Origin of the sequence: Allomuricauda sp. TY007, assembly GCF_010468565.1 — a bacterium.
Classification (GTDB): domain Bacteria; phylum Bacteroidota; class Bacteroidia; order Flavobacteriales; family Flavobacteriaceae; genus Flagellimonas.
The window spans coordinates 1-57,671 of sequence record NZ_WUEG01000014.1 but is presented as its reverse complement, the minus strand read 5'-3'; the positions used below and the strand labels follow the sequence as shown (position 1 = coordinate 57,671).

General features: G+C 42.6%; 58 protein-coding genes and 1 tRNA gene (1 of these 59 running past the window's edge). 28 read left to right on the top strand and 31 right to left on the bottom strand.

Annotated features, from left to right (window positions below; genetic code table 11):
- The 3 genes in view from GO009_RS14265 to GO009_RS14255 are tightly spaced (at most 30 nt apart) and all read left to right on the top strand, a layout consistent with a single transcriptional unit that may run on beyond the window.
- A protein-coding gene (locus GO009_RS14265) for a Tex family protein (protein ID WP_163627044.1) crosses the window boundary here: on the top strand, positions 1-1,246 show its 3' portion. The gene continues 887 nt to the left of window position 1, outside the view; only the last 1,246 of its 2,133 coding nucleotides appear in the window; its start codon lies off the left edge, out of view; the stop codon is at positions 1,244-1,246.
- Positions 1,247-2,149, top strand: a complete 903-nt coding sequence (locus GO009_RS14260; RefSeq protein ID WP_163627042.1) for a histone deacetylase — start codon at positions 1,247-1,249, stop codon at positions 2,147-2,149. It abuts the gene before it with no gap.
- Between the two features lie 30 nt (positions 2,150-2,179).
- Entirely contained in the window at positions 2,180-3,022 is an 843-nt protein-coding gene (locus GO009_RS14255) for a phosphatase PAP2 family protein (RefSeq protein WP_163627040.1), read from the top strand.
- A gap of 337 nt (positions 3,023-3,359) precedes the next feature.
- On the opposite strand, the gene GO009_RS14250 is transcribed toward GO009_RS14255, so the two are convergent.
- Entirely contained in the window at positions 3,360-3,767 is a 408-nt protein-coding gene (locus tag GO009_RS14250; RefSeq protein ID WP_163627038.1) for a hypothetical protein, read from the bottom strand.
- Positions 3,768-3,908: 141 nt separating this feature from the next.
- On the bottom strand, positions 3,909-4,241 hold the full coding sequence (locus GO009_RS14245; protein ID WP_163627036.1) for a single-stranded DNA-binding protein: 333 nt from the start codon (positions 4,239-4,241) through the stop codon (positions 3,909-3,911).
- A gap of 198 nt (positions 4,242-4,439) precedes the next feature.
- On the opposite strand from GO009_RS14245, the gene GO009_RS14240 reads away from it, so the two are divergent.
- The 4 genes from GO009_RS14240 to GO009_RS14225 all read left to right on the top strand — a co-directional run bounded on the left by GO009_RS14240 (position 4,440) and on the right by GO009_RS14225 (position 6,748).
- Positions 4,440-4,685, top strand: a complete 246-nt coding sequence (locus tag GO009_RS14240; RefSeq protein ID WP_163627034.1) for a hypothetical protein — start codon at positions 4,440-4,442, stop codon at positions 4,683-4,685.
- A gap of 228 nt (positions 4,686-4,913) precedes the next feature.
- Complete coding sequence (locus tag GO009_RS14235) at positions 4,914-5,408, top strand: Dps family protein (protein ID WP_163627032.1); 495 nt, start codon at positions 4,914-4,916, stop codon at positions 5,406-5,408.
- A 59-nt stretch (positions 5,409-5,467) separates the two neighbouring features.
- Positions 5,468-5,938 carry a hypothetical protein gene (locus GO009_RS14230; RefSeq protein WP_163627031.1) on the top strand — a complete coding sequence of 157 codons (471 nt, stop codon included), beginning with the start codon at positions 5,468-5,470 and terminating at the stop codon, positions 5,936-5,938.
- A 207-nt stretch (positions 5,939-6,145) separates the two neighbouring features.
- Positions 6,146-6,748 (top strand): GNAT family N-acetyltransferase, encoded by a 603-nt coding sequence (locus tag GO009_RS14225; RefSeq protein WP_163627029.1) that lies wholly within the window; start codon positions 6,146-6,148, stop codon positions 6,746-6,748.
- Here the strand turns inward: GO009_RS14225 and GO009_RS14220 are convergent.
- Positions 6,745-7,881 carry a glycerate kinase gene (locus GO009_RS14220; protein WP_163627027.1) on the bottom strand — a complete coding sequence of 379 codons (1,137 nt, stop codon included), beginning with the start codon at positions 7,879-7,881 and terminating at the stop codon, positions 6,745-6,747. The two genes, GO009_RS14225 and GO009_RS14220, sit on opposite strands and share 4 nt — an antisense overlap.
- Before the next feature lie 123 nt (positions 7,882-8,004).
- On the opposite strand from GO009_RS14220, the gene GO009_RS14215 reads away from it, so the two are divergent.
- The 4 genes from GO009_RS14215 to GO009_RS14200 all read left to right on the top strand — a co-directional run bounded on the left by GO009_RS14215 (position 8,005) and on the right by GO009_RS14200 (position 10,384).
- Entirely contained in the window at positions 8,005-8,703 is a 699-nt protein-coding gene (locus tag GO009_RS14215) for an SIMPL domain-containing protein (RefSeq protein WP_163627025.1), read from the top strand.
- A 33-nt stretch (positions 8,704-8,736) separates the two neighbouring features.
- Complete coding sequence (locus tag GO009_RS14210; protein ID WP_163627023.1) at positions 8,737-9,225, top strand: DUF6265 family protein; 489 nt, start codon at positions 8,737-8,739, stop codon at positions 9,223-9,225.
- A gap of 232 nt (positions 9,226-9,457) precedes the next feature.
- Complete coding sequence (locus tag GO009_RS14205) at positions 9,458-10,021, top strand: pentapeptide repeat-containing protein (RefSeq protein ID WP_163627021.1); 564 nt, start codon at positions 9,458-9,460, stop codon at positions 10,019-10,021.
- A 9-nt stretch (positions 10,022-10,030) separates the two neighbouring features.
- Entirely contained in the window at positions 10,031-10,384 is a 354-nt protein-coding gene (locus tag GO009_RS14200; RefSeq protein WP_014032944.1) for a hypothetical protein, read from the top strand.
- 7 nt (positions 10,385-10,391) lie between these two features.
- Here GO009_RS14200 and GO009_RS14195 read toward each other — a convergent pair whose 3' ends face one another.
- A complete protein-coding gene (locus GO009_RS14195) occupies positions 10,392-10,862 on the bottom strand; it encodes a CBS domain-containing protein (RefSeq protein WP_163627020.1) in 471 nt (156 codons plus the stop codon).
- Between the two features lie 122 nt (positions 10,863-10,984).
- On the opposite strand from GO009_RS14195, the gene GO009_RS14190 reads away from it, so the two are divergent.
- The 3 genes from GO009_RS14190 (at position 10,985) to GO009_RS14180 (ending at position 14,941) form a co-directional block, all read left to right on the top strand.
- On the top strand, positions 10,985-13,255 hold the full coding sequence (locus tag GO009_RS14190) for a M28 family peptidase (RefSeq protein ID WP_163627018.1): 2,271 nt from the start codon (positions 10,985-10,987) through the stop codon (positions 13,253-13,255).
- Positions 13,248-14,057 carry an SDR family oxidoreductase gene (locus GO009_RS14185; protein WP_163627016.1) on the top strand — a complete coding sequence of 270 codons (810 nt, stop codon included), beginning with the start codon at positions 13,248-13,250 and terminating at the stop codon, positions 14,055-14,057. The genes GO009_RS14190 and GO009_RS14185 overlap by 8 nt, the downstream gene beginning before the upstream one ends.
- Positions 14,058-14,239: 182 nt before the next feature.
- Positions 14,240-14,941 (top strand): hypothetical protein, encoded by a 702-nt coding sequence (locus GO009_RS14180; RefSeq protein ID WP_163627014.1) that lies wholly within the window; start codon positions 14,240-14,242, stop codon positions 14,939-14,941.
- A 1-nt stretch (position 14,942) separates the two neighbouring features.
- Here the strand turns inward: GO009_RS14180 and GO009_RS14175 are convergent, their stop codons facing one another.
- Positions 14,943-15,422, bottom strand: coding sequence for a nuclear transport factor 2 family protein (locus tag GO009_RS14175; protein ID WP_239057477.1), 480 nt, complete (start codon positions 15,420-15,422; stop codon positions 14,943-14,945).
- A 10-nt stretch (positions 15,423-15,432) separates the two neighbouring features.
- Positions 15,433-15,930, bottom strand: coding sequence for a hypothetical protein (locus GO009_RS14170; protein ID WP_163627010.1), 498 nt, complete (start codon positions 15,928-15,930; stop codon positions 15,433-15,435).
- A 64-nt stretch (positions 15,931-15,994) separates the two neighbouring features.
- Here GO009_RS14170 and GO009_RS14165 point away from each other — a divergent pair, with 64 nt between their 5' ends.
- Complete coding sequence (locus GO009_RS14165; protein ID WP_163627008.1) at positions 15,995-16,936, top strand: NAD-dependent epimerase/dehydratase family protein; 942 nt, start codon at positions 15,995-15,997, stop codon at positions 16,934-16,936.
- Positions 16,937-16,940: 4 nt separating this feature from the next.
- Here the strand turns inward: GO009_RS14165 and GO009_RS14160 are convergent, their stop codons facing one another.
- The 5 genes from GO009_RS14160 to GO009_RS14140 all read right to left on the bottom strand — a co-directional run bounded on the left by GO009_RS14160 (position 16,941) and on the right by GO009_RS14140 (position 23,732).
- Positions 16,941-17,249 carry a hypothetical protein gene (locus GO009_RS14160; RefSeq protein WP_163627006.1) on the bottom strand — a complete coding sequence of 103 codons (309 nt, stop codon included), beginning with the start codon at positions 17,247-17,249 and terminating at the stop codon, positions 16,941-16,943.
- A 182-nt stretch (positions 17,250-17,431) separates the two neighbouring features.
- Positions 17,432-19,153 carry a hypothetical protein gene (locus tag GO009_RS14155; RefSeq protein ID WP_163627004.1) on the bottom strand — a complete coding sequence of 574 codons (1,722 nt, stop codon included), beginning with the start codon at positions 19,151-19,153 and terminating at the stop codon, positions 17,432-17,434.
- A gap of 39 nt (positions 19,154-19,192) precedes the next feature.
- The gene (locus tag GO009_RS14150; RefSeq protein ID WP_163627002.1) at positions 19,193-20,362 is read right to left on the bottom strand and encodes a DUF4249 domain-containing protein; all 1,170 of its coding nucleotides are present in this window, start codon (positions 20,360-20,362) and stop codon (positions 19,193-19,195) included.
- An 11-nt stretch (positions 20,363-20,373) separates the two neighbouring features.
- Positions 20,374-23,139, bottom strand: a complete 2,766-nt coding sequence (locus tag GO009_RS14145) for a TonB-dependent receptor plug domain-containing protein (protein WP_163627000.1) — start codon at positions 23,137-23,139, stop codon at positions 20,374-20,376.
- The gene (locus GO009_RS14140) at positions 23,136-23,732 is read right to left on the bottom strand and encodes a hypothetical protein (protein ID WP_163626998.1); all 597 of its coding nucleotides are present in this window, start codon (positions 23,730-23,732) and stop codon (positions 23,136-23,138) included. The genes GO009_RS14145 and GO009_RS14140 overlap by 4 nt, the downstream gene beginning before the upstream one ends.
- A 562-nt stretch (positions 23,733-24,294) precedes the next feature.
- On the opposite strand from GO009_RS14140, the gene GO009_RS14135 reads away from it, so the two are divergent.
- The 8 genes from GO009_RS14135 (at position 24,295) to GO009_RS14100 (ending at position 32,897) form a co-directional block, all read left to right on the top strand.
- Positions 24,295-24,684: a DUF1801 domain-containing protein gene (locus GO009_RS14135; protein ID WP_163626996.1), complete on the top strand. Its 390-nt coding sequence runs from the start codon at positions 24,295-24,297 to the stop codon at positions 24,682-24,684.
- A gap of 4 nt (positions 24,685-24,688) precedes the next feature.
- Positions 24,689-25,054: a DUF2200 domain-containing protein gene (locus GO009_RS14130; protein ID WP_163626994.1), complete on the top strand. Its 366-nt coding sequence runs from the start codon at positions 24,689-24,691 to the stop codon at positions 25,052-25,054.
- A gap of 917 nt (positions 25,055-25,971) precedes the next feature.
- Positions 25,972-26,553, top strand: coding sequence for a carboxymuconolactone decarboxylase family protein (locus tag GO009_RS14125; RefSeq protein ID WP_163626992.1), 582 nt, complete (start codon positions 25,972-25,974; stop codon positions 26,551-26,553).
- A 12-nt stretch (positions 26,554-26,565) separates the two neighbouring features.
- Positions 26,566-29,328, top strand: coding sequence for a TonB-dependent receptor (locus GO009_RS14120; RefSeq protein ID WP_163626990.1), 2,763 nt, complete (start codon positions 26,566-26,568; stop codon positions 29,326-29,328).
- A 20-nt stretch (positions 29,329-29,348) separates the two neighbouring features.
- The gene (locus GO009_RS14115) at positions 29,349-30,581 is read left to right on the top strand and encodes an MFS transporter (protein ID WP_163626988.1); all 1,233 of its coding nucleotides are present in this window, start codon (positions 29,349-29,351) and stop codon (positions 30,579-30,581) included.
- A gap of 47 nt (positions 30,582-30,628) precedes the next feature.
- A complete protein-coding gene (locus GO009_RS14110) occupies positions 30,629-31,174 on the top strand; it encodes a carboxymuconolactone decarboxylase family protein (protein WP_163626987.1) in 546 nt (181 codons plus the stop codon).
- Positions 31,175-31,176: 2 nt separating this feature from the next.
- The gene (locus GO009_RS14105; protein WP_163626985.1) at positions 31,177-31,725 is read left to right on the top strand and encodes a carboxymuconolactone decarboxylase family protein; all 549 of its coding nucleotides are present in this window, start codon (positions 31,177-31,179) and stop codon (positions 31,723-31,725) included.
- 5 nt (positions 31,726-31,730) lie between these two features.
- On the top strand, positions 31,731-32,897 hold the full coding sequence (locus tag GO009_RS14100) for a DUF3179 domain-containing (seleno)protein (protein ID WP_163626983.1): 1,167 nt from the start codon (positions 31,731-31,733) through the stop codon (positions 32,895-32,897).
- Positions 32,898-33,229: 332 nt separating this feature from the next.
- Here GO009_RS14100 and GO009_RS14095 read toward each other — a convergent pair.
- The 13 genes from GO009_RS14095 to GO009_RS14045 all read right to left on the bottom strand — a co-directional run bounded on the left by GO009_RS14095 (position 33,230) and on the right by GO009_RS14045 (position 43,534).
- Positions 33,230-33,301, bottom strand: a tRNA-Arg gene (locus tag GO009_RS14095).
- A 166-nt stretch (positions 33,302-33,467) separates the two neighbouring features.
- Positions 33,468-33,872: a two-component system response regulator gene (locus GO009_RS14090; RefSeq protein ID WP_163626981.1), complete on the bottom strand. Its 405-nt coding sequence runs from the start codon at positions 33,870-33,872 to the stop codon at positions 33,468-33,470.
- Between the two features lie 100 nt (positions 33,873-33,972).
- Positions 33,973-34,386, bottom strand: a complete 414-nt coding sequence (locus GO009_RS14085; protein WP_163626979.1) for a DUF6691 family protein — start codon at positions 34,384-34,386, stop codon at positions 33,973-33,975.
- Positions 34,383-34,940 carry a YeeE/YedE family protein gene (locus tag GO009_RS14080; protein WP_163626977.1) on the bottom strand — a complete coding sequence of 186 codons (558 nt, stop codon included), beginning with the start codon at positions 34,938-34,940 and terminating at the stop codon, positions 34,383-34,385. The genes GO009_RS14085 and GO009_RS14080 overlap by 4 nt, the downstream gene beginning before the upstream one ends.
- Positions 34,941-35,002: 62 nt before the next feature.
- A complete protein-coding gene (locus GO009_RS14075) occupies positions 35,003-35,203 on the bottom strand; it encodes a DUF2892 domain-containing protein (protein WP_163626975.1) in 201 nt (66 codons plus the stop codon).
- Positions 35,204-35,214: 11 nt separating this feature from the next.
- Positions 35,215-35,520, bottom strand: coding sequence for a hypothetical protein (locus GO009_RS14070; RefSeq protein WP_163626973.1), 306 nt, complete (start codon positions 35,518-35,520; stop codon positions 35,215-35,217).
- A gap of 2 nt (positions 35,521-35,522) precedes the next feature.
- On the bottom strand, positions 35,523-38,717 hold the full coding sequence (locus tag GO009_RS14065; RefSeq protein WP_163626971.1) for an efflux RND transporter permease subunit: 3,195 nt from the start codon (positions 38,715-38,717) through the stop codon (positions 35,523-35,525).
- A 16-nt stretch (positions 38,718-38,733) separates the two neighbouring features.
- Entirely contained in the window at positions 38,734-39,822 is a 1,089-nt protein-coding gene (locus GO009_RS14060; protein ID WP_163626969.1) for an efflux RND transporter periplasmic adaptor subunit, read from the bottom strand.
- Between the two features lie 7 nt (positions 39,823-39,829).
- Positions 39,830-41,134 carry a TolC family protein gene (locus GO009_RS14055; RefSeq protein ID WP_163626967.1) on the bottom strand — a complete coding sequence of 435 codons (1,305 nt, stop codon included), beginning with the start codon at positions 41,132-41,134 and terminating at the stop codon, positions 39,830-39,832.
- A gap of 163 nt (positions 41,135-41,297) precedes the next feature.
- Positions 41,298-41,432: a hypothetical protein gene (locus GO009_RS17770; RefSeq protein ID WP_262887015.1), complete on the bottom strand. Its 135-nt coding sequence runs from the start codon at positions 41,430-41,432 to the stop codon at positions 41,298-41,300.
- Between the two features lie 6 nt (positions 41,433-41,438).
- The gene (locus GO009_RS14050) at positions 41,439-42,896 is read right to left on the bottom strand and encodes an NAD(P)/FAD-dependent oxidoreductase (RefSeq protein ID WP_163626965.1); all 1,458 of its coding nucleotides are present in this window, start codon (positions 42,894-42,896) and stop codon (positions 41,439-41,441) included.
- 166 nt (positions 42,897-43,062) lie between these two features.
- Positions 43,063-43,191, bottom strand: coding sequence for a hypothetical protein (locus GO009_RS17765; protein WP_262887019.1), 129 nt, complete (start codon positions 43,189-43,191; stop codon positions 43,063-43,065).
- A gap of 136 nt (positions 43,192-43,327) precedes the next feature.
- Complete coding sequence (locus tag GO009_RS14045; RefSeq protein ID WP_163626963.1) at positions 43,328-43,534, bottom strand: DUF2892 domain-containing protein; 207 nt, start codon at positions 43,532-43,534, stop codon at positions 43,328-43,330.
- 203 nt (positions 43,535-43,737) lie between these two features.
- Here GO009_RS14045 and GO009_RS14040 point away from each other — a divergent pair, with 203 nt between their 5' ends.
- The gene (locus tag GO009_RS14040; RefSeq protein WP_163626961.1) at positions 43,738-44,622 is read left to right on the top strand and encodes a sterol desaturase family protein; all 885 of its coding nucleotides are present in this window, start codon (positions 43,738-43,740) and stop codon (positions 44,620-44,622) included.
- Here GO009_RS14040 and GO009_RS14035 read toward each other — a convergent pair.
- The 5 genes from GO009_RS14035 to GO009_RS14015 all read right to left on the bottom strand — a co-directional run bounded on the left by GO009_RS14035 (position 44,619) and on the right by GO009_RS14015 (position 49,833).
- Entirely contained in the window at positions 44,619-45,131 is a 513-nt protein-coding gene (locus GO009_RS14035) for a DUF3365 domain-containing protein (protein WP_163626959.1), read from the bottom strand. The two genes, GO009_RS14040 and GO009_RS14035, sit on opposite strands and share 4 nt — an antisense overlap.
- Before the next feature lie 356 nt (positions 45,132-45,487).
- Complete coding sequence (locus GO009_RS14030; RefSeq protein WP_163626957.1) at positions 45,488-45,832, bottom strand: rhodanese-like domain-containing protein; 345 nt, start codon at positions 45,830-45,832, stop codon at positions 45,488-45,490.
- Positions 45,833-45,939: 107 nt separating this feature from the next.
- A complete protein-coding gene (locus GO009_RS14025) occupies positions 45,940-47,349 on the bottom strand; it encodes a rhodanese-like domain-containing protein (RefSeq protein ID WP_163626955.1) in 1,410 nt (469 codons plus the stop codon).
- A 56-nt stretch (positions 47,350-47,405) separates the two neighbouring features.
- Positions 47,406-49,139, bottom strand: coding sequence for a SulP family inorganic anion transporter (locus tag GO009_RS14020; RefSeq protein WP_163626953.1), 1,734 nt, complete (start codon positions 49,137-49,139; stop codon positions 47,406-47,408).
- 61 nt (positions 49,140-49,200) lie between these two features.
- A complete protein-coding gene (locus GO009_RS14015) occupies positions 49,201-49,833 on the bottom strand; it encodes a Crp/Fnr family transcriptional regulator (protein ID WP_163626951.1) in 633 nt (210 codons plus the stop codon).
- A 402-nt stretch (positions 49,834-50,235) separates the two neighbouring features.
- Between GO009_RS14015 and GO009_RS14010 the strand changes: the two genes are divergently transcribed.
- From GO009_RS14010 to GO009_RS14000, 3 genes are read left to right on the top strand one after another with little or no spacing between them, the layout of a single operon-like run.
- Positions 50,236-51,720 (top strand): xylulokinase, encoded by a 1,485-nt coding sequence (locus GO009_RS14010; protein WP_163626949.1) that lies wholly within the window; start codon positions 50,236-50,238, stop codon positions 51,718-51,720.
- A gap of 15 nt (positions 51,721-51,735) precedes the next feature.
- The gene (xylA, locus tag GO009_RS14005) at positions 51,736-53,061 is read left to right on the top strand and encodes a xylose isomerase (protein WP_163626947.1); all 1,326 of its coding nucleotides are present in this window, start codon (positions 51,736-51,738) and stop codon (positions 53,059-53,061) included.
- Between the two features lie 59 nt (positions 53,062-53,120).
- The gene (locus GO009_RS14000) at positions 53,121-54,770 is read left to right on the top strand and encodes a solute:sodium symporter family transporter (protein ID WP_163626945.1); all 1,650 of its coding nucleotides are present in this window, start codon (positions 53,121-53,123) and stop codon (positions 54,768-54,770) included.
- A gap of 48 nt (positions 54,771-54,818) precedes the next feature.
- On the opposite strand, the gene GO009_RS13995 is transcribed toward GO009_RS14000, so the two are convergent.
- Positions 54,819-55,511 (bottom strand): LytTR family DNA-binding domain-containing protein, encoded by a 693-nt coding sequence (locus GO009_RS13995; RefSeq protein ID WP_163626943.1) that lies wholly within the window; start codon positions 55,509-55,511, stop codon positions 54,819-54,821.
- Positions 55,512-55,514: 3 nt separating this feature from the next.
- Positions 55,515-56,480 carry a histidine kinase gene (locus GO009_RS13990; RefSeq protein ID WP_313790230.1) on the bottom strand — a complete coding sequence of 322 codons (966 nt, stop codon included), beginning with the start codon at positions 56,478-56,480 and terminating at the stop codon, positions 55,515-55,517.
- Between the two features lie 299 nt (positions 56,481-56,779).
- Between GO009_RS13990 and GO009_RS13985 the strand changes: the two genes are divergently transcribed.
- Positions 56,780-57,340 carry a YceI family protein gene (locus GO009_RS13985; protein WP_163626940.1) on the top strand — a complete coding sequence of 187 codons (561 nt, stop codon included), beginning with the start codon at positions 56,780-56,782 and terminating at the stop codon, positions 57,338-57,340.
- The last annotated feature ends 331 nt before the right edge of the window (positions 57,341-57,671 follow it).

The window sequence follows — 57,671 nt, the reverse complement described above, 5'->3', positions numbered from 1 at the left end:
GGTTTTTTCCAAAAATCTAAAACAGTTATTGCTCGGTGCCCCGCTAGGTGAAAAACGCATTTTGGCCATTGACCCCGGTTTTAGAACAGGCTGCAAAGTGGTTTGTTTGGACGAGCAGGGCGATTTAAAGCACAACGAAACCATTTATCCCCATCCGCCACAACGGGATAGTTCGGGTGCCATCAAAAAAATAAGCTCCTTGGTGGATGCCTATAAAATCGAGGCCATTGCCATTGGCAACGGAACGGCATCTCGCGAAACAGAGCAATTGGTGAAGCGTGTACCTTTTAAAAAAGACATTGATGTATTTGTGGTGAGCGAAGCCGGGGCATCCATTTACTCCGCTTCCAAAATTGCACGGGAGGAATTCCCCAATTACGATGTTACGGTCAGAGGAGCGGTTTCCATCGGTCGTCGTTTGGCGGACCCTTTGGCTGAACTTGTCAAAATTGATGCAAAATCCATCGGGGTTGGGCAATACCAGCACGATGTGGACCAGACCCAACTAAAAACATCCTTGGACACCGTGGTGGAAAGCTGTGTAAACTCAGTTGGAGTAAATATCAACACGGCAAGTGTATCGCTGTTAAGCTACGTATCGGGCATTGGGCCAAAACTAGCAGAGAATATTGTGGCCCACCGAAATGAAAACGGAGCATTCAAAAGTAGGGAAGAAATTAAAAAAGTAGCTCGCTTGGGCGGCAAGGCCTTTGAACAGAGTGCTGGGTTCCTACGCATCAAAAATGGCGATAACCCTTTGGATGATTCCGCAGTACACCCTGAGAGTTATGGCTTGGTTTCCAAAATGGCGAAGGACCAAAGTGTTTCACCCCAAGAGATTGTTGGGAACAAGTCGGCCCTGCAAGGTATCAATCTAAAAACCTATTGCACTGACACCATAGGAATGCCCACCTTGGAGGATATTGTAAAGGAGTTGGAAAAACCCGGACTGGATCTTCGAGAAAAGGCCAAGGTGTTCACTTTTAACCAAAATATCAAGGAAATCACCGATTTGCGCGAAGGTCAATTGTTGCCGGGCATAGTCAACAACATCACCAATTTCGGCTGCTTTGTGGATATTGGAATCAAAGAGAGCGGCTTGATTCATATTTCCAACCTATCGGATACTTTTGTAAAGGATGTCAACGAACACGTAAGTCTTCATCAGCAAGTGGTAGTAAAAGTATTGGATGTGGACGTGCCTCGAAAGCGCATACAGTTGGCATTGCATAAACAAGGTGCTTAAATGCTCAAGATTGCCTATCACCCCATTTACAAGCATCCATTGCCCGAAGGGCATCGTTTCCCGATGATCAAGTACGAGCTGTTGCCACAGCAATTACTTTATGAGGGCACCTGCACAGAAGACAACTTTTTTGAGCCTTCCCTTCCCAAAGATCATCATATTTTGGCAGCTCATAGCGCAGCTTATTTCGAAGATTTGGTCAATTTGGAGTTATCCAAAAGAGAAGCTAGAAAGATTGGTTTTCCTTTGAGCAATGAACTTGTCCAAAGGGAACGCATCATAGCTGACGGCACTATAAAAGGATGTGAATTTGCGCTTGAAAATGGCATCGCCATGAACATTGCGGGTGGAACGCATCATGCCTATTCGAACAGGGGCGAGGCCTTTTGCATGTTGAACGACCAAGCCATTGGAGCACGCTATCTTTTGAGCAACCAATTGGCCAAAAAAGTTTTGATTGTAGACTTGGACGTTCACCAAGGAAATGGCACCGCTGAAATCTTTCAGACCGACCTTTCTGTTTTCACCTTTTCCATGCATGGCAAGGGCAACTATCCCTTTAAAAAGGAAAGCTCAGACTTGGACATTCCTTTGGAAAAAGGTACTACGGATAAAGAATACCTATCCATACTAAAAAGAACTTTACCTGAATTATTGGAGCAAGTACAGCCCGATTTTATTTTCTACCTCTGTGGAGTGGATGTTTTGGAATCCGATAAATTGGGTACCCTTTCCATGACATTGGATGGTTGCAAGGAACGGGACCGTTTTGTGCTTCAAACTTGTAATGATGCCGAGATTCCTGTTCAATGTAGCATGGGCGGCGGTTATTCGCCTGAGATTAGAATTATAGTGGAGGCTCACGCCAACACTTTTCGCCTGGCACAAGATATTTATGCATAATTTTGACGACTACCTTTGTTTTACAGCCTCATGAAATTTTTTAGATACATCGCCTTTATTTTATTGACCACTTCCATGACAGGTCAAGAATTGCAACCAAAAAAAGAGAAAAACCTTTGGAACAACTTTACCTACGATATTGGGAATATGTTCGGCGGAGTCGGATATTCCTATTCCCGACCATTTCATTGGAAAGGTAACGATTGGGCCAATTTTGGTTATTTGACAGGGGGAACGTTGCTTCTTTTTACCGTTGATGATGAACTCAACAGATGGAAAAATGGTTTTGATCAGGATATACCGGATGTCATCATGGACTACGGTCATGAGTACGGGAGCCCTGAAAACAATTATATGCTCACAGGGGGAGTATATCTAGCAGGTCTGTTCACCAAGAATGAAAAACTGAGACGTACAGGAGTGCTCCTGATCTCTTCTGCCACCGCCGGAGGTTTTCTTCAACAAGTAAGTAAACGAATCATTGGTAGGGCCCGACCCAAAAGCGGAGCTGGTTCTGCAACCTTCGACCCCTTACATTTGGATAGGGTATACGATTACGACTCCTTTCCTTCGGGCCATGCCATGCTGGCCTTTAGCAACGCCTACGCGATTGCCAAACAGTTTAAAAGCCCGTGGGTCAAGGGCGGCCTATACACCGTTGGTATGATTCCGGGGCTTGTGCGTGTTTTGGATGATTTTCACTGGGTTTCCGATGTGGCTTTCAGTACAGTGCTCAGCATCTTTATTGTGGAGTCCATCGACAAATACCTCGACTCCAAGTACGATGAAAAGTATAATGACCAAAAGCCAAAAAATGTGAGCTGGAACCTTTCTTTTGGACCAAACACTTTAGGCCTCTCCCTTCATTTTTAAACCATTGAGAAGATATTTGTGTTAATTATTTATTTAGATTGATTTAAAATAATTATTTTCGTGCCCTATTTCGGTTCTATCCATGGGAAAGAAAAAGGACAAAAAGAAACTCAAAAAAGCAAAACTTAGGGAATTACCGCCAACGGGCAAGGTAAAATCCAAGTGTTGCGAAAAATATAAGAAAAGCGAAAAAAAACGCTGTAAAAAGTGTCCTTGCTTTGATTTGATGAAAAAAGTGGCGTAGCCATATTCCCAATATCTTTTTTTATTTGACTATAAAAAACGCCCCTTAAAAAAATCGGGGCGCTTTTATCAACCAACTAAAAAGACTTATATATTATTGTAAGCTTCGGGGTGAAGCTACTTGGACTATTGTACCAATGGCCTCTTTTGATAAGCTTTGATTACTTTTATATGTAAAGTAGAAACTAGCTTGTTGGTAATAGTAGTCACTATGTGTGCATTGGTTTCTACAAGACTCTGCATGTTCGGAATAGGCTGCCCTTTTTGTATTCATATAAATATTGTAGGCTTTACTATCCTGAGTCTTTAAATCCTTTTCATAGCGAACTTGATCGTACCAAAAGTCTTTTTCGTCTTCTAAACTGGAAAAGGTTGAAGATTGTTCAAGCTGCGCATCTTTTCGAGCTAGTTTTTCATAGAAAGAAACTGGGTTGTCCTGTGCCGAAACAACGGTCGCCAGACCCAAAGCAAACAGTACCGTAAGTAGAGTTGTTATCCTCATTAAAATACGTTTTAAAAATTACTTTATTCATTTACTAAAGTTCTGGCGTTTGGTTATGTAACAACTCAAAATGCATTTACCCTAACATAAAAACAAAAAAGGGGCCATTACCCCTTTTAAGTCGTTGTGGATTGTTTTAACTTACTTTCCAAGCATCAACAATTCGTTGCATTTAATTTCGGTAATGTATCTTTTTTCACCATCGTTGGTTTCGTAAGAGCGATTGGTGAGTTTACCCTCTATCATTACTTCTTTGCCCTTGGAAAGGAAATTCTCGGTTATCTCTGCCAATTTTCCCCAGGCCACAATATTGTGCCACTGCGTATCGGTTACTTTTTCCCCTTTTACATTTTTATAGGATTCGTTGGTGGCAATGGAAAACTTGGCCAATTTGGTCCCATTTTCCAAAGTGATGATTTCTGGGTCGTTCCCTAAATTGCCGATCAATTGTACTTTGTTTCTAAGTGAATTCATAATAGTAAGATTTAAGTTTTTAAAAATTGTTTATCGAACTCTCATTGTCCGACAGGGCAAACTTAGAAGCACTTAAAAATGATATTCGGGTTGTAATTGTTTGTTTTCGTTTGTAAACGTATGTAAGTGATTACACTTAATTACATGTGACTTAATTATGGTTTTAGTGTCAAAAAAATAACCAAAAACCCCAACCCAATGTCCATTCGAAGTATTAATAAATACACGGTGATCAAAAGATTTAGTTTAGGCAAAATGCTTTACGACAAATTGGACACCATATACATTCAAGAGCATGACTCTAAAAACGGGGAGCCTCAAAAAGTTTTTAATGGCGAAAAAGAATACGTTATGGATATATCATCAGATATTTACCTTTCCTTATGCAAAGGTTTTATAGTTGCAGGGGAAAATGACCTATCTAACCACAATACTTCCCAATAAACGTTAAAACTGGTTAAATAGTTGGTTTTCTGTTTTATACGAACATCTTATTAATTGATGTGATTTTGGTAACTACAACCTAAGGCATGGCTGTTCGGACTTGAATTATACTGATTTACCCCTTAAAAGTCATTCAAAAACCAATTGCATCAAGATTTGCATCGTTTCAATCAATCCTCCCGGACACTGGCTTGTACTTTTACATTAAACAAATCAAAAACATATTATATGGAAGCTATTAAAGCAAAAAATAAAACCTTTAAAAAATTGGGATTCACTTATTTAGAAACCGCAGAAATTGTTGTCAGCCTTAATACATTACTGGCCAACTATCAGGTATTCTACAATAAGCTCAGAAACTTTCACTGGAACATTGAAGGCCCGGATTTTTTTGAACTCCATGAAGAGTTTGAAAATGAATATAACACGGTTAAGGAAAACATTGACATCGTAGCGGAAAGAATCCGAGTATTTGGTGTAAAAAGCAACTTTACCCTAAAGAAAACCATGGAACTTTCCAAAATCAAAGAACAGGACAAAAACCTATCTGCCTTGGGAATGGTAAGGGAAGTGATGCACGACTACGAAATCTTGCACGACAGTATGCTGGACGGTGTAAATGCAGCCCTTGAAACCGGCGATGTTGTTACAGAAAACATGTTGACCGAGTTTATGACCGAGCTGGAGAAAAGACACTGGATGTTCACATCTTACTTAAAGTAAAAGTAAGAGATAAACAATTCATCCGAAAAACTGATTTATTAACCACAAAAAATAATACTATGAAAAATTTACTCACTATACTATCATTCGCAACCCTAACCGTATTTGCAGGATATGGTCAAAACCAAAACTCCGGGGTCATGAAGGCTACCACACAGCTTAAGACCTTTACCATATCCGAAGATGGAAAAGAAAAACAATATAGCGTAAAAGTGATGGAACGCAGAAAGTACGGTATGGCACTGGACAGTAAGGATAGAGGAATGGTCAATCAGGACAGAAAACTATCCTCCCCTTTTGTTACCAAATTGGTAGCTATTGACAGTGATTCCGATAAAAGCTACGACGATTTTATGGTGCTAAAATATAAAGGTACCGAGAACAATGATTTTGAAGTAGTGCAGACCGACAAAGGTTTTGATATTAATGTAGATGACAAAACCATGCATTACGATGTACTGGAAAGCAATTATATCGTGAACAAGAAGAACAAAAACTTCTTTATTATCGACGAATTTGAATCGGAATAGTTGATATAATTTCGTTTTTTGATTGATGAAAGGGTCGGGGGTTTCCCCGGCTTTTTTCTTTGTTAAAATGCATACAATCAACTACCACAGGGCAAGCCTGCATGGTATTCAAACAAACAAAACCTTAACCCATTTCGATGCAGAGCATCAAGGAATTAAACCCATTTAATGGGATTAAAACTTATATTTGGGGTTTAATTTCAACCTATGGATTCTTGGTTACGTCCCACTCAATTGGAAGGCGAATTGGTAAAGCTTGTCCCCCTGCAGAAATCGCAAAAAGTGGATTTGGCATTTGCCGCATCAGACGGAAAACTTTGGGAGCTTTGGTACACCTCGGTTCCCTCTCCCAAAACTATAGATTCGTATTTGGATGTGGCACTTTCCGAACAGGAAAAGGGAAACGCTTTGCCCTTTGCCATCGTCAACAAAAAAACCAACACCATTGTGGGGAGCACCCGCTTTTTGAATGTGGATACAAAAAACAAACGAGTAGAGATTGGAGCAACCTGGTACGCCAAGAAAGTACAGCGAACGGGCATAAATACCGAGTGCAAATACCTTTTGCTAAAATATGCTTTTGAAAACCTCAACTGTATAGCCGTGGAGTTCCGCACTCACTTTCACAACCATCCCTCCAGAAACGCCATTCTCCGTTTAGGGGCAAAACAAGATGGTATTTTAAGAAACCATCGCGTTGATGACTCTGGAAATCTTCGGGATACCGTAGTATTCTCCATTTTAAACAGTGAATGGAACACCGTAAAAAAGTCCTTGGAATTCAAGATGGGCAAAAGTTATTTGGATTAGCCTTTGCTCAACTTTATCAAATTAGCAAAATTGTAACTGGCCAATTCTAGGTTTTCGGCGCTCTTGGCCTTTGCATCATCTAAATCACCTACTTGATTGAGAATGGAAACAGCATAATCCAGTCCCATTTGTTGCATTTCCTCGATGGTAACATCAATAGAACCACAAAATGCCGCTATGGGAATATGCTTCTTTTTGGCGGATTGCACTACCCCGTTAATGGTTTTTCCAGAAAAGGTTTGGCCATCCAACTGCCCCTCACCCGTAATTACCCAATCGGCTCCTTGCAGCACTTCATCAAAATTGGCAAGTTCCATCACCAAATCAACTCCAGAGGCCAGTTCGGCATTCAAAAAAGCAACAGCTCCACCTCCTACTCCACCAGCAGCACCGGCACCGGCAACCTTTTGAACATTAATATCAAAAGTGGATTGTAGCACCTCGGCAAAGCTTTGCAATCCTTGGTCCAAAAACACTATTTCTTCTGTTGATGCACCCTTTTGAGCACCATAAACATGAGCTGCACCATTTTGTCCATAAAAGGGATTGTTCACATCACAGGCCACTTGAATTTTAGCATCGGACAACTTCGGGTTCACATGTTCTCGGTCAATCTTTGCCACATCCCTCAAATGCTTACCAATGGGTTCCAATTCATTTCCATCAGCATCCAAAAAAGAATAGCCCAAAGCCTTGGCCATTCCCATACCTCCATCGTTGGTGGCACTACCGCCAATACCCAAAACAATATTTTTGGCTCCTTGTTCCAAAGCGTCAGCAATCATATCACCAGTACCCAAAGTTGTGGTGTACATACAGTTCATTTCGGATGTATCGAGCAATTTATAGCCCGATGCTTCGGACATTTCGATGAAAGCTGTTTGTTTGTCCTCCGAAAGCAAATACTGTGTGGTAACTTCCCGAAAAAGTGGGTCTTTTACTGTTACGGATACTTTTGAAGCATTCAGATAGTCCGCCACAACATCAATGGTACCATCGCCACCATCGGCCAAAGGCCTATTTATGATTTCCGCATTCGGAAAAACTTTTTTGATGCCACGGGCAACGATTTCACAAAATTCGCGTCCTGTTAACGAACCCTTATATTTATCGGGTGCCAAAATAAATTTCATACCCACAATGTACTCAAGTTAATTGAGTTGACCCATACATTTTTATGGATTGCCTCATCATTAACAGTACGGCACAGGTTTTGAACATAAGGGAGAAGTATTTAACTTTAATAAAATTACATCATGAAAAAGACTATAATCTTTGTAGCAACAGCTTTAATTACTATGACAACCTTTGCCCAATCCAAAAACTTTTTGGACACCCCTTATCTGGAAACCTCTTCGCAAGTGGACACCTTGGTGACCCCGGATAAAATCTATCTGAACATCATTATACAAGAAAAAGACACCAAGGGACGTGTTTCCGTTGAGGAACAGGAAAACCAAATGGCACAGCGCTTTAAGGCCATGGGCATAGATTTGGACGAGCAACTCGTGATCAAGGATATGGGCAGCAACTTTAAAAAATATTTCTTACGCCAAAAAGAAGTACTCAAAAGCAAGCAATATTCCTTGGTCGTGTATTCTGGAAAAGAATTGGGCGAAGTGATGGTGGCTTTGGAACAATTGGACATCGCCAACACCAATATTGAAAAAACAGAGTACTCCAAAATGGACGAGCTGGAGCTGGAACTACGAACAAAGGCCGTAAAAAAAGCTATGCAAAAAGCTGAAGCCCTAACAAAACCATTGGGTCAAAAAGTGGGAATGGCCATTCATATTGCCGACAACTCGCAGTATTATCCTCGGTACAACCAAGCCCCGATGATGGAAATGAAAGCCGTTTCCGCAGATATGGGCCAAGCACAACCCTTGGACATCGATTTTGAAAAAATAAGGGTAGAGACCACTGTAAACGTAAAATTCGCCCTGTCCAATTAATGGATGGGGTTTCATCAATCAAAAAAACCAATCATGAAATCAATCGCACTTATTTTTATGTTCAGCGCAGGACTTGTTTCCGCGCAACAAACCATGCATCTGCCCGAAGGCGGATCATCGCCCAAAGCTAATCTCAAAGATGTTTCTTGGATTGAAGGCCACTGGCAAGGGGAAGCCTTTGGAGGTATTGCCGAAGAAATTTGGAGTGCGCCCATGGGCAATTCCATGATGTTTGTGTTCCGAATGGTGAATAACGGCAAAGTCTCCTTTTATGAATCGGGACACATTCAGCAATTGGACAATTCCCTCATTCTTCAACTTAAACACTTTGATGGCAATATGAAAGGTTGGGAAGAAAAGGACGAAACCATCGATTTTAAGTTGGTTAAATTGGAACCTAACAAAGTATATTTTGAAGGACTCACCATGGAAAAGATAAGTGACAACCAGATGAATGTTTGGGTCCTTATTGAAGAGGATGGCAATGAAGAAGAAATTCTTTTTGCCTATAAGAGAAAGTAATAATTGATGCTCGAATAAACACCACTATGGATTTAAAATCCATAATTTTCAAAAGAATGGAATTCTTTGTTGCATCTGGTGCGATGTCCTCCCTTAATCCCCCCAAAGAAAGGAAACTTCTCCCCTTTGGGGAGACCGGAGAGAGGACTATTTATAAAAACTAAAGTAACTGCAATGAAACCTGACTGCCGTCAGGCAAGTTTGAAGGGTTTTAACTTTAACTAGATAATAAATGTTTTGGACCGATCAGGAGTTTATAAAACAGGATTATACGCAAACTAAATTGCCCAAGGGCGATTACGAAAATTGCCGTTTTGTGAACTGCCTGTTCTCCAAGGGTTTTTTGGACAATCAAAACTTTGTGGAATGCACTTTTGAAGGCTGTGATCTTACCAACACCAATATTTCCCACACCATTTTTAACGATGTTACCTTTGAGGAATGTAAAATGGTCGGTCTTCAATTTGAGACCTGTAACCAGCTTTTGTTATCACTCAATTTTGTGGGCTGCAATTTATCCGTAGCGTCATTTATAGGGATGCATCTGCCCAGCATCCAATTCAATGATTGCAAACTTCATCAAACCGATTTCTCAGAGGCTCATCTAAAACAAGCAGAATTTTCTGGTTGCGACCTTGAAAACACCCTTTTTGAGAATACCAACCTAGAGCAAGCTGATTTTACTTCGGCCCTAAATTTTAACATAGATCCGTCCATCAACCAGCTAAGGAAAACCCGTTTCAGCAGAGATGGATTGATCGGTTTATTAAAAAAGTATGATCTTGTGGTGACCTAATCTTATCCTATGTCCGAAAGAAAATGCTTGGTTTGCGGTGAAAAACTTGTAGGCCGCATCGACCAAAAATACTGTTCCGACCATTGTAGAAACGACTACAACAACCGATTGAACCGAGATAGTAAGAACTTAGTACGCAACATCAACAATAAACTTCGCAAAAACTACAGGATATTGGATAGTTTTCCACTTCGCGACGGCAAAACTAAGACCACTAAAATGCGGTTGCTGGACAAAGGTTTTGATTTTGAATATATCACCAACCTTTACACTACCAAAAAGGGAAGTACCTACTACTTTGTATATGATTTAGGGTACTTGCCACTTGATAATGATTATTACATGATCGTGAAAAGAGAGTAAACCCCTGTTATTTCCAACTATGGGAAGTTAGTTTAAGCGCTGCCACTACAATATCCTTTCGGCTGATCTGCCCCACAAGGATATCGTTCTTCATTACGGGTAATCTACGCCTGTTGTGCCTGTCAAAAACACCTGCTGCGTCAAAAATGGACATGTCGTGCGGAATGGTCTCCACATTTTTGGTCATAAAACGCTCAACGCTCTTATCCAAAATAGGCTGATTAAAGTATCTACTCTCCGAAATTTGCTTCATACAATCCGCCTCGGAAATAATGCCTACCAAAAAACCATTGTTATCCACAACCGGGCCACCGGAAATATGGTGTTTGGCAAAAGTCTCCATCACTTCCAAAATGGACTGGTCTGGAGAAAAGGTAATCAATTTTTTGGTCATGTAATCCTCCACCAAAATTGGGGCATTGTACTTTTTCTTGTTCTCCTCCTTGCTTCGAACGCCTTGAAAGCTTTTGATTGCCATATGGTTAGATTTTAAAGTTAAATAATAAATATAGACTTTTTTAGCGAATAACCTAATTTTACATATCAAAATGTAAGAACCTTTCATAATTTCATACATTTAAGATTTAACAACACTAAGCCATGAAATTTTCCAGAACCCTTGCTCTAATTCTACTAATTTTTGCCGTGTATTGGAGTTTTAAATCCTTAATGCCTTCCTATAAACCCAATAAGGAGGTCTCTTTACAATTCTTTTCTACGGATAGGGCCTTGACCCATGTAGAGCAGCTATCCAAAGAACCCCATGCTGTTGGTTTTCCAGGACATAAAAGAGCCAAAAGCTACATTATTTCCGAATTGAAAAAAATGGGCTTGGAGACCATTACGCAAGAAGGCTATACCGCAGGTGATTGGGGCAACTTGAGCAGGGCTACCAATATTTTGGCCAGAATCGAAGGGAGTGAAAATGGAAAAGCATTGCTTTTATTATCGCATTACGATAGCAGTCCACATTCTTCCTACGGAGCTAGTGATGCCGGTAGTGGTGTCGCTACGATTTTGGAAGGTATCCGGGCATTTTTGAACGAAAATAAGGTTCCCAAGAACGATATCATCATATTAATAACCGATGCCGAGGAGCTTGGGCTTAATGGAGCCGACCTTTTTGTAAACAAGCACCCTTGGGCCAAAGATGTGGGACTCGCCCTAAATTTTGAAGCCCGGGGCAGTGGCGGTCCGAGCTACATGCTTATTGAAACCAACAGGGGCAACGGTTCTTTAATAAAAGAGTTTAAAAAAGCCAATCCCAAGTATCCCGTGGCAAATTCGCTGGCCTATAGCATTTACAAGATGCTCCCTAACGATACGGACCTCACCGTTTTTAGGGAAGATGGCGATATCGAAGGTTTCAACTTTGCGTTTATTGATGACCATTTTGATTATCATACCGCTTTGGACAATTACGAAAGATTGGACAGGAATACCTTGGCACACCAAGGCAGTTATTTAATGCCCCTGCTCACCTATTTTAGTGATGCCGATCTGAACAACCTAAAAAGTTTGAACGATGAAGTTTACTATAACCTCCCGTTCTACAACATGGTCTCCTATCCTTTTGAATGGATTTGGCCCATGTTCGGTGTTGCAGTCCTCGCATTTGTCCTATTACTTTTTTCTGGGTTCAAAAAGAAAAAGCTCAATACCAAGGATATTTTTAAAGGGTTTGTACCTGTACTGATCACTTTAATCGTCAACGGACTGGTAGGTTATTTTTGTTGGTCTATAATTACTTGGTGGTATCCAAGTTTTAAGGACATGCTGCATGGATTTACCTATAATGGCCATACCTACATTGCCGTTTATGTCATGTTTTCCCTGTTCGTGTGCTTTTATACCTATCATAAATTCCGAAAAACAAGTACGCCCAATTTATTGGTGGCACCCCTATTTATTTGGTTGCTCATCTGCGGATTGGTAGCCCAATATTTAAAAGGTGCCAGCTTTTTTATTGTTCCCCTGTTCGGATTGTTGGCAGGACTTCTTGTGACCATCCATCAAGAAAAACCCAATCCGTTCCTAATGGTGTTTTTGGCATTGCCCGCAGTGCTCATTTATTCGCCATTCATCAAAATGTTCCCTGTTGGCCTTGGTTTAAAAATGATGGTTGCCACAACCCTTTTTACAACACTTCTATTTTTCTTGGTACTTCCATTTTTTGGTCAATTAAAGAGCAAAGGAAGGTTGGCATATTTATTTTTGTTCCTCTTCTTCGCTTTTGGCATTTCCAGCCATATTCAATCCGATTTTAACGAGGAAAGACCAAAACCAAGCAGTCTGTTGTACGTTTACAATGCAGATACCGATTCCACGCTTTGGGCCACTTACGATAACGTATTGATTGATTGGAACGGCCAGTTTTTGGGTGATGATAAAAGAAAGCCCAACACAGAGACTATTTCCAGTAAGTACCGTACAAATTTGAACTATGTGGCCGACGCTCCCAAAAAAGATATTCCACTGCCATACATTGATACTGTAATGGATACCATCATCGGAGAAAACAGGGTTATTGAACTCTGTGTCACCCCAAAAAGAAATGTAAATCGTCTTGAGGTATTTACAAATCCAATTGGCATAACGTCTGCCAAAGTGAACCGGATTGCCTTATCCTCCTATTTTTTGGAACATAGAAAGAGTAGATTGATCACCCACTATATTACCAACAACGATTTCACGGAATTGCAACTGGAATTCCCCAAAGATTCCATTTTGGAGCTCACTTTGTATGAAGCTTCCAATGATCTTTTAGCTCATCCTGATTTTAGCATCCCGGAGCGGCCAAAAAGCAGTATTCCCATGCCCTTTGTACTAAATGATGCTATATTGACCATAAAAACCTTGCGATTTGACTAAAAAGATAGGAATAATGGGTTGTGGATGGCTTGGGTTGCCCTTGGCCAAACATCTCATTGAAAAAGGGTACACCATTCACGGAACCACTACATCTTCCAGTAAATTAAAAGTTTTACAAGATGAGGGAATAACTCCTTTTTCAGTACGTTTATCCGAAACAGGTATCGATGGAGACATCGAAGGATTTCTTTCCGACATCAAAACCTTGATCATCAATGTGCCACCCAAACTACGGGGCAAGCATACCGAAAGCTTTGTGGAAAAGATGAAATTCCTGATGGCAGAAATCAAAAAAAGTGAAGTTTCTCATATCCTATTTGTGAGCAGTACCGCGGTTTACGGCAATGCGGAAGGAGAGATTACAGAAGCATCCCCCACCCAACCTGCCACCAAATCGGGCAAACAACTTTTGGAGAGCGAAAACCTATTGGCAAATGAAGAGCGGTTCAAAACTACCATCATAAGGTTTGGGGGGTTGATTGGCCCCGACCGACACCCTGTAACAATGCTTTCGGACAGAGAAAATCTTACCAATGGCAATCATCCCATCAACCTAATTCATCTCAACGATTGCATACACATGATGTTTACCATTATGGAACAAGGATATTGGGGCGAAGTATTCAACGGCGTATACCCGCATCATCCCAAAAAACAAGTGTATTATTTCGAAGAAGCCCAAAAAAGAGGTTTGCCCGCTCCATCGTACAAAACAGAATCGATCAAAAAAGAAGGCAAAATGGTTTTGAGCAAGAATTTTTTGGATAAGGGCCATCTTTTTACCACCTCCATCATTTCCTAAAAGGGCTCTAAAAACCCCTGCAATTACTTATCGAATTCTTAACAGGCTGGTTAGGAATATTTTGTTAGATTTGGCGCACTAAATTAAAGATCAATGAAACATCCATAACGGAAATTTAGTCACTAGTGGAATGATTATATGGGTGTTACATGTGACCATTGGAAAACAACAAAAATAAACACATGAAAAAGACTGTACTCTTATTGCTCCTATTGGTGGGGTTTAGCGGTATTTCCCAAACCAACAATGCGCTTGTAGAACATTACAAGGCTTATTACAAAGAAATGCGTTTGCAGGGTGACGTAAACGGTGTTATCGGTGCTTTGACGCACCTAAACGTATTGTCCCCGTCCAAAGAGCGAAGAGACACTTTGGCTTTTGTTTATATGAACAACGGTCAGCACATGCAGGCCCTAAACACCATAGGTGTGGAGAAAAATGCAGATGACTCCGACCTTGCCGTACAAATCAAGGCCTTTTCCTTAAAGTCTTTGAATCAGCCCAAAAGGGCATTGGAACATTTTGAGGAGCTGAATTCACGAAATCCTTCTCCTTACTTGGCGTATGAAATGGCCGACCTTAAAATTCAAACAGGGGATATAAGTGGAGCGACCACCAACATTGAATATGGTATTGCCAATGCCACCGATGAAATGAAATATGCCTTTTATGAGCGGCAACAACCTTATGAGGTTCCCTTAAAAGCTGCATTTTATCATTTAAAAGGTTTGGCTGACTTTAACAAAGACAGGGAAAACATTGATGTCGCCATCGCTTCCATCGACGAGGCCCTTAAAATTGCACCTAACTTTAACTTAGCAAGTTTGAGCAAGCAGGCTTTGGAATCGAGAAAAAAAGAAGCTACAGAAGGAGCTAAGAACTAGACTATTGCTTCTTCTTTAGTTCTTTAAGCAGTTCGTTATCCCTTTTTTCTTTGATTTGGATGAGTTCGTCCACATTTTCATTGGGCACTGCAATCGACAATACATAATGGGCAATTTTCCATTGCCCATTTACTTTTTTCAACACTCCGGAACCGCGACATATCTTCATTTGGGTGTCCAACAGTTCATCGAACCAAGCAAAATTCTTTGATTCGTCCAGGTATATATTGCGTTGGACCGCAGTAAAACTCCATGCCTTTCCTTGGTCAAAATAAGGTTTGGAAAAAGCCCTAAATTCCGTGTTCTGCCAATTTTCCATGGCATCGGTTCCCAAAAAAACACCGTCTTTGGTCATTTTGCCAAAATAGGCATCAAAATCTGCGTTGGATGCGGCCAAATGCCAACTATCCAACACCTCGTTCACCTTTTTCTTTTCCGCATTCTGGGCAAGGATGGTCATGGAAACCAGTAACAGTCCCATTGTTAAAATTTTATGCTTCATCCAAAATCAATTTTTTGTCCAACTGACTGTTCATGATCACATTCAACTGTTTGCGTATGGAGTTGTACGCTTCCAATACTTTTACAGTTGGCTCCGTGGTTGGTTGATTTTCGAGAATACTTGCCTTTGTTTTGTATAAAAAAGTACGCAGTACCCTTTGCCTACTCTTCACTTGAAAGGTATCGAACAGTTCCGGGTATTTTCCATCGGCCATTTTTTTCTCCTTTTCGATAAGGTCGTCAATGGCCAGGGACAAATCTTCGTTGTTTGTGGCTTTATACAGCACATCCATACTTGCATTCAAATCCTTGAACTGCTGCCATTCTTCAACAATTGCTGTTGCATCGGGGTTTATACTGACTTTCTCGGGCATTTTCCGATAATTGAACTCCAATTCCTGGTTTTCAACTTCAGCTATGGCTTTTTCAGTTTTTTTACATGCTCCCAAAACTGAGAATAGGATAAGTATGCCTAACAATTTTCGCATAAGCGAATGTACAAATTTTAATAAAGGGTATCTTTGCCGTGAAACTAAATTAACTTTGATTTTAATGCACAAACCCATTTTAATAATCGGCGCATGTGGCCAAATAGGAACCGAACTGACCTTTGAACTCCGAAACAAATACGGAGCTGAAAATGTGATTGCCAGCGATATTAGGGAAGGTAGCAACGCATTGATGCAGTCCGGCCCTTTTGAACTTCTGGATGCTACCAACTATGCCGCGATCGAGGATGTGGTGATGCATTACGAAATTGACGAGGTTTATTTAATGGCGGCCATGCTGAGCGCTACCGCGGAGAAATTTCCGATGCGTGCGTGGAACCTTAACATGAACTCGCTCTTTAATGTGCTCAACTTGGCCAAGGAAAAGAAAATATCCAAGGTGTTCTGGCCTTCGAGCATCGCAGTATTTGGCCCCAATACACCCAAAAAAGATACGCCACAGAGCACTATAATGGAGCCTAGCACGGTTTATGGCATCAGCAAACAGTCCGGTGAGAGATGGTGCGAGTACTACCACAAAAAATATGGGGTCGATGTTAGGAGTGTTCGCTACCCAGGATTGATAAGCTGGAAAACCATGCCAGGTGGAGGCACTACGGACTATGCCGTGGAAATTTACCACGAAGCCCTTAACAAAGGAACATACGAGTGTTTTTTGAACGGAGATACCGAACTACCGATGATGTACATGGACGATGCCATAAGGGCCACCATAAGTTTAATGGATAGTCCTACGGAAAAAATTAAGGTGCGATCGTCCTATAATTTAGGGGGAATGAGTTTTACGCCAAAGGATATGGCAAAAAGTATTGAAAAGCATATTCCTGGTTTTAAAGTAAGTTATGTGCCCGATTTTAGGCAAGAAATTGCCGATTCTTGGCCAAGCAGCATTGATGATGCTGCCGCAAGAGAGCAATGGGGCTGGGAACCACGGTTCAATTTGGACCAGACCACCAATGAAATGCTTAAAAATCTAAAAGAATAAGAGGTTATTCCTCTTCGGAATCTGAAAAGTCCTCATCGCCCTCAGGGATTTTTTCAAAATCCTCCGAATCATAATCTTCGCTATCATCTTCGTCAAAATCGGCCATGGTCCGCTCCAATTTGGAACTGATCTTTACAAGGTATTTGGTATCCTGAGTGGATACTTCTACGGCTTCTATGGATTCCCCCTTTAAGTTCTTGAAGTTGATTACATCATCGTCTCCATATCCGTCGGGGTATTTTTCCACCAAAAGCTTAAGCACCTCCGAGGTCAATTTTTTATAGTCTACAATTACGCGTTTGAGGTTATCCATGATGCTGTGGTTACTTCTTGTCCTAAGTTAGAACAAATGTGATTGCATTGAAAAATTATAAAAAAAATCTTGGGTTGTCAAAATTGAAATGATTTTATCGACCAAATATGGTGTAAACCTGAAGGTAGGATTAAAAAAGGGTTTAGGAGGGAGTACGTAAAAAGATTACATTAAGGCAATAATCATTGAACCTTGAACTTTGTCACCGCTTTTACAGGCTGCATTCTAGCTGTAAATCCTTCTATTACAATCTCAAATTCCCCTTCGAGGTCAGATGTATAAAATTCCAAAGTAGTTGTAGGTTCCCCTAGCTCCAAATTAGGCTCCCACAACAATTGCTGCCTAAAATCTGGAATTGTCCCAAAGGTTTTGTTCCCATAATTTTGTTTGAAATACTTTTTTTGAGGTTTGGGCCTTAGCAAGGAAATCTCATTTAAATATGTTTTCTGATAATTCTCTGCAAAATCAGAATCAAATGTTTTTACATCAAAAACTCCTTGAAAAATTTGGCCTCCCACAACATATTGGTTTCTGGCCAATCTTATGGTCTCTACCTTTTTTATATCATAGTCTATTAAATCCTTATGGTTTTGGAGCAGAATTCCATCAACAATTATTAACGGATTGTACCCCACATCCATATTGGTGGCCTCAAAATCCCTGACAAAAATGTTCTCCTCTCCCTCATTATTTGAAGCGATCCAGGCATTATCCACTATCTCCACCAAAGTTTCCCTAAAAGTGGGGAAGCGTGTATACTCATCTAAATTGTACTCTATAAAATCATTGCCGTAGATGGGTATAAAATTATTATTCAACTTTACGGTATCGGGTTTGCTGTTGAAATATGCGTTTTCTATTTGATTATGGGTACTTCGTTCCTCAATCAATTTTTTCATAACCTTATTTAAAACAAAACGTTTTGATGGTCTTTTACTCAAATTTAATTCGGGAACCGGGGCAACCTCAACCGAGTATTGATCCTTATCAACACCCCATACCTGAAAAATTGATTCTGTATCCAAGTTTTCCGAATGTAACGAAAACCTAAACTTACCTTCTGAATCGGTAGTGACCATTTTAAACGAATATTGGTTTCCTGGTAAGGAAAAAACCACCTTTTTGTTCATTGTTTGCAAGTCACTGTTACTGGATAGGTGACCTGCAACCATTTCTCCCCTTAAATCGGGTAAATAATCATTGCTTGCCTCGTCCAAATCCACGGATCTATACTTCTTAGTGTAATCTACTGGCGAGATTCTGTCACCATAAGTAAGTTCCTTGGATAGTTTCCGTACTGATATTGAGTAAATTCCGTATTTATTTGATTTGGATTCAACCTCTAACCTCACTTTTTCTCTTTTCCCATATTGTGATTTATCCAAGGTCAACCCCAAATCCTTTCTCAAGGTTTTTCTAGCTTCCTTGTTCAAATTCCTTAGGCCATCATCCAATGAGTCTTTGCCTTTCGATTCCCAAAACACTTTTTGATCGTTGGTATAGGGGTTCAAAACAACAACATCATCTGCAAAAAAGGTGTCGCTTGGCCAGTTTTTCATATAGGTTGTGTAGGCCACAAAGGTGTAATGACCAGAATCCAAATTGGTCGGCACAAAAATGTCGCCCTGTCCCATTCCCTCGACCAGTTTTACCTTTTGAATTATTTTGCGCTCGCCTTCCCCGTCCAAAAGTTCTACATAGGCAATCTTGCTTGTTTTTGAAAGGGATTGATCCTTTTTGCTGAGCGCATACAACTTAAAATGAAGATACTCGCCCGTGAACAGAAGGTTGGTATTATAATGGACATAGACGCCCTCCGTACCAATATCTTTGATCAAATTAGAATATATGGAATTAGACACATTGGACTGGCCCGCAGCAACCGCAACGAGAAAAAAGGTCATTATTTGTAACACATACTTTTTTAGCATTGTCATATACAATTATTGTTCTACCCAAAAATCCGGTACTTCGTTGGAGCCAAATAAGGTGCAGTCCACACATCTAGCAGGAGCAACTTGATAGACGAAGGGCGGGTCTTCCCCAATATATTTGTATTGACCACTCTGAACCCGTTGAAAAAGTTCGGGGTCGGAAAGTGAGCTGTAACGATCGAACTCACAATCATCCAAAAATGGGATATCGTTCCCAAAAATTTCTTGGAAACTGAAAAAGAACCGGTTTGTGGTAAAGGAGACCGCTTCAAAGAGACCTACCACTTTAACACTATCATCGCTCACATGCCTAACGTTCCCAACTATAAGACCGGGTTGGGGTTGAGAAAACAGATTATCACTACTGGAAAAGCTCTTCAAGGTTTGATAAAACTCATGAGAGACACTGGTTTGGGCATATTGCTTCACTAAAATACTATATCTATGGGCTATTCTCCTATCCCTTCGCTCTATAAACCGAACAGGGAAATCTTCGACTTTGTCCTCCGAAAGGTTATTGGTTTCAGCAATCAGTATATTATTTGATGTTTCCGTTACGTAGCAAACCCTTTCCTCTTTTTCCTTGTAAACGATTTCGAGAAGCGGCGGTGACTCGGAAACAATCCTAAAGCCCTGCAAAGGTTTATAAAAAGATTCCCATCTATAGGTTTCTTCGTATTCATATCTAAAATATCCTTCATTGTCGCCAGTAGATGTTCCATCCACATAAATTTCGACCCCATCTTCTCCATCCTCGTTCAAAACCCTCTTGGCGGTTATCTCATCTATTGTTGTTGGGGCCGTTAATTGTACTTGGGGCGAAGCAAACGTTTCACCCTTTTCATCCGTGACCTTTAATTGATAATCTATCCCAGACTCTGCCGCAAACGCAACAGTGGATCGGTATACTCCAGGCGATGCTTCCTCAAATTGAATTGAACTGGCATTATTTAACAGAATCTCCACCGTTGCCCCGGAAACCTGCACTTCGTCATCGCCTTCTTCGTAGCTTCTGGTAATAAAAATTTCGTGCTGTTTGGTCTCTGTGGTAATACTGGCATTGATTATAAGTATATCTTCAAAGTCCGTTGTCTCTACTTCAAAAGGCTCAGTGCAGGCGCCAATGGCCAGTAAGACTCCTGTGACTAACAAAAAGATAAAACGATTTCTTGTTGGCATACTGAGCGGTTTCAAAATTTAAAATTATAGGTTATGGAAGGAACCGGTATCGAAAAAATAGAACTCTTGTAAGCCTCAACATTTCCATTCTCTGTAACATAAAAAACCGAGTAAGGGTTGTTCCTGCCCAAAACATTGTATACAGAAATGGTCCAAAAGCTATGCCCAACCTTATTGAGCTTATGGTTCCCCTCTATATTAAAACCAAGATCCAACCTATAAAAATCAGGGATTCGGTAGCTATTTCTATCACTATAAACAGCATATTCGGCATCATTAAAAGTGAAATTGCCAACGGGAACGGTAACAGGCCTACCGGTTTGATACACAAAATTGGCCGACAGACTGAATCTTTTGGTAAACTTGTAATTGGCTACCATACTCAAATCGTGAGGTTTATCAAAATTCGAGGAAAAAAACTCTCCATTGTTCACTCTTTCCTCTTCGAATTCACTGTCCAACTTTAAAAAGGAGCGTGAATAGGTATACCCCAGCCAACCGTTTAATTTACCCCTGTTTTTTCTTAACAAGAATTCTACCCCATAAGATTTCCCTTCTCCTTGCAACACTTCGGTCTCCACATTCTCGTTCATCAATAACTGTGCTCCCGTTTTAAAATCCAATACCTTGTCGCTTGTTTTATAAAACCCTTCCAAACTTATTTCGTAGGCATTGGCATCCAAATTTTTAAACACTCCAAAGGAATATTGATGTCCTGTTTGGGGTTCAATGTTCAAATCGGAGAGTTTCCACGTGTCAATTGGCGAAATTGTAGTGTTATTGGTGAGTATGTGAACGTATTGAATGGACCTGTTGTATCCTGCCTTTAAAGATAGGCTGGGGGTAATAAGGTATCGTGCTCCTGCTCTTATCTCCGGGCCACCGTAGGTCTCTATCACTTCATTGTTGCCATATTGTATCGTGTCCCGAACAGTACCTTGGTTCTTCGGAGCCCCCTCTTCGTACTCGTACTGGGTTTGTTCTCCCAAAGCCATGAACGTGGAATACCTTAACCCTAAATCAACGGCAAACTTTTTGGTTATGCTATAATTTGCCGATATATATGCCGCTGATTCCAAAGCCCTCTCCTTTTCCAAGGAATTGTATTCCACCGAAGACTCTTCGTTTAAAGGTTCCAAAGTTCCAGGTGCTACCGAATATAACTTTCCTTCTACACCGTAGTTAAATTTGAGGTCGGTACTGTGCAAGTAATCCAAGTTTATCCTCGCTTCTGTTTCGTTGATTTTATAACCTAAATCAAAATCATTGTTGGCCCCTCTTTCATATTCTATATTAAAGGTGTAACCGCTATTGGCAATCTGAACCTCGGATAAGTGCTTATCGTTGAACTTGTGCTGCCATCTTAGTGACACCAAGCTGTTATCATAAATGTAAAGGGAATCAGAGGAAATACTAAAATTGTCCTTGCTGTAGTATGCCGTAGCCTTTATTTTGTTGTTCTCGTTCACCTGATGGGTATAATTGGCCACTCCATCATAAAATGTTGCACGACTTTTACTCAAAGATTCTTCTTTCATAGATCGCAAGATCCAGTTGGCATAAGCTCCCCTGGCACCAAACATAAACGAGGATTTTCCCTTTACCACCGGGGTTTCCAAAACCAAATTGCCCGTTACAGGGCCCAATGAGGCTTCACCCTTAAACTCGGAATTGTCGCCATCTTTTGTTTTAATATCGAAAACTGAAGATAAACGACCTCCAAATTTTGCTGGAATGTTTCCCTTATACACCTCCAATTGCCCAATTGAAAAAGGATTAATGGCTGAAAATATTCCAAAGAAGTGCTGTGGGTTGTACATGGTGGCACCATCAAACAACACCAAATTTTGGTCTGCCTTTCCTCCCCTAACATTAAATCCTGTTGCCCCTTCACCGGCCGATGATATTCCTGGCAATGCCGTTGCAACTTTTAGGACATCCCTTTCACCAAGGACCAAAGGAATGGTTTTGCTTTCTTCACTATCAATCTCTTCTGTTCCGCTTACGGTTTCTTCAATATTTTTGTAAATATCTCCCTCCACTACCACTTCATCCAACTGCTCAAGACTTTCATTAAACTCCAAGTCCAAAATGCCATCATTAAAAATGATGATTTCCTTTTCGGCTCTCTCTATGCCCAGTGCCCTAAACTTTAAAATATTGGAGCCTATTGGTAATTCAATACGATAAAACCCCTCAAAACTGGTTATGGCAAGCAATCGGTCATCATTGGTTGAAATGGCCATATCTGGAATTGGGTCTCCAGACTCAAAGTTTGTGATATAGCCGCTAAGCGTGTACGTTTCCTTTGATTGAGCACCAATTTCTCGGCCCACCCTAATGGTTTCAACATTTTTGGAGACGCTTTCATCTCCTTTTGCATAAAATATTGGGGTCACTTTTCTGGAAGCTGACACGGTCTGGACTTTCGCTGAATCTTTTCCAAAAAATCCTTCGGGAAGGTTACTGTAAATATTGTTATTGTTGGTAAGGATTATTTTATTGGGTGGATACAGAAAATAATTCACCGTTGTGCCTTCCAATAGGTCTGCAATAATATCTTCTATATTTTTATTGGTATATTTTTTTTGAATGAAACTGTCTGTAAACCAATTTTGCAGATAATAAATTTGATATTCTGTGTCCGAATTAATTTTTTGCAGAGCTTCTAAACGGGAAACATTCTCAAAAGTGAAAGATAGTTCCTTTTCGTTGAATTGGGAATATGATATCTTGAAAACCAAGACAAACAGAATCAAGACCAAATAATTTCTCATAATTCTGTTGGGTTTACGAATTTATTGAACAACAGTTTAAAAAAAGTATCCTTGTCAGTTTTAAATGCTATCCTATTTTGCTTAAAGAAACCCCTAAGCTCTTTCTTTTGCCCAACAAAAACATGGCTCCATTGGTTTTTTGTGTTTGCTTCAAAGAGTTCTCCCCTATACAACAAAATGTAATCTATGCTTTCTTCATATTCAGTGACCACTTGACTTTCCTGTCTTGATTGTACGCTCTTCTTTCTATACTTTTTTAGCAACAAATCTCCCTCTTCGCTTTCCAAAACCTCCAAATATCCATATTGTTGGCCGTCCCTAAAAGTGGATGGCAAGCGTATAAAACGGTGCCCATTGATTGTAAACTCTTTAACCTTGTTTTTTATAAGTCGGACCAATAGCCCGGTCGGGTTAAATTTTGGGGTAATCAAAAGCTCATCCAAATGAACATTGTATTTGAGATTTTGCTCAAAATAGGGCTGTCCATCAAAGACGATGTCCCCTTTTAAAAAATTATTTTCTAAAAAATATGCATGTGTATCGGAAGCACCTGTAAACCTTTCCTTGAATATAGGGCCATTGTACAATGCCATGTTTTGCTCCCCAACAATAGAGTCGAACGTTGAGTAAACTTTTGGTGCTGTTATTTTATTTGTTTGGCCTTGTGCCCACAAAGTGGAGAAAAAGATAAGTATAAAAACCACCAACTGAATAGGAGTATACCTCTTGGAAATGCTAAAATTATGCCCCTTGTTGTTATTTTTTATCAATCTGGATAATGCTATTTAAATGGCAAATATAAGGTTTTAGTTATTTATCTGAATCCTACAAAATTCATGCATAAAAAATGTCGGATTAGTATCTACGAATCATTGTTTTCAACGTTTATATTGGATAGCTTTGATAAGCATTCGCCATCAATGGTAAAGGCATAACCTGCACATCCAAACAAAGAGAACCATATCGGATTTGTGTCTAAAAGGGTTCCCAATCGACTAGAAGATAGTATTAAAAAAGGGTAAAGTTTCAAATATACCAACCTATTCTTCTTTTTTGTGTATCTTCCTAGGTATAACAAAAACCAACCCCCATGGTTACATTTGGCGCACTCTTACTATTGGGAACAGTTTGAGAACTATTAATTTATACTCGAATATGAAAGAAGAAATTCAAACATATAACGATAACCAATTACTCCCTGAAAAAGAAATCTGCGACTTACTGGCAACAACAATAAACAACGAACTTACCGAAGCGGAAAATAAAATCTGGCACTCCCACCCTGTTTGGTTTTTGGACGGTAATCCAATTGTTGGGTACAGCAAACAAAAAAAAGGAATAAGACTCATGTTTTGGAGCGGTGCGGATTTTAACGAAGCGTATTTAAATGTGAAAGGAAAGAAATTTAAAGATGCTTCTATTTTTTATACCAGTGTTCTTGAAGTTGAAACTGCGGATTTGACACGATGGTTAAAAAAATCACGAGAAATACAATGGGACTATAAAAACATTGTAAAAAGAAAAGGGCGTTTAGAAAAACTCTGATAAAATGAAAACTACTCCCGAACACGATAAACGAATGGCGAATATGACCTTTGCATCGGTATATCCGCATTATGTTACAAAAATTGAGAAAAAGGGTCGGACAAAAGAAGAATTACATCAAGTTATAACATGGCTAACAGGTTTTGACAACAAAAAAATAAAAAACCTTATTGACCAACGAGCAACGTTTGAAACCTTTTTTAAAGAAGCCACATTGAACCCGAACGTTAACCTGATAACAGGAGTGATCTGCGGGTACAGGGTTGAAGAAATTGAAAACCCGTTGACCCAACAAGTCCGGTATCTCGACAAATTGGTGGATGAGCTGGCTAGAGGTAAAAAAATGGAAAAGATTCTAAGGAATGGCTGAGCTATTCCACGGTCGATGCAAAATTGACCGATAATGGTGGATTTTGATGTATTTTTAATTGAATTCGGACAGAAATTTATTGATTGGACATTAATCTGGCAGGTTGAAAACACCAGAATATTATATAGTATGTTCAATTAGCACAAGACTCTCTTCTCATGGTCCATGTAACGCACCTCTATGTTGGAATCGAGCCCAAGGACCTATACTTTTATACCTGGAGTCATCTGCCCCATTAACATGCTAGTGTTAGGAGTTATGAAAGTCAAAAAGTAGCCCCGGCAAAAATCGAACTTTCCTCTCGGACCCCCAGTTTTATTGGGGTTTCCACTTTTTGATTTCAAAATGTTGACAATTTGTGAACTTTTGTGAACGATTTGTCTTTTCGTCTTTTAAAATATATACAAACTGCCTTAAATAAGTGATTTGTTTATGAGGGAGTACAGTTTTATTTGAACTTTAGTTAAATTTAAAAGCCCATCCCATGAATGGTATTTTTTTGTGGTTTTACCATACTCTGCAAACCTTTTTTAAGAGCTTTCCATCAACACAGATTTTTATTTAAATCTATTACTCCATTCCTATGGATATCCAATAGATAATATCCGATTTATATTTATTTACTCGATATTAACTGGATTAACCCTTTGATAATAGTATTAAACTTAGATTAATCAAATCTTATCGACTGTAAAGATATATTTGATTTTTTCGATGTGGACACATATGCTTTTTAGCTAAAAGATGTCCTGAATAGGCTTAAAACCGGGGAGATTCAATCGGTTTTCGACCCTATAACCCCCAAGTGCTTACCATAAACATTCCATAGTGTACACACAAGAAGTGTACATCGCGATGATGACTATAAAATGAGAAGCATAACCAATGACCAATACTAATTTGAAAAACAACTGAAGATGTCCTATATACCACTTGAAGAACATTTGCCCGGGATTACCGGACTGCTCGAATACAGTAGGGAAACCGCTGAACCGATCCGTGAACTCACCCAGATCTTGATGCGGGGACCCTCCACCTTATCCGAAGGGGAACGGGAACTGATCGCCACGGTGGTCTCATCAGGGAACGGGTGCGTGTTCTGCACCACGGCACATACCGCCGCGACCAACACCTATTATGATGACCCATCCCTATGTGAGATGGCCAAAAAGGATATTGACTCCACCCCCCTAGATGAGAAAATGAAGGCCCTTCTACATGTGGCCCGGTTGACAGGGATGGGAGGAAAACAGGTCAGTACGGAGGCCATTGACCGCGCCAAGAAACACGGGGCAACAGATCTTGAAATCCATGACACGGTCCTGATCGCCGCCCTGTTCTGCCTCTACAACAGGTATGTGGACGGCTTGGCCACCCATTTGCCCAAAGATGCCTCTTATTATCAGGAATTGGCTGACCGCCTGAACAAAAATGGGTATGTGAGGATTCCCGAGGCCTATGAACAATTGAAACAAAAGAAGACCAAACCAAATTCCTAACAACCAAAATCCATGAAAAACAAGATCAATACGTTATTGTTGCTTCTGATTCCTTTCCTTGCCTTTACCCAGTCCAACACGGTTTCAGGGACCGTTTTGGATGCAATGACCAATGAACCCATGTCAGGGGCCAGTGTCACGATTTCTGGAAAAACGATTGGTACCACCACCGATGGGAACGGATATTTTAAACTGAACATAACCCAGGGGTATCCGGTGGCCATAACCATCTCCTTTATCGGGTATGAGACCCAAGAAGTGCTTGTGGAAAGCGCTGATCCGGTGTCCATCAACCTCGATATCAAGAATGAACTGTTGGAGGGATTGGTCATATCCGCTTCACGTATCCCGGAAAACATCTTTCAATCCCCAGTGAGCATTGAAAAGATGGGTACCGTCGATATCAGGGAAACACCTTCACTGGATTTTTATGACGGGTTGCAGAACCTCAAGGGCCTGGACATGGTGACTAGTAGCCTTACCTATAAAGAGATCAATACCAGGGGGTTCAACGATACTGGAAATGCACGCTTTCTGCAATTGGTGGACGGGGTGGACAACCAGACCCCGGGCCTGACCTTTGCAGTGGGCAATATGTTTGGGTCCAGTGACCTCGATCTGGAAAGTGTGGAACTGATCCCAGGGTCGGCCTCCGCCCTTTATGGACCAGTGGCCTTCAACGGTGTGCTCTCCATGCATACCAAGGATCCCTTTAAATACCAAGGCCTCAGTGTGAACACCCGCTTTGGTTTAAATCATTTTGGGGAGGAATACAGTAATCCCAAACCGCTATACGATTTGTCCATCCGATTTGCCAAGGCCATCAATGACCGTTTTGCCTACAAATTCAATGTTTCCTACTTTACGGGACTTGACTGGTTTGCAACCAATTATACGGATGTGGACGATGGCACTCCCCCGGAGCAGCGTGGAGCCAATAATCCCGCCAGGGATGCCCTGAACATCTATGGGGACGACGAGACAAGGGACCTGAGCGGAATTGGAAGAGTGTCCCGTACAGGCTATGAGGAACGCTTCCTGATGGATTATGATGTATATAGTCTGAAACTGAACGGGGCCCTGCACTACCGTGTGGGCAACAATGCCGAGCTGATCTATCAGTACAATTTCAACCAGGGTAGAGCGGCCTATACGGGAAGTAACCGCTTCCAACTGGACAATTTTCAGTTCGAACAGCACCGATTGGAACTCAAGGGAGCTGATTATTTTGTCCGTGCCTATGCCAGTATCGAAGATTCCAAGGATTCCTATAACGGAAAGGGATTGGGGCAATTGATCAACAAAACCTGGGTGCAGGACCTCAATGGCAATGTGGTGAGCCCGGATCAGGCCGATGATGTTTGGTACCAACGGTATTCCGAGGCCTATAACGGCAACATTACAGGGGTGACAGCGGGCAGCCATGATGCCGCCCGGGCATTTGCCGATCAAGGCCGATTTCTGCCGGGATCGGACGAATTCAACCGGGAAAAGGAACGGTATATCGGCATACAAGGGTTGAGTGGGGCAGGCATCCTAAGCCAAAGTAAACTGTACCATATTGAAGGTCAGTACGACTTAAGTAACCATACCAAGGTAATCGATGTTCTGGTGGGCGGTAATTTCAGGTACTATGATATGTTTACCAATGGTACGTTGTTCGACGATGCGGACAGTCCCATCCTCATTAGGGAAGGCGGGGCTTTTGTACAAGCTTCAAAAGAATTGTTCGAGGACAAACTGAAACTGACCAGTTCCCTGCGGTATGACAAGAACCAAAACTTTAAGGGCAGGTTGACGCCCAGGGCCTCCGCAGTATATAACATTGCCGGGAAGCATTATCTCCGGTCCTCCTACCAAACAGGATTTCGGAACCCGACACCCGGGGACCAGTATATCAGGCTTAATGCCGGGCCCATTACCATTCTGGGCGGGGTGCCCGATAACAGTGATGACCTGACGGTATATCAAAATTCCTTTACGACCGCCTCCTTGGGCCCCTTCTTTGGAAGGTTCAACGAACTGGTGAACAGTGGCACCCCTTTTGGGGATGCCGTGGCAGAGGCCAAGGACCTCTTGGTAAAGTCCGATGTGGGCTATATCAAACCGGAGCGGGTACAGACCTTTGAAATTGGCTATAAAGGGTTGATCGGGGGAGATCTCATGATCGATGCCAACTACTATTTCAGCAGCTATAACGATTTTATTTTGAACCAAGTGGTCATAGAACCCCAAAGTCCTGTGCTGGCTGGTGGGGAAGTGAACATGGATGCGGCCATAGACCTGCTCAATGGGGACAGTCATCTTTACCAGTTGTACACCAATGCCACCGAAAGGGTGACCACACAAGGGGCCACTCTGGGCATCAATTACAGGCTGCCCGGGGATTTTACGGTCAAGGCCAATGGTACATGGGCGGAGTTCAACCTGCGCAATGCCGATCCCAATGACATCCCTGCCTTCAATACGCCCAAGTTCAGGACCTCCCTCATGTTGGGCAAGGATACCGTGAACAGGAACCTGGGATTCAATGTGGCCTGGCGATGGCAGGATGCCTATGACTGGTACGGCACCTTCAACCAATTGCGTCCCGGCGGGATTTCCGCCTATTCCATGGTGGACGCACAGGTCAGCTATAAAGTGCTGTCCCTAAAATCCATTTTTAAGTTGGGGGCGAGCAACCTGTTGAACAACCAAGTGTACCAAGCCTATGGTTCACCAACGGTGGGGGCCGTATACTATTTGAGCATCACCTTTGACGAATTGTTACGATGATGGGTACTGATTCAAACCGCATGGGAAAACCAAGGATAGGAAAGTTTGCCTGGATCCTGTTCATCTGTTGTTTTATAAGCAATGTATTGGCGGGACAGGTATCCACTTTGATGTCCGTTTACCTGCCCAATGTGCTGGATTCACTTATGCAAGATCGGGCCAGCGATGCCGAGGCGGTAGTACAGATAGAGACTTATATCAATTCCATTTTTTTGCTTGGCTGGACCTTGGGAGGCTTCAGTTGGGGACTCATAAGTGATCATATCGGACGGTTAAGGTCCTTTGCGTTGTCATTGGCCTGTATCGGTCTCTTTACCTGGCTCATCTACTTTGTGCCCAGTTGGGAACTCCTGGTCGCATTTCGATTGTTGGCAGGATTTGGTGTTGGCGGGGTCATGGTGATCTCGGTGACCTACCTTTCCGAAGTATGGCCCAAATCCTCCAGGAACATCGTGATCGGTATCGTGTCCATCGGATTTCCCGTGGGGATCTTCAGCTCCGGGCTCATCAATATCCTGTCCGGTTGGAGGGAAGGCTTCTTGATGGGCATTGTCCCGACACTACTTGCAGTCGTGGCCTTTATCTCCCTAAAGGAATCCCCGTCTTGGGCAAAAGCGGATAGGGGATTCTCATTCCGTGACCGAATACAGCTATTCACCCATCATCGAAAGGAACTCATCCATGGCTCGTTGGTGTTCGGTTCCATGCTCATTGGACTGTGGGCTGTTTTCTCATGGTATCCCACATGGGTACAGAGCCTGCTTGTTGGAAGTGATGGACAGCAAGAACGGGGATTGGTCATGATGCTCTTGGGAATCGGGGGGATAACGGGCGGATTTTTATCCGGTTGGGTGGCCAAGACCTTGGGGGTCAGAAAGGCCATGCTCCTCTGCTTTTCGGGATGTTCCCTGATGGCATTTTTGCTATTCGGGCTCAACCATGAATTTTCAAGGGTCATCTATTTTGAAACGGCATTGCTGTCCCTGTTTTTTGGGATCAGCCAAGGGCTGCTCTCGTTTTATATCCCACAGCTTTTTCCAACGGCCATCAGGGCCGGGGCCACAGGGTTCTGTTTTAACCTCGGCAGGATTTTCACCACCGTGGCGGTGTTCTCCCTGGGAAGCATGGTCAGCATGTTGGGGGGATATGGCAATGCCCTGTTGTTCTTTTCCGTAGTGTTCGTCTTTGGTCTGGCCCTGGTCTATGTGGACAGGCACAGTGCCAAAGAGTTGGCCACTGCGAGTGAACCATGATCTTTAACGATAATAGACCCATTTAAAAACCAATAATAATACACCTTATGGCACACATTTCAGTTTCACCCGATGTCCCCGGCATACGCAGTTTGGCCTTGTTTCGGCCAGAGACCGGGAAACCGCTTTACGAGCTTGCCCAAGTATTGCTGCGCCGACCTTCCACGCTCAGTGCTGCGGAACGGGAACTCATAGCGGCCTATGTTTCCTCCCTAAACCGTTGCAAGTTCTGTTCGGACAGTCATACCGCAGCCGCTCGGTCGCTGTTTGGAAATGAAGGTCAGTTGGTCTCGGAAGTGCTGGAAAATATGGAAACCGCCAAGATCAGTTCCAAAGTGAAGGCCCTGCTCCGAATAGCGGAAAAGGTACAACAGAGCGGAAGGGCAGTGGCCCCAGAGGATATTGAGTTGGCCCGTAAAGAGGGTGCGACCGATCAAGAGTTGCACGATACGGTCCTGATTGCGGCCACTTTTTGTATGTTCAACCGCTATGTGGATGGCTTGGCCACTTGGACCCCGACCAATCCCAAGATGTATGCTGAAATGGGGGAGCGGCTTGCCACCAAAGGATATGTATTGAATCAAAAAAGTTAAATATGGCACATATCAAAATTGATGAAAACCTTCCGGGAATCCGTGGCCTGATGCATTTTAGGCCGGAGACCGCCCAACCCATGAACGATCTGGCGGAAGTCCTCTTGCGTTCGGAGAACTCCTTGAGCAGGGGGGAACGGGAACTGATCGCCACCTATGTTTCCTCCCTCAATGATTGTTTCTTTTGCCAGCATGCCCATGGGGGCATAGCCCAACATTACCTACAATGTGATGTTGCATTTATCGATCAAGTCAAGGATGATTATAGGAACAGTGGCATTTCCGATAAGCTAAAGGCCCTCCTAGTCATAGCCGGGAGTGTCCAAAAAGGAGGGAAGCATGTTACCCAAGAGCAAGTGGATCAGGCCCGGAAACTGGGGGCCACCGATAGGGAGATCCACGATACGGTCCTGATCTCGGCAATATTTTGTATGTTTAATCGATACGTGGACGGACTGGGGACTTCCGCGCCCTCTGACCGTAATTTTTATATCAATAGAGGTAAACAGCGGGCCGAGGAAGGCTATGCCCATTACGACCCCAAAAACTGACCAAGATGAAAAAGTGGTTTTATATTGGGGCCATTGGCCTGGCCCTGTTTGAGATACTGAACGTATATTTTATAATGCCCATGCCCGGGAGCCAGGAAATGGAGAGCATTGATCTGGCCTATTTTCTATACAAGTGGCGGTGGGCCTTCCGAGGGGGCTTTGTGATCCTAATGGCCATTGGGGCCTATAAGGCCTATGTGTCCAAACGATGGTTGATGCTCGGGGTGCTTGTGGCCTGCTTGGCCGTGGCATACCTATTCAACTTTAGAATGGCCGCGGATAAGATGTTCTATCAACCGGGGCAATTGAGCCTCGCCGATTCCACTTCCAACTCCATCCCCTTGGACAAGCTGGTCTTGGGCATAGAACTCAACAACGAGGCCAAGGCCTATCCGATACAGCTCATCGCCTACCACCATCAAGTACTGGACACTCTGGGGGGAAAGCCCATTATGGTGACCTATTGCTCGGTTTGTCGCAGCGGACGCATCTTTGAACCAGTGGTCAATGGTGCCCCTGAAACGTTCCGATTGGTGGGCATGGACCATTTCAATGCCATGTTCGAGGACGAGACCACCGGTAGTTGGTGGCGACAGGTCAGTGGGGAAGCCATTGCAGGACCATTGAAGGGTCGGTCCTTGCCTGAACTCAGGAGCGAACAGTCCAGCCTAAAGCAGTGGCTGGAACGCTATCCCAATAGTTTGGTCATGCAACGGGATTCCACCTTCAATGAGGAATATGACGATCTCGATGACTATGATTTTGGAATCGAACGGGGCGACCTGACCCGGACCGATACCTTATCTTGGAAAGAAAAGTCATGGATAGTGGGGATCGAGAGTGGAAATGACAGCAAGGCAGTGGACTGGAACCGACTTAAGGAGGAACGGGTGGTCAACCTGGAACTTGGTGGAAGGCCGGTCGTTGTGGCATTGGCCCAAGATACCCTGAGCTTCTATGCCCACGAGCGACCTGATAACACCCTATTCAGTATTCGGAACGATACCCTTATCGGGAAACAGAGATACACTATTTGGGGCGAACCCATCGATGATTCCATACCACCCTTGAAAAAGATCAACGCCTATCAGGAGTTTTGGCACAGCTGGCGCACTTTTCATCCCAACATGAATATTTTACAAACCAATGTAAATTCTTCTTCTGAAGATTGATTGGTAATCTTAGGTTGTAATTGACAAGTTTGTACTTAGACAATCAAGAATTTATATGCATTTAAACATTAGCGAGCGAAACAAGTTACGTGCTGTGCAAGCATCCCAAAGCCACATGTCCATCCTAAGTTGACTGCTCCATGGCTGTGCAACATATTCCTTAGCAACCAAACACAAAAATTCCAAACTGATTGCAAGCGGCAAGGGTCAAGTTTCAAGGTCTTTAATAGATGGCTCAAAATGAAAAAGTAGCCCCGGCAAGAATCGAACCTGTCTGCCGACAGGCAGGCTTGCATCTAACGTTTAGGAAACTTATTCCCTGCCCGCCCTAGTGGCCTCACCAGGACTCGAACCTGGATCTAAAGTTTAGGAAACTTCTATTCTATCCCTTGAACTATGAGGCCGAAAGCCATTTGGCAGGCGGGTATCCATTGAACCTCGTCTGCTGAAAGGCAGGTACGGGGCCATCCATAAAAATGGATTGCAAAAATAGGTTTTTTTAAAAACTTTATGCAACAGTGGGGATTCAATTTAGGGGTGATTTCCCTATAAGTCGTTGGAGAGGTGAGGTCAAGCCCGTTTTTTTACTTCTTCTTTTAGTATTTTCTCAAAATAGGAACGTGACAAGGGTTTGTCCACGTAACCAGAAATCAATTCGTTGTTCTTGGCTATAGTGCGGTCTTTGACATTGGTAAAGGCCGAAAGCACATATACACTTGGAAGATTGTGCTCCACGAACAAATTTTTAAGGTTTTGCAAAAAATCCCATCCGTTCATCCCATCCATAACAAGATCTAAAAAGATAATATCTGGAAGTCTATCGTGTTCTTCCACTGAACTAAAACAAGCCTGTATGCCTTCTTCCCCACTGGAGCAAGTAACAATATCAAAATTGCCCTGGGATTGCTGTATGCAGTATCGGGTCGCAAATTGCGACACCAAATCATCGTCTATGATAAACGCGGTAAGTTTCATGTAGGACTATTAAGTAAGTTTGGGACAGCCAAAGCTATGCGATAGCATCCAACGAACCATTGATTTTCGTTGTTTCGCCTAAAATACCGTTAAGTCAACCTTAATGTGGTAATTTACTCCTAAAAACACCATAAACAAAAGCTCCCAATACCGCACCGATCAGTACAATAACTATAGGCCAGTAACCAGCTCCTACCAAAATGTAGATAGGCCCGGGGCATGAACCTGCCAAGGCCCAACCCATACCAAAGAGCGTCCCTCCAACAATATATCTTGTGAAAGATCTTTCCTTATCTTCAATATTCAGTGGTTCCCCAAAAAAGGATTTTACCTTGGATTTCTTGATCCATTGAACCAAAACGACCCCAACTGCCAAAGCAGAGCCAATAATGCCATACATGTGAAACGAATCGAACTGGAACATTTCATAGATCCTGAACCACGATGCGGCTTCCGATTTGTAAAGCACTATTCCCAAAAATGTACCTATGATGATGTATGCCAAGTTTTTCATGCTGTAAAGATTAAGGGGAACAATAGGTGAACCATGATCAGTCCGCCGATAAAGAAGCCGATGACCGCAATCAATGAGGGGCGCTGTAGGTTGCTCAACCCAGAAATGGCGTGTCCTGATGTGCAACCTCCCGCATAACGGGTTCCAAATCCCACCAAAAAACCGGCCACCAAAAGAATAGTCCAAACTTTTGGGTCGGAAAGGGATTCCATACCAAAAAGCTCTGTGGGCAAATAGGCCGTACCAGCACTATCGAAACCAATTTTTTGCAGTTTGTTTACGGTTTCGTCCGAAATATTTACCGCAGGATTCGGTGATAGCCAATGTGCTCCCAAAAATCCGCCAATGACGGAACCGAGGACCACCAACAGGTTCCACCGTTTGGATTTCACATCCACCTTGAAGTAATCAGAAAATTTTCCTGCGCCACCGATGGAGCAGAATGTCTCCAAGTTGGAGGACATTCCAAAACGTTTGCCCATAAGTATGAGCAGAGCCATAATAATGGCAATAAGTGGGCCCGATACATACCAGGGCCAAGGTTGATAAAGCATTTTCGTGAGGTTTTGGACAAAGATCACGAAAATGCCCTAAATAGCAAACCCAATAAGTACTGTCAGCAACTTTTGTTGGTATCGGATATTCCGAATTTCTTCAAAATATCTTCCAGCAAACACCACTTTGTCAAAGATGACTGAAGCAGATTGGCCCCTACAAAAGCAGTAAACCAAAGCCAGTTGATGTTCACATAAATGGCCAAAATAAGGCTGATGAGGATAAAGGTTCCTGCTACGCCTCTTACAATTCTATTTCTCATGATTTTATTTTTTAAACAGTTCTTTCAATCGGCACCTCGACCGCCCTAATGGGGTTCGTGGTCCCACTATTTTGGTTGAATTCTTCCAACAGTTTGAAAAACTCAGTCACTTTTTCTTCCTCGGTGAAGGAAAAAAATAGGTTGGATGCCGCCCCACCCTTTTCACTGGGGAACCAACTATTGGTATAGAACATCGGAGGGGTGTTTTTGTACCCATCTATGTCCGACCCGCTAAAATTTTCTATGCCTGCCTTTTTGAAGAGTTTGAACACTTCCTTTTCGTATTCTTCAACGGTGGTAACAATGATCATTTTCATTTTTACTTGTAGTTTTTACGTTCAATCATATAATACACCAATGGCACCACCAAAAGTGTCAGTATGGTCGAAACAATGGTTCCTCCCATCAATGAAATGGCCAATCCTTGGAAAATAGGGTCGAACAAGATCACAAAAGCTCCAATTACCACGGTTCCCGCGGTCAACAAAATAGGTGTGGTACGCACGGCACCCGCTTCGATCACGGCTTGTTTAAGGGGTATCCCGTCATCCAATCTCAGGTTTACGAAATCGATGAGCAATACCGAGTTCCGCACCATGATGCCCGCCAACGCAATCATCCCGATAAAGGAAGTGGCCGTAAAGAACGCACCCAACATCCAATGCCCGAGCACAATACCAATCAATGAAAGCGGTATGGCAACCATCATCACCATAGGTGCCCTAAAATTTTGGAACCATCCTACAATCAGCATGTAAATGATTACGATTACACCCAAAAAGGCAATTCCCAGATCGCGGAACACCTCAAGGGTTATCTGCCATTCCCCATCCCATTTTACGGTATAATCGTCTTCAAACTGGGGTTGTTCCATGTAAAGTTCATTGATGGAATAGCCCTGCGGAAGTTCCAATTGGTTCAACCTATCGGTCATCCCCAGAATGGCATAGACCGGGCTTTCCAGTTCCCCTGCCATATCGGACATCACATACACCACCCTTTTTTGGTTTTTCCGGTAGATGCTCTTCGCCTTGATGCCTTCTTTTACTTGTACCAAATCCCCAACGGAAACCATATAGCCCTGCTGTGATGCTATCTTCAACTGTTTGATCTCCTCCAAACTGGATCTATCCTTCTCGCTTATGGACAACACTATCCCAATTTGATCAAAAGCATCCTCTCGGTAAATATGCGCTACAGGCTGTTCCCGGAACGCCATCGCCATCACCTGCACAATCTGTTGCGGGGTAACCCCGTAAAGCATCGCTTTTTCCTTATCGATCACAAAATCGTACTCCACTTGATCATCCTCGACCATCCAATCCACATCCACCACATCGGTAGTGTTGTTCAAAATGCCCTTTACCTTGTCGGCCAAGGCAATCTGCTTGTCGTAATCGGGACCGTAAACCTCAGCAACAATGGTAGATAATACGGGAGGTCCCGGTGGCACCTCGACAATTTTGATGTTCGCATCGTATTTTTTGCCCAATTCCTGAATTCTTGGCCTTAGTAGTTTCGCAATGTCATGACTTTGTTCGCTCCTGTCGTGCTTGTCCACCAAATTCACCTGAATATCGGCCATATTACTGCCCCCCCGAAGGTCGTAATGCCTTACCAAACCATTAAATGTGATTGGTGCAGATGTTCCCACATAACTCTGATAGTTGACCACTTCTGGACGTGTGGACAAATACGCTCCTATTTCCTTGGCAACTGCCGACGTTCTTTCCAAGGTGGTTCCTTCGGGAAGGTCTATCACCACTTGGAACTCATTCTTATTGTCAAAAGGAAGCATTTTTACCGTTACCGATTTGGTAAAGAACATTCCAATGGATGCAAGCAACAAGAAAAAGGTAATGCCCAAGAACAGCCATCTTTTTTTTCTACTCTCTATCAAAGGGCTTTCAAAGCGCGAATAGGCTTTGTAGATAAATGTATCTTGAATTTCGACCGGTTTCTTTTCTTTTTTCTTCTTTTTGTCCTTTTCCCTTAGGAAAATGTATCCCAAATAGGGGGTGATGGTCAACGCTACAAACAGTGACAACAACATCGCAATCGAAGCTCCGATGGGCATGGGCGACATATAAGGACCCATCAACCCAGACACGAATGCCATGGGCAATACGGATGCAATTACCGTAAACGTGGCCAAAATGGTCGGGTTCCCTACTTCGTTGATGGCATAGATCGCAGCATCCTTGAACGGCAACCGTTTCATTTTAAAGTGGCGGTGCATGTTCTCCGCTATAATGATGGAGTCGTCCACCACAATACCCGTTACGAAAACCAACGCAAACAAGGTAATTCGGTTCAAGGTGTAATCCAGCATATAATAGCTGAGCAAAGTCAACGCAAAGGTAATGGGCACCGATAGGAACACCACAAGTCCACCTCGCCATCCCATGGCCAACATGACCACAAAGGTCACCGCAATGATGGCACCAATCAAGTGCATCAATAATTCCGATACTTTTTGAGAGGCGGTCTGCCCATAGTTACGGGTTACCTCGACCTTCACTTCGTCTGGAATCAAGGTAGTTTTTAAGTGGTCCACTTTTTCCAACACCACATCGGCAATCTTCATGGCATCGGCTCCTTTCCGCTTGGCAATGGAAATGGTTACCGCTGGATATTCGGATTTATAAACTTCCGCTTTTTCACTGGCTGCCCCAAACCCAAGGGAAACATAGTTTTTAGGCAGTTCTGGGCCATCCAATACCTTTGATATCTGCTTTAGATAGATAGGTTGACCTTGTTTGGTGCCTACAATCAGGTTTTCGAGATCTTCTTTGGTCTCCAAAAAATTTCCTGTGCTGATATGGAACTCGGTATCATTGGACAGGAAATTCCCGGCATCCATCTGCTGGTTGTTTGCCTTGATCATTTGGGCTACGGCCAACATATCTATTTGGGATTCCGCCATTTTATCCTTGTCCACCACCACACGAAGCTGGGGACTGCGCCCTCCTATCTTTTTGGTGATGGAAACGCCATTTACTTTTTCGATCTCGTTGATGAGCTCTCCTGAGATCTGCCTTAGCTGAAAATCATCGTACTCCTCGCTCCAAAGTGTAAGGGCCAGCATGGGTACATCATCAATGGCACGGGTTTTTACCAAAGGCATGGTAACCCCAGCCGGCATTTGGTCCATGTGCTTGTTGATCTCATCGTACAAACGCACCAAAGATCGTTCAATATCTTCTCCCACGTAGAATTGCACAATGGCCATCCCCTGCTCTTGCATGGAGGTGGTGTACACATATTCTACGCCTTTAATGTTCGATATGATTTTTTCGAGTGGTTTTGTGATCCGGGATTCCACCTCGGTTGGGCTGGCTCCTGGATATCCCACAAATATGTCTGCCATGGGCACATCTATCTGTGGCTCCTCCTCCCTCGGGATGAGGAAGGAACTATATACCCCAATGACCATAAACACGATCATTAAGAGCACCGTTAGCTTGGAGCTGATAAACCCTTTGGCTATTTTTCCTGCAAGTCCGTCTTTCATTGTTAGCTTTTTTGGTTTATTGAATGCTTACTTTGACCCCGTTGTAAAGCTTTCCTTCTGCTGAAACGATGTATTGGTCTCCTTCGGATAGGCCGGACAACACTTCTACTTCATCACCGTAGGTGTCACCCAGTCGCAACCAGCGCAACAGGGCTACATTATCCTGACCCAAAGTATAAACCCCGGTCAACTGACCTTTATGCACCAAGGCTTTGGACGGAACGGTCACAACTGTTCTACCTTCGCTCTCGTTTTCCGCCTCGAGCCTAACGGTGGCATACATTCCTGACAAAATCTTGGCTTCTGTTTTATCCAATACAACCTTCATCACATATTGTCCGCCCGTATTTTGTGCAGATGCACTCAACTCGGACACTTTTCCAGTAATCGTGGTATCCAATGCTTTTACCAAAATGTGGGCTTTGGTTCCCACTTTAATGGCAGAAATGTTGTTCTCGGCCACTTTGGCCTCTACCTCAAATCCTCCTGGGGATTCAACGGATACCAACGGAACACCTGGATTGGCCATATCGCCCTCATCAATGTAAGTATTGGTAACCACTCCGCTGAAGGGTGCTCGAATGTTGGCGTAAGCGAACTGGGAGTTAACCTCGTTCTTCATTTGGTTTGCGGCTTCCAATCGGGCTTTGGCCATTTCGTAGCGGGCCGTCATATCATCCAACTCTTTTTGGGAAGCACTGTTTTCATTGAAAAGGTTTTGGAACCTTTCATAATCTTTCTTGGCATTGTTAAAGGCCACAGTTGCTTCGGTAATGGAGGCTTCCACCTGTGCTTTTTTGGCCCGTAGGTCCATATTGTTGATGGAAATGAGCAAATCTCCCTTGTTTACCTGCTGACCTATTTTCACGGGAAGCGATTCCACATGGCCCATCATTCGCGTGCTCAAGGTGGCACTGTTCAATGCTTGTATTTGACCACTACCGGCCAATATGGTGTTGCTGTCATCGCTTTCCACTTCGGCAATCGTTACGGGAACTGCTTCTGCGCTTTTTACCGTCTGTTTTTCATCACTGCCGCATCCCATTAGGAAAAATCCCAAGGTCAGGGTTAACATGAAACCTTTATATATCGTAGTGTTTTTCATTTTGTAATTATTCTTTGGTTAAAAATGTTAATAAGGATTGTGCTTGATTATATTCAAAAATGGTTTGATAATAGGCCAGTTGCTTTTCGGCATAAGTGGCTTCGGCCATCAAGAGGTCCGTTGTTTTCTCAAGACCTTCTTTAAATCGGTTGGTGCGTATCCTCAATGATTCCTCGGATTGCTCCATAGCCAATTTTGAGGTCTGGAGCCTGCTCGCGGCATCCTCGACCATCCGTTTGGTGCGTTGTAGCTCCATAGTACTTTTGGCGACGTACTGCTCGTATTCCTGTTTCGCTTTTTCATAACTTGTTTTGCTCTTTCCTGCTTTGGCAAAGCGTTGGAATCCTTTAAAAACATCCCAGCTCAAACTTGCACCAATAATGTATCCCTTGGCATCGGCCTGAAAAATTTGGTCATCGTACATTTCATAGCTGGCGAAGGCATTCAGCCTTGGTAAAAAGGTCATGTTATCCGCTTTCATGTTTGCTTTGTAGGCCTCTGACACCAAATCCATGGCCTTTACATCAGCCCTGTTTTCCAAAGAGACATCGACCCATTCACCAAGATTGTCCGGCACCAATTCGTTGGATGGCTCGTAGATCACATCCCCTTGCTCGTTCATCAAAAATGATAGATAGTCCGATGCATTCCGCACGTTGTTCTTGGCTGTCTTCAACTGATCGGAAACCTCGGTTACCCGAACCTTTACTTCCAACAGATCCGCTTTTTGAAGCAAGCCTTGGTCGTAACTGTTCTGTGCCATATTTAAATTGGCATTTGCGGCTTCGTAGGCTTTTTGAAGTACAGCCACAGCCCTGTGCGCCAATTGCAGTTGGCCATAAGCCTTTTGGGCTTCAAAATTAAGGTAGTCCCTTGTTCTCAGGGCCTGAAGCTCTTTGGCCTCCATGGTGGTCTTGGCGGCTTTACGTTGATAAAATCCGTCCAAATTGATCAGGGGTTGTTCCACTGAAACCTTGGTGGCGTAGTTCTCGATCTGATCGGGATCGTTCAACAAAGCAGGGTTAAAATCTGCTTGGGTCAAAATCTCTTGGTTGAGTTTGGACCCAAAGGCCATCAATGGATTTGTGGTCGCCATTCCTGTATGCGACACAGCAATCTGTGGCAAAAAGATGGAATTGGAGAACCTATAATCGTATTTTGCCATTTGGGCCTCCTGTTCGGACACCTTGATGCTGGCATTGGACTCTTGCACCTTTGTCAATACTTCTTCCATAGAAATCTTGACAGGGTCTTGGGCAAATAGTTGTCCCTGAATCCAAATGAGTATTGTCAATGTAATTATTCGTTTCATGTACTTAGCTAATTTGAAGCAAAATTAAATTTGGCAATTCGCCTGCACAGTAACCTTGGTTACCGAGAAAAATGCTCTGTTTCCCTAAAAAACAAACCTCAACATGCCCCTGTAACCAAAGAAATGGGTCATATTGAGGCCTTTTCAATAAGGAGGACGTGTTTTATGCGTTCCGTGTTCCCCCATGTCCCCCGGCAACGATAACCAACACTTTTATGCTCAAATAGATGAACTTAAAGAACTGGATGGTGGGGTTCATCATCACAAATCGTTTGTATTTGGATATTCTTCGTGTCATAATTTTCTATTCTGGGATTAACCACCAAAAGGGTTTCATTTTTGCCTTGTAAAGGAATGCGTAGTGCAACGCCAACTTCAGCCAATGTCCGGCAAGGCCAATGGCACCAAAGGTTTTGCCCAATTTTCTGCCGTGTGTGTCCGGATATTTCTTGAAATCCGGTACGATTGGGAAAGTGGTAATGCTGATGCCGCTACCTTTCGTCATCCCAAATCCTGCCGATGCTATGCATGCAGCACCCATATTTCCCATGGATCCTTTATGGTGCAACTCATTGTCTGAATGTTTGATCATTTCGATGATGTTGTCGGCCACCAATTTTGCGGTGATCCCCGAAGGCATTCCCGTTCTGGGCGGCGCAGGTGTAATATCGGTACCGTTTTTGCTCTTTCGTGGCTTGGAAATGCTGTGCGGTGGTGCAAAGGCGATTCCGGGCGCGAAAATATTGGGATAGGAAGGGTTTTGATAGGTTTCGGGCCAATCTTGAACACTCCACTCTTCATAAGGTTTGGGTGTGTAGTCGGCGTCCACGATCATGAATCCCCTAAAAAGTCTGTCCGTGATATCATTCCCCATTTTGTCGTAGGCCTTAAAACCATGACCTGAAAAGGAAGGTATCAACATGGCAAAATCAAAGGATTCCTGTTTTTGTTCCCCTTCAAGGTTTTCATAGTGGGCCAAGCCGTCTTCCACTTTATGGACACCTGCTCCCAAAATCCATGAAATGCCACGGTCTTCGAAAACCATTCCAACCATCTCACTGGACTTCATAATATTGCTGCCATAACTCAACAGCATACCGTCCATGCCAAAATCTCCGAGATGGTATTCGTTGGAAATCCAGGTGATCTTGGCCATATCCCTTACTTTGTGCCGACGCAGTTCTTGTTCCACGTTCAGGATGTATTCGAAAGCGGCACCCTGGCAGGTTGATTTCGCGTGACCGGTCCCGATCAATATTTTGGCCTTTTTCCCTTGTTTCATTTGTTGGATAAGGTCGCTCAGGGCGTTCCACGCTTCATCGGCATGGATGTAGGTACATACGGAATGGGCTTTGTTTTTTCCGGGCGATAGCCCTTCGGTGGCCTCAAAATTGAGTTTAGGCCCAGTGGCATTGATCAGGTAATCGTAGGTCACTTTTTCCGTGGTCCCTTTTTCGTTCCCTGCTACATATTCTGCCACCACATAGGGTTTTGCCTCTTGCTGGTCGCCTTCGGGATGAAAACTAACGGCCTTGGCCTGCTTGAAGTCGATGTGCTTTTTGGCATACAAGGGAGCCAAAGGGAACAGGATGTCCTTCGGTTTCATTCTGCCTATTCCCACCCAGATATTGGAGGGGATCCATTGGTAGTTACTATTGGGTGACACCACCACTACTTCGTGCTCTTTGGGGAGCTTTCTTCTGAGATGGGATGCCGCCACATGACCTGCTATACCAGCTCCCAAGATGACTATTTTGGCCATTTTTATATCATTTTACCCAAAGTTACCTTTAGGTTTTCAGATATAAAGTGACCTAGGTCACACTGGTAAAAATCTGGCAGACAAATACTTCTGACTCGTTTACAAATAAGTGATTTTATACAATGACCGGAGTGTCACTGCACAGAACTTGATTACGATGGAACATTTATTTTTCCCCACCTTTCATCATCATGAGGACGGTGAGCACCAAGGCAACCACTACCACTGCAAATACGGCGATCATGATGATACCGTTCTCCCAAGAAACCAAAGGATATATACTTAATGTTTTCACGTTTTTGGAATTTAATATGCTGCAAATCTATGAGTTGGTCTTCGTACAAAATATGAGAAGAATCATGTTTGGCACAAAAAAACGCCCCATCAACTATAAATTGTGGGGCGTATTTTTAACATAATCAACCAAAAAACTAATCTTTGACCTTGCAGGTATTGATTCCCAAAAGGGTGTACAAAGGACAAAAACCAACAAAACTCGTTAAAACAAATATTGCCGCCAATGCCAGCAATATATACGCTAATGTTCCTGTAACTACATTAAAATAGTACAATGCGCCCACTCCAAGTGCCAGAATAATCCGAATCGTGCGGTCTGCCCCGCCCATGTTTTTTTTCATAATTGATAGTTTATGATTCTTACTATACAATTTACCAAAAATTGGATCAGCTTGCACAGCTTCTTTTTGATTTTCAAAGCATTACTCTAAAAGTAGAGGTTCATTGCAAAACGGATAGTAACCTTGGTTACACAGATGCACTATTTTTAAAGTACTTTTGTTTTTGAATCAGTTTTTAGCTTTTTCAACGACTCAATACAAGTATGCTAGATTATTTTGATGCCTTTATCAACGGTTTTTTGGGAACGGTCAGGTGGACTTGGAAATCAATCATTTTTGAAGTTCCCTGGCACACCAACTATTTCTGGGGACTGATCCTAATTTCAGTCTTGGTTTGGGTTTTGGAGATTTTGTTTCCTTGGCGCAAGGAACAATCTATTTTTAGAAAGGATTTTTGGTTGGACACATTTTACATGTTTTTCAACTTTTTCATTTTTGCCATTGTAATAAATGGGGTTTACAAAGTACTTGGTGTCTTTTTTGCCGATGTGGGAATTACTCCAAAAACATTGACCATTGTAGATATGGTCCACTGGTCACAATGGTCGCAATTACTGGTATTTTTTGTGGTACTCGATTTTGTGCAGTGGTTTACCCACGTGCTACTCCACAAATATCCCGTGTTGTGGGAATTCCACAAAGTACACCATAGTGTTAAGGAAATGGGGTTTGCTGCGCACTTGCGATACCATTGGATGGAAAACATTCTTTACAAACCCTTAAAGACCTTGGGGGTAATGGTTCTTGGTGGTTTTGAACCCGAACAGGCCTATATTGTACATTTTGCAGCTATAACCATTGGGCATTTCAACCATTCGAACATCAAATTAACCTACGGACCATTAAAATATATCTTGAACAATCCCGTGATGCACCTATACCACCATGCATACAATCTACCAGAAGGATATCGGTATGGAATGAATTATGGGATAAGTCTCAGTCTTTGGGATTATATTTTCCGTACTAACTATGTTCCAGAAAGTGGCGGAAAAATTGAATTGGGTTTTCCGGGAGACGAGGATATCCCCAAAGGTTTTTGGGGCCAATTGGTCCATGGATTCAAAAAGCCAAAAAATAAAATTTAATCGGGGCTTTTCGAAGCATCGAAAACTATACTCCAAATTCCTCGTACCTCATCTGAGGCATAGCCCGTGGCTTGGTCATCCGGGTATAGTTGGGACAAATGTTGAATTACATCGGGTGCCATTGTTTTTCCCGGGGTTCCGTGGCAGTTTAAACAAAGGGCTTGGGTAACTATGGGGTAATAGAACTGTACTTTGCCATTACCTTCGCTTAAAATAGGTACAATGGTGTCCCCTGAAGCCAATGCCTTTTTAAAGGTTTCGATATGTGCCAACTCAGAGGCATCAGCTTTATTTTTCGGATTTCGTGGCCTATCGGAAACTCTTCTTATGTGGGCGTTATAGTTGGTGGCCATGCTGTCGGTCAAGGGATAGGCCCTTTCATTGCAAAATTTCACAGCCTCTACCACCCCTTTTTCCTGAATGGTAGTCATGAGCGTTTTGCCCAGCACTTTTTGGGTTTCTTGGGCATAGGACATGCCTATTTCTGCGTAATCTGGATTTTTGGGCACCTTTTTATCTGATATTTTTGGCCCCTGCTTACAAGAAAGGAACAGCAGAAAAATTAATATGAAAATTGGAGGAAATCGCATTATTTGGATATTTTACCATTGGTACAACTTACAAAAGATTTTGCTTTTTCCACAAAACCATTTTCCTTATCAATAGTGGTATAGCCCATTTATTTGAGGGTTTCTTTAATTAAGGAAGCCCCATCGGCGCTCTGGTGATCAAAGCTGACCGATGAGTTTTCCTTTTCCACAATCACATCTTTTATTTCTGATAATTTCTTTGAAATGATATTGACACTACCCCGCATTTGAGGTTTTGTACCCGGAATGTTGTTTTCATATTGACTATTTCCAGATCAATAGCACCAACCCATGTATCCGCCCCTTAAATCGTAAACCTTGGTGAAGCCCAAACTCACCAGCTTTTTTGCTGCTTTTTGACTTCTATTTCCAGATTGGCAATAAATGTACACTGGAGCATCCTTTTTCAATTTTGAAAAAGCGGCATCAAATGCAACTCCTTGAAAAAAATCGATGTTCTTGGCTCCTTTTATGTGGCCCGATAGAAACTCTCCCTTGGTTCTGACATCCACCAATTGGACCTTACCTTTGGAAATGGCGGTTTTATATTCCTCCCTATCCAAAATATTGATTTCATCAGGGAGGTTCTGTTCTTTGAACAAAAAGCTTAATATTGACATAGTATCGTTATTTTAAGGGGCTAAAATACCTCGGCCAACCTATGAGGGTCAGTAACGATAGTTACACAAAAACAACTTTAATGCTTTTTTAAGAAGTTATCCCCATCTTACTTCAAAGTAGTAGGACATACGTAATCCGTAACAGGAATCCCCGCATTTTTTATGTCGGCAAATCCTCCGGCCACATCGACCAGGTTATGGATACCTCTACTTTTTAGTATGGATGCGGCGATCATGCTGCGATAACCTCCTGCACAATGAATGTAAAAGGTTTCCCTATTGGGAAATTCGGTCAGGTGGTCATTGATGTAATCCAATGGGGTTAAATGGGCATCCTTGACGTGCTCGGCCTGGTATTCGGATTCCTTTCGCACATCAAATACAGGAACCCCTTGTCCTATCATGTCCTTCAGCTCTTGGGCATTCACGCTATCCACGGTGTCCGCATCCTTTCCCGCTTTTTTCCAAGCTTCGATCCCGCCCTTCAAATATCCGAGGGTCTTGTCAAAACCTACCCTTGAAAGTCGGGTGACGGTCTCCTCTTCCCTGCCTTCAGGGGTTACCAATAAGATAGGTTGTTCCACATCGGCGATCAATGCCCCGACCCAAGGGGCAAAGCTACCGTCCAATCCAATGAATATGGAACGGGGCACATGGCCTTTGGCAAATTCATCTTGATGGCGTACATCAAGAACAACAGCTCCGGTTTCGTTTGCGGCAGTTTCAAAAGCCTCTGGTGTTAACGCTTGTGTCCCTCTTTCCAGAACAGTACCGATGTCTTCGTAACCTTCCTTGTTCATTTTTACGTTCAAGGGGAAATATTGGGGTGGTGGCAAAAGACCTTCCGTAACTTCTTCAATAAATTCATCTCTCGTCATATCGGCCCTGAGAGCATAGTTCATTTTCTTCTGATTGCCCAAGGTATCCACGGTTTCTTTCATCATGTTCTTTCCGCAAGCAGAGCCGGCTCCGTGCGCTGGATAAACAATCACATCATCTGCCAATGGCATAATCTTGTTCCGAAGGCTATCGAACAAGGTCCCAGCCAACTCTTCCTGTGTCATATGGGCCGCTTTTTGGGCAAGATCAGGCCTTCCCACATCTCCCAAGAATAAGGTGTCACCGCTGAAAATGGCATGGTCTTTCCCGTTTTCGTCCTTCAACAAATAGGTTGTGCTTTCCATGGTATGCCCAGGCGTGTGCAAAGCTGTTATGGTAATTTTTCCCAATTTAAACACTTGTCCATCTTTAGCGATAACCGCATCAAAAGATGGTTTTGCCGTAGGCCCATATATGATAGGCGCTCCTGTCTCCTTCGATAGGGTTACATGTCCGCTCACAAAATCTGCATGGAAATGGGTCTCAAAAATGTACTTGATGGCAGCTCCATCTTCCTTGGCCTTTTTTATGTAGGGCTGCACTTCCCTAAGAGGATCTATAATTGCGGCTTCCCCTTCACTTTCAATGTAATAGGCTCCCTGGGCCAAGCACCCTGTATATATTTGTTCAATTTTCATTTCTTATGGTTTTTGCCAAAAATAAATTTGCCTCCTATACTTTTCAGTCACCAAAGTTACAAACTCTTTGTCTTGGACTGTAAGGATACTTTTTTTTGCATAAGGGTCCTCTCCTTTTGTTCGCTACAATTGTCCACCGCATCAAAAGTCTGGACAAACAGGTTTTCTTCACCAAGAATGTCCACGATTCCGCTACTGTACAGAATATCCCTTGTGGGACCTATGGCGGCTGCAATAAAAAAATGGATGCCTTTTTTCCGCAAGTCAAGTATGAGCCTTTCCAACATGCCCGCAGCACTGCTGTCTATATAATTGATAGGCTCCGCATTTAGGATGATGTACTTGAGGACGGGACCTTTTTTCTCAATCAGTCGATAGAGTTGTTTTTTGAAATAATCTTTATTGCCAAAATACAATTGGGCATCGAACCTTATGACCAATTTATCCGCATCCACTTCCACATCTTCCGAGAAACGGTCAATGTTCTTATAATAATGGGTTCCCCTGACTTTTCCCAAAACAGCGATGTGTGGTTTGGATATTCTATATACCAGCAACATTAGGGAGAGTAATACTCCTAAAAGTATTCCTTCCATCAAACCAATGAAAAGGGTCATCAAAAAAGTAGCAGTCAACAGGAAAAACTCATCCTTTCTGTTCTTCCACAATACCAAGGGGTATTTTATATCTATGAGGCCAATCACCGAAACTATGATGATGGCACCCAAGACCAGAGCGGGCAATTTGTAGAACAATGGGGTGAGGAAGAGCAGCACGCCCGCTATAATAAGTGTACTAAAGATGAGTGACATCCCTGTTTTTGCCCCGGCCTGATCATTGACAGCGGTCCTTGAAAAACTGCCGGACACTGAAAAAGACTGAAAGAATGAGCCCAAAATATTGGAAAGGCCCAAGGCTCGTAGTTCTTGGTCGGCATCCAGTTCGTATTCCGGATGTTTTTCTTCAACTGTCTTTGCTATGGATACGGACTCCATAAACCCAAAAAGCGCCACTGTTATGGCAATGGGCATAAGCTGTCCCATTTTGTCCCATTGGAATTGTGGAAGCTGAAAATCGGGAAGGCCCTTTGGAATATCGCCCACAATATAAATCCCCTTTGTTTCCAGATTAAAAATCACTACTGCCAAGATGCCTAGTACCACGATCAACAAGGGGGCGGGCAATTTTTTGTTGATTCTTTTTAGTAGAAACATCAAAAATATGGAGACTGCGCCCAGTCCCAAGGTCAATAGGTCGACATTGTCCAAACTTCCAATAATATTGCCCAACAGTTCATAAATTTTACTGGACTGTGCAAAGTTTGTCCCCAATATGTGTTTTAATTGCCCCAACCCTATTAAAATTGCCGCGGCCGATGTAAACCCGCTTATAACGGGTTTGGACAAAAAATTTACAAAAAAGCCCATTCTCAAAATACCCAAAAGAAGCTGTATTCCCCCTATGAGCAGGGTCAAAAAAAGTACGGTGGAAATATATTCTTCTGTGTTAACCAGTTGTAATGCGCCAACCCCTGCCGCGACCAATAATGAATCCATGGCCACAGGCCCTACACCCAATTGCCTTGATGTTCCCATAAGAGCATATACCAATGGAGGCACCAATGCAGCATATAACCCATAGATTGGAGGCATTCCTGCAATCATCGCATAGGCCATCCCTTGTGGTACCAACATAATTCCCACGGTAAGGCCCGCAACCAGGTCTCCTCGGAGCAATGATTTGTTGTATGTGGACATCCAAGATAAAAATGGCAAGTACCGTTTGATCATGAGATAGATTTTATACAAAAATAGGGTGACCCATGGAGAACCAAAGTAACAAAGGACACACTTATAGATCCACAATTTGGATGTAACTTCTATGAAGCACCAGTTTCTTCATTTTCTCCAACTTTTTCAATAATCTGGAAATCACAACCCTTGATGTGTGAAGATCATAAGCTATTTCTTGATGTGTGTTCCGTATGCGGTTGTCGTTGGTTACCTCGACTTTCTTTTGAAGGTAATCCACCAATCTTTGGTCTAAATTTTTGAACGCTATACTGTCCACGGTCTGCAATAACTCGTTCAAACGGTTGTGATAGCTTTCAAAGACATAGTTTCTCCATCCTTTGTACTTGCCCATCCACTCTTCCATTTTCTGAACGGGAACCATTATCATTTTGGTTTCGGTTTCAGTTATGGCCCTGATCTCACTTTTGGTTTGCCCCATGCAACATGCCATGGTTACGGAACAGGTTTCGCCTTGTTCGAGATAATATAGGAGCAATTCATCCCCTTCATCATCTTCCCTGAGCACTTTTATGGCTCCGGACAACAGCAAGGGTATGCTTCTTATGTATTGTCCGATATCCATTATGGTTTCGCCTGCCGGGACTTCCTTTAATGTCCCCACCTCAAGAATCTCATCAATAAGGGGTTGTTCAAAATGGCTGTTGAATGTTGTTAAAAGCTCTTCTTTCATAGTATTAAAATACACTCCTCTAAGGTAACCATTTTAGGAAAAATGGTAAGCTTTTGAGCAACCCAAAAACAAAATCCACACTTTTGGCGGGACACCTTAATTTGATTAAGAATATTGTTCGCCGTCAATTCCATATAATTATGATAAAATTGGAAATCCTCGCTTTCTTTTATGGATTACAATCTCTTGTAGTGACCAAAAAAATGAAGAGCACAATCAAAACAGGTCATAACCTTACCCCTGTACACTTCTCCATTTTGCCGCCAATTACAATTATTGAGGAATCAAGCCCATTTAAATTATGGCTAGCAAACGATTATTGATTTATATGTTGAATTATTGAAACAATAAGGTACACTTCACAATAATTAGCTATTTTCATTGCCATTTTAATCTTGTTATATGTATTGGATAGGTTTTGATATTGGTAGTTCTTCCATAAAAGCTGCTTTGATCAGTGCTGACGATGGGAGTTTTGTTTGTATGGCCCAATATCCTGAGAAAGAAATGTCCATGACCTCTATAAATCCAGGTTGGGCAGAGCAAGATCCAGAGGTTTGGTGGAAAAACCTGTGTATCGCTACCAAAAAATTACTTTCAGAAAATAATATCGATAAAAACAATATTAAAGGAATAGGCATTTCCTACCAAATGCACGGACTTGTAGTGGTGGACAAAGACCTTAATCCATTGAGGCCTTCCATTATTTGGTGCGATAGCAGGGCTGTAGCAACAGGGGAAAATTTGTTCCAAAAGGTTGGAAAGGAAAAATGTGTAGATCATTTGCTCAATTCCCCCGGTAATTTTACACTATCCAAGCTAAAATGGGTCAAGGATAAAGAACCCGATACATACCAAAAAATACACAAGTTTATGCTTCCCGGCGATTTTATTGCCTTACGGTTGTCCGGGAAGTGCGTTACCACCCCCTCGGGGCTTTCCGAAGGGATAATGTGGGACTTTAAAAAGAACGACCTTGCCGATTGGCTTTTGGAAGCGGCAGAAATAGACCCTAAGCTTGTTTCCAAAATTTTCCCCTCGTTTTCGGAACAAGGATATGTGAACAAACAGGGAGCCTTGGACAGTGGTTTGCCCGAAGGCATTCCCATAATGTACAGGGCCGGAGACCAACCCAACAATGCCCTTTCCCTTAATGTAATGGAGCCAGGGCAAATTGCGGCCACCGGAGGAACTTCGGGGGTTGTATATGCCATATCCGGACAAGAAAATACACGGGAGCATACAAGAATCAACAGTTTTGCCCACACCAACCATACAGCTCAAAAAACGCGAATAGGGAAACTCTTGTGCATAAATGGAACGGGAATCCAGTACAGTTGGATCAAAAACGAACTGACCCACGGACTTTCTTACAATGATATGAACCAACAGGCAGAAACCATCCCGATCGGTTCCAATGACCTTTGCATTCTTCCCTTTGGGAACGGCGCTGAACGCATGCTGGAAAATTGTAGAAAAGGCTCACGCATCCTTAACCTCAATTTCAACATCCATAAAACGCCCCATTTATTCCGGGCAGCACTCGAAGGCATTGCATTTGCGTTTGTACATGGCATGGAAATATTACAAAACGACGGCGTTGATATTCAATCCATAAAAGCTGGTAATGATAACCTTTTTAGGGCAGGAATATTTTCCAAAACCATTTCTACACTCACAAAGAGCCGGATTGATATTGTGGAAACCACTGGTGCCGTAGGAGCTGCAAGAGCAGCAGCCTATGCCTTTGGAGATTTCGCAAGCATTGGAGAGGCCACTGCATCAGACGCTATCCAATTGACCTATGAACCCGACAACCAAAAACTGAACGAATACAAACAGGCTTATGAAATCTGGAAAAGGGCCCTAAATGAATATATTGATTAACTGAACTTAACAATTATGATCACAAAAGGAGACAAAGAATTTTTTAAAGGCATTGGAAAAATTGCATTCGAGGGGAAAGAATCGGACAATCCATTAGCTTTCAAATATTATGATGAAAATAAGATGGTAGGCGGCAAAACCATGAAAGAACATTTCAAATTTGCCATCGCCTACTGGCATACTTTTAACGACACGGGCAGCGACCCCTTTGGGGCACCCACCAAAAATTTCCCATGGTTGACCAATACAGACCCTGTTCAGCAGGCCAAGGACAAAATGGATGCAGCCTTCGAATTCATCACAAAAATTGGTGCGCCCTATTACTGTTTCCACGATATTGACCTGATCGATGAGGGCAGTACCTTGGCCGAATCGGAAAAAAGGTTGGATATCATAACGGATTATGCCCAAGAAAAGATGAAGGAATCCGGTGTTAAATTGCTCTGGGGAACGGCAAACTGTTTCAGCCATCCACGCTACATGAACGGAGCCGCCACCAATCCCGATTTTGACGTGGTGGCCACTGCAGGGGCCCAAGTTAAAAATGCGCTCGATGCCACCATTAAACTTGGAGGGGAAAACTATGTGTTCTGGGGAGGACGCGAAGGGTACATGTCATTGCTCAACACCGATATGGGCCGCGAACAGGACCATATGGCACGCTTCCTGCACATGGCCAAGGACTACGCACGCAAACAAGGGTTCAAAGGAACGTTCTTCATCGAACCCAAGCCCATGGAGCCCACAAAGCACCAGTACGACTTTGATTCGGCCACTGTTATCGGTTTCCTTACCAAATATGATCTTTTGGACGATTTTAAACTGAACATCGAGGTAAACCACGCTACTCTGGCACAACATACCTTTGAGCATGAACTCCAAGTGGCAGCGGACAATAATCTTTTGGGAAGTATTGACGCCAACAGGGGCGATTACCAAAATGGTTGGGACACCGACCAGTTCCCTGTTGATGTTTACGAGCTGGCCCAAGCTATGTTGGTGATTCTGCAAGCAGGTGGTTTCCAAGGTGGAGGCATTAATTTTGATGCCAAATTGAGAAGAAATTCCACCGATTTGGAAGACATTTTCTATGCGCATATTGGAGGAATGGATGCATTCGCCAGGGCATTGTTGGCGGCAAACGCCATTTTAGAAAATTCCAATTATCTTAGCTTGCGAAAAAATCGCTACGCATCTTTTGATACCGGCTCTGGGAAGGCATTCGAGGAAGGTAAGCTTTCTTTGGAAGATCTTTACGCACATGCAGCAACCCATCAGGACATCAAAAAGATCAGCGGTAAGCAAGAATTGTTCGAAAATATTATCAACCAATATATTTGATCAAACAACCGACTAAACAAACCGTTTTGGTCTAAAGCCGAAACATCAAACTTTATTTTATGGCACTTATTTCGTTTTTAGGGTTCACACTTTTAGTGGGTATCATATCCTGGTGGTCCGTTAGAAAAACAGATGAATCATCCTCCGATGGCTACTTTTTGGGAGGCAGGAGTCTTACAGCAGGGGTCATTGCCGGCTCCCTGTTATTGACCAATCTGTCCACGGAGCAAATAGTGGGCCTTAATGGGAGCGCCTATAAAGATGGTCTTTCGGTAATGGCCTGGGAAACCTTGGCCGCGCTTGCCATTGTGGTCACGGCATTATTTTTACTGCCACGCTATTTAAAAGGCGGACTGACCACGGTACCCCAATTCTTGGCCAAGCGTTTTGATGTCACTACAAAAACCATAACCTCGGGATTGTTCCTAACAGGTTATGTGGTGGTATTGCTTCCGGTAATCCTATATTCGGGATCGGTGGCCATAAGCGGCATGTTTGATGTACCCGGATTACTTGGGGTCTCGGATTCCACCGCCTTGGTAATCTGTATTTGGGGAATTGGCATCATAGGGTCCATTTATGCCGTTTTTGGTGGATTGAAGGCGGTTGCCGTTTCGGATAGCATCAACGCGGTTGGACTTATAATCGGTGGAATACTGATTCCTGTTTTTGGTTTGATGGCGATAGGAGATGGAAGTGTTTTTGGGGGGCTGGAAACCTTAATGTCCGCCAACCCCGAACGTTTCGATTCTACAGGAAACCCTGGACAAGAGGTTCCTTTTGCCACCATTTTTACCGGAATGATGCTGGTCCAGCTTTTTTATTGGGGCACCAACCAACAGATCATTCAACGTGGTTTAGGCGCCAAAAACCTGGCAGAAGGGCAAAAAGGGCTTTTATTGGCAGCATTCTTAAAGATTTTGGGGCCAATCATTCTGGTATTGCCCGGAATGATCGCCTATTACTATTTTGAAGGAGGACTTGCAAGCAGCGACCTTGCTTATCCGGAACTGGTAAGGGCCGTGCTGCCAAAACCGTTGATGGGCTTTTTTGCGGCTGTTCTGTTTGGTGCTATCCTGAGTTCTTTTAATAGTGTGCTCAACAGTTCGGTTACCTTGTTTGGGATAGATATCTACAAACAGCACATTAATAAAAATGCCTCGGAGATGATTGTGGTAAAATACGGTAAGGTGTTTGGCGTATGTTTGGCATTGGCTGCCATGTTTATTGCTCCGCTTATTGCCAATGCGGGCAGTTTGTTCAACTATCTACAAGAAATCAACGGAATTTACAGTATCCCGATTTTCACGATCATTGTAGTTGGGTATCTAACAAAAAGGGTTCCTGCCATTGCAGCCAAAATCGGTATTCTTTCAGGTTCTGTTCTTTATATCATCAGCCAATTTATTGTAGGACCCAAAATGGTGGCCAATGCCCTTGCCGAAGCCAAGGCAAATGGCATTACCGACCCCGCTGAACTAAATATGGTAGAAGCTGGGGCATATCCGCATTATCTTCATGTAATGGCCATATTGTTTGTTTCCAACATTATTATTATGCTGATTATTGGAAAATTCTATCCAAGAAAGGAACCTTTCCAACTGGAGTACACCAAACAGGTATCCATAGAGCCTTGGAAACATGTAAAACTGGCAAGTGGGTTTATCACTATTGTCGTTATTGCCATCTACATCTACTTTGCGAAGTAGAACCGATTGAATAAAAACGAAAAGGCCTGGAACAATTTTCAGGCCTTTTTATTGCAATATGTTTTTTAAGAAATTGTCTTTGTAAGCTCTCCCCATGGGTATTTTGGCACCATTGGTCAACAGGACTAAATTACCCGAGATCCTATCAATCTTTTGGGTATTGATGATATGGGATTTGTGTATTTGATAAAATTGGCTGCTGCCCAATAACTCCACCCAGTGCCGTAGGGGCTCATTGGACAATATTTTCTTTTCCTTGAGGTGAATTTCGGTATAATCGGAATCTGAAGTGATCGTATAGATGTCCTTTACCAAAACCTTGATATGTTCGTGGCTGGATTTTACGTAGATTTCCGCAAGGGGAGCTGTATCGTTTTTTGATATGATATGCTCGTGCTTGGCGTTTACTTTGTTTATGGCCTGTAAAAAGCGCTGGAAAGAAAATGGTTTTAGCAGGTAATCCACAACATTCAGGTCATATCCTTCAAGGGCGTATTCGGAAAAAGCAGTGGTCAAGATAACCTGTGGCGGGTCTGGGATGCTTTTTAAGAAATCCAATCCGTTGATTTTGGGCAAGTGGATGTCCAGAAACATCAAATCCACCGATTCGGTATTCAAGAATTCCATCGCCTTCAACCCATCGGAAAATACATCTACCAACTCCAAGGTGGGTACATCTTGGATAAATTTTCTTAAAATTCGCTGTGCCGGCGGTTGATCCTCAACAATAATACACCTCATAACCTATACTTTTTCCAATTCCAATCTTAGGTACACTTTATAGGAATTGTCGGCCTCTTCTATTTTTAAAACATGCTTTTTCGGGTACAATAGTTCAAGGCGTTTTCGTACGTTCTTTAAACCTATCCCCTTTGCAACACTATCCAGGCTAAATCCCGGTTCATAGTTGTTCTTGCAACTAAACTCCAATGTAGCATTGTTCAGTTTTACGGATATGTCTATTTCGATATCGGAAGATTGGCCGGACTGGCTGTGCTTGAAAGCATTTTCAATAAATACAATCAAAATTAAAGGAGCGATCTTATACTCCCCTTCTATCTTGTCCACATCAAACTGAACCTCGCCCCTATCCTCTATCTGCAGTTTATACAACCGAATAAAGTTGCCCAATTGCTCCAATTCCTTTTTTAAAGGTACAAACTGTTCCTTGGATTCGTACAACATGTACCGCAGTACCCCGCTCATTTCAAGAATGATCTCTGGGGTCTTTGGTGATTCCTGCAGGGCATAGGAATAAAGGTTGTTCAAATTATTGAACAAAAAATGGGGGTTTATCTGACTTCGCAAAAATTGTAGTTCGCTTTCTTGAATGGTGGTCTCGAGTTCATCTATCTGAGCCTGTTTTTTTAAGGCATCCCATCCAAATTTGCAACCAGAAAGTATAAACATTACCGGCAAAACCCCTAAAAGGGAGACATAAATCCCTGGAAAAGTATCCGCCCTTTTTGTATTGGGGAATATAAGAGGTTCCAAAACTGTTTCTTCTATGGTAATTATTATCGCTACAACTATACCGGCACCCAAAAAGAATTGCCAATACTTTTTTTTGTACAAAAATTTGGGCATAAGGTAGTACGTAATCGCAACAGTGGCAACGGCATAAAACAAAAGGAATATGGCCCTGTGCACATTTATGCTCCCCGTATGTCTTTCAAAAGAAAAAAACAGGAGCACCAGTATGTGTAGCACTATTTGAAAAAGAAGTTCTTTTTTAGAAATCAATACACAATAATTAATTAGTGCCAAAACTATAGATAAAACTGCTGTAAAAGAAAAGCAGTTTTACCAACAACCAAATTTACCCCCTAAACGACATTTTACCCCTGGCTATTCATAATTAATTGGTTGATTGAGGGTTAACCCTTGTCGTTCACGGAAAATATTTACTATTTACATTCTGATGGTCCATATTTAAGCTAAGGCATCATCAAAAATGATGACTCACAAGTTTTTAAAAACAATATCACTAACACTTAAATCACTCAACAATGAAGAAGACATTTCTCGTACTGACATTCTTAACCTCTTTTATGGTTGTGGCACAATCTACTTGGAAATCGGATGGAGCACACTCCAAGGTAGGTTTTGGCATTTCACACCTAATGATTTCTACCGTGGAAGGCCATTTTAGCGACTTTGACATAACAGCGACCGCAACCGATACCTTTGACGAGGCTGAATTTACCGTTGACATTAAAACAACCAGTATTGATACGGATAACGATAGACGCGACGACCACTTAAGAAGTGCTGATTTTTTTGATGCTGAAAAGTATCCTTCCATTACCTTTAAAAGCACCAATTTTGAAAAAACTGGGGACAATACCTTTAAACTCAAAGGTGACCTTAGTATGCATGGCGTTACCAAACCGGTAAGCTTGGAAGGAAAAGTGAACGGGATAATTACTGACCAGCGAAGCCAAAAATTGAAAGCAGGACTCAAACTAACCGGTACCATTAACCGATTGGAGTTTGGTGTGGGCGAAGAATCGGCCTCCATAGGGAATGAAGTGGAAATGACCATTCACTTGGAGATGGCACAGCAGTAACATATAATACTTAGTGTAGCATGGGGTGTTTAAAAGGTAGGTTTTCCGTCAACCTGAACTTAATCCAAGTTATCATAACAGCTTGAATACCATTATGGCGAAATTCTCAAATTAATTCAGAATGTGACGTATTTCAATACTTTTTAGGCACCCCATTTTTTCCAAGTACAAGCAACTCCTTTTTAGGACTATCTCATAAAGTGTGTAAATAGAAAATTAGCGGGGGCATGCCCCCGCTAATTTTTTGTCTAATTTTAAATATTTGCACATTATGAAGAAAGAAGAATTGTTCAACGACGATTTCCTGAAGCAGTTCAAATCGGGAGACGAG

Coding starts and splice junctions, on each gene's coding strand:
- GO009_RS14130 (WP_163626994.1), top strand. CDS start 24,689: ATGAAAACTACTCCCGAACACGATAAACGAATGGCGAATATGACCTTT.
- GO009_RS14055 (WP_163626967.1), bottom strand. CDS start 41,134: ATGAAACGAATAATTACATTGACAATACTCATTTGGATTCAGGGACAA.
- GO009_RS14100 (WP_163626983.1), top strand. CDS start 31,731: ATGAAAAAGTGGTTTTATATTGGGGCCATTGGCCTGGCCCTGTTTGAG.
- GO009_RS14000 (WP_163626945.1), top strand. CDS start 53,121: ATGGCACTTATTTCGTTTTTAGGGTTCACACTTTTAGTGGGTATCATA.
- GO009_RS14040 (WP_163626961.1), top strand. CDS start 43,738: ATGCTAGATTATTTTGATGCCTTTATCAACGGTTTTTTGGGAACGGTC.
- GO009_RS14115 (WP_163626988.1), top strand. CDS start 29,349: ATGGGAAAACCAAGGATAGGAAAGTTTGCCTGGATCCTGTTCATCTGT.
- GO009_RS14165 (WP_163627008.1), top strand. CDS start 15,995: ATGCACAAACCCATTTTAATAATCGGCGCATGTGGCCAAATAGGAACC.
- GO009_RS14245 (WP_163627036.1), bottom strand. CDS start 4,241: ATGAATTCACTTAGAAACAAAGTACAATTGATCGGCAATTTAGGGAAC.
- GO009_RS14080 (WP_163626977.1), bottom strand. CDS start 34,940: ATGCTTTATCAACCTTGGCCCTGGTATGTATCGGGCCCACTTATTGCC.
- GO009_RS14200 (WP_014032944.1), top strand. CDS start 10,031: ATGTCCGAAAGAAAATGCTTGGTTTGCGGTGAAAAACTTGTAGGCCGC.
- GO009_RS14105 (WP_163626985.1), top strand. CDS start 31,177: ATGGCACATATCAAAATTGATGAAAACCTTCCGGGAATCCGTGGCCTG.
- GO009_RS14125 (WP_163626992.1), top strand. CDS start 25,972: ATGTCCTATATACCACTTGAAGAACATTTGCCCGGGATTACCGGACTG.
- GO009_RS14075 (WP_163626975.1), bottom strand. CDS start 35,203: ATGAGAAATAGAATTGTAAGAGGCGTAGCAGGAACCTTTATCCTCATC.
- GO009_RS14110 (WP_163626987.1), top strand. CDS start 30,629: ATGGCACACATTTCAGTTTCACCCGATGTCCCCGGCATACGCAGTTTG.
- GO009_RS14215 (WP_163627025.1), top strand. CDS start 8,005: ATGAAAAAGACTATAATCTTTGTAGCAACAGCTTTAATTACTATGACA.
- GO009_RS14225 (WP_163627029.1), top strand. CDS start 6,146: ATGGATTCTTGGTTACGTCCCACTCAATTGGAAGGCGAATTGGTAAAG.
- GO009_RS14205 (WP_163627021.1), top strand. CDS start 9,458: ATGTTTTGGACCGATCAGGAGTTTATAAAACAGGATTATACGCAAACT.
- GO009_RS17770 (WP_262887015.1), bottom strand. CDS start 41,432: ATGACACGAAGAATATCCAAATACAAACGATTTGTGATGATGAACCCC.
- GO009_RS14025 (WP_163626955.1), bottom strand. CDS start 47,349: ATGAAAATTGAACAAATATATACAGGGTGCTTGGCCCAGGGAGCCTAT.
- GO009_RS14120 (WP_163626990.1), top strand. CDS start 26,566: ATGAAAAACAAGATCAATACGTTATTGTTGCTTCTGATTCCTTTCCTT.
- GO009_RS14020 (WP_163626953.1), bottom strand. CDS start 49,139: ATGATCAAACGGTACTTGCCATTTTTATCTTGGATGTCCACATACAAC.
- GO009_RS14090 (WP_163626981.1), bottom strand. CDS start 33,872: ATGAAACTTACCGCGTTTATCATAGACGATGATTTGGTGTCGCAATTT.
- GO009_RS14060 (WP_163626969.1), bottom strand. CDS start 39,822: ATGAAAAACACTACGATATATAAAGGTTTCATGTTAACCCTGACCTTG.
- GO009_RS14015 (WP_163626951.1), bottom strand. CDS start 49,833: ATGAAAGAAGAGCTTTTAACAACATTCAACAGCCATTTTGAACAACCC.
- GO009_RS13985 (WP_163626940.1), top strand. CDS start 56,780: ATGAAGAAGACATTTCTCGTACTGACATTCTTAACCTCTTTTATGGTT.
- GO009_RS14085 (WP_163626979.1), bottom strand. CDS start 34,386: ATGAAAAACTTGGCATACATCATCATAGGTACATTTTTGGGAATAGTG.
- GO009_RS13995 (WP_163626943.1), bottom strand. CDS start 55,511: ATGAGGTGTATTATTGTTGAGGATCAACCGCCGGCACAGCGAATTTTA.
- GO009_RS14235 (WP_163627032.1), top strand. CDS start 4,914: ATGGAAGCTATTAAAGCAAAAAATAAAACCTTTAAAAAATTGGGATTC.
- GO009_RS14050 (WP_163626965.1), bottom strand. CDS start 42,896: ATGGCCAAAATAGTCATCTTGGGAGCTGGTATAGCAGGTCATGTGGCG.
- GO009_RS14150 (WP_163627002.1), bottom strand. CDS start 20,362: ATGCCAACAAGAAATCGTTTTATCTTTTTGTTAGTCACAGGAGTCTTA.
- GO009_RS14230 (WP_163627031.1), top strand. CDS start 5,468: ATGAAAAATTTACTCACTATACTATCATTCGCAACCCTAACCGTATTT.
- GO009_RS14195 (WP_163627020.1), bottom strand. CDS start 10,862: ATGGCAATCAAAAGCTTTCAAGGCGTTCGAAGCAAGGAGGAGAACAAG.
- GO009_RS14070 (WP_163626973.1), bottom strand. CDS start 35,520: ATGAAAATGATCATTGTTACCACCGTTGAAGAATACGAAAAGGAAGTG.
- GO009_RS14210 (WP_163627023.1), top strand. CDS start 8,737: ATGAAATCAATCGCACTTATTTTTATGTTCAGCGCAGGACTTGTTTCC.
- GO009_RS14255 (WP_163627040.1), top strand. CDS start 2,180: ATGAAATTTTTTAGATACATCGCCTTTATTTTATTGACCACTTCCATG.
- GO009_RS14160 (WP_163627006.1), bottom strand. CDS start 17,249: ATGGATAACCTCAAACGCGTAATTGTAGACTATAAAAAATTGACCTCG.
- GO009_RS14260 (WP_163627042.1), top strand. CDS start 1,247: ATGCTCAAGATTGCCTATCACCCCATTTACAAGCATCCATTGCCCGAA.
- GO009_RS14065 (WP_163626971.1), bottom strand. CDS start 38,717: ATGAAAGACGGACTTGCAGGAAAAATAGCCAAAGGGTTTATCAGCTCC.
- GO009_RS14030 (WP_163626957.1), bottom strand. CDS start 45,832: ATGTCAATATTAAGCTTTTTGTTCAAAGAACAGAACCTCCCTGATGAA.
- GO009_RS14170 (WP_163627010.1), bottom strand. CDS start 15,930: ATGCGAAAATTGTTAGGCATACTTATCCTATTCTCAGTTTTGGGAGCA.
- xylA (WP_163626947.1), top strand. CDS start 51,736: ATGATCACAAAAGGAGACAAAGAATTTTTTAAAGGCATTGGAAAAATT.
- GO009_RS14045 (WP_163626963.1), bottom strand. CDS start 43,534: ATGAAAAAAAACATGGGCGGGGCAGACCGCACGATTCGGATTATTCTG.
- GO009_RS14140 (WP_163626998.1), bottom strand. CDS start 23,732: ATGGCATTGTACAATGGCCCTATATTCAAGGAAAGGTTTACAGGTGCT.
- GO009_RS14240 (WP_163627034.1), top strand. CDS start 4,440: ATGTCCATTCGAAGTATTAATAAATACACGGTGATCAAAAGATTTAGT.
- GO009_RS14145 (WP_163627000.1), bottom strand. CDS start 23,139: ATGAGAAATTATTTGGTCTTGATTCTGTTTGTCTTGGTTTTCAAGATA.
- GO009_RS14250 (WP_163627038.1), bottom strand. CDS start 3,767: ATGAGGATAACAACTCTACTTACGGTACTGTTTGCTTTGGGTCTGGCG.
- GO009_RS14220 (WP_163627027.1), bottom strand. CDS start 7,881: ATGAAATTTATTTTGGCACCCGATAAATATAAGGGTTCGTTAACAGGA.
- GO009_RS14180 (WP_163627014.1), top strand. CDS start 14,240: ATGAAAAAGACTGTACTCTTATTGCTCCTATTGGTGGGGTTTAGCGGT.
- GO009_RS14010 (WP_163626949.1), top strand. CDS start 50,236: ATGTATTGGATAGGTTTTGATATTGGTAGTTCTTCCATAAAAGCTGCT.
- GO009_RS14190 (WP_163627018.1), top strand. CDS start 10,985: ATGAAATTTTCCAGAACCCTTGCTCTAATTCTACTAATTTTTGCCGTG.
- GO009_RS14175 (WP_239057477.1), bottom strand. CDS start 15,422: ATGGGACTGTTACTGGTTTCCATGACCATCCTTGCCCAGAATGCGGAA.
- GO009_RS14155 (WP_163627004.1), bottom strand. CDS start 19,153: ATGACCTTTTTTCTCGTTGCGGTTGCTGCGGGCCAGTCCAATGTGTCT.
- GO009_RS14135 (WP_163626996.1), top strand. CDS start 24,295: ATGAAAGAAGAAATTCAAACATATAACGATAACCAATTACTCCCTGAA.